Raw genomic sequence first — 55,505 nt, forward strand, 5'->3', positions numbered from 1 at the left:
ATGCCCGTCTCGCCCAGGGCGAGGTCCGCCGGAGAGCGGGCCAGCGCCCCTTCCGCGAGCGCACGCGCCACCTCTTCGCTGACGGCCCCATGGGCGACCATCCGCTCCACCGGCACTCCCAGCTGCTCCGTCTTGGCCTCGTTCGAATAGGGGACGAAGCCGCGCTCCAGCACGGCCGAGGCTCCCGGGATGTCCGTGAGACAGGCGGCGATCAATCCGCCCGTGCTGGCCTCGGCCAGGGCCAGCCGCACCCCGGCGCTCCGGCACACCTCCAGCACCCGCCGGGCCCGCTCCTCCAATCCGGGCGCCAGGTTCACGCCGCCGTCCCGGGTACCGCGCGCAGCAGGGACACGATGGTCTCCTCCTGATAGCCCAGGCCCACGACGCCCGGCGCCTCGCGGATGGCGAGCGCGGGGTGCCGCGCGGTCCCCTCCAGCCCCCGGGCCCGCCCCTCCGGGAAGAAGCCCGCGCCGCGCAACCGCCCCAGCCAGGTCTCCGTGCGCTCGTGGCGCTCGTAACGCTGGGCGTCCTCCACCACGCCGAGGATGTCCTCCAGCTCGCGGCCGAAGAAGAGCTTGATGCCGTTGCGCTCCTGCCGTGGCAGGCCCAGCTCGTCCACCAGCGAGAAGACGAAGAAGAGGTGGCGCCACACGTTGTGGAAGCGCTGGCTCAGCGAGTCGGTGAAGTGGTCCGAGTTCGGCTCGCACAACACCACGCCCGCGGGCTCCAGCGCGCGCAGCCGGTGGAAGAGCTCCTGGCGATCCGCATCGGCGGCGATGTGGTGGAGGGCGAAGGCCGCGTGCACCACGCGCGGCCCGGGGCAGTCCCGCAGGGCATTCCACTCCCCCTCGCCGAGCGCCTCCACCACCTTGGGGATGCTCCGGAAGCGCAGCTCGAAGCCCAGCTCCCGGGCGGTGGCCGTGAGGACCGTCTCCGCCTGGGCCAGGCTGTCCCCGTCCGGATCCAACCCCACCAGGGTGAGCCGCCGGGGCGCGGCGCCGGTCGCCTTCAGCTTCCGCAGCAGCGCCACCTCCTGCCGCCCCGTCCCCAGGCCCACGTCGAACAGCGTGGCCTCCTCGTGGCCCGCGAGCAGCTCGCACAGCCAGTCGTTCGCGATGTCCCTCGCCAGGGACACCAACGGCAGCCGCTCTCCCAGCAGGTTGAAGAGGGCGATCTGCGGCAGCTCGAAGCGCCGCAGGTAGAGGTTCATCTGCCGCACGTCGCCGATGCCCACCCTCCGGGCCAGCGCCGTGGCGAAGAGGAAGTACTGCATGTCCTCGGCGACTCCCTCGACGTCCAACAGCCTCGTGAGCGCCCCCAACGAGCGCCGCGCCGAGGACAGCTGCCCTTCCTGGAGCTCCTCAAGAGCCCGCGTGAGCAGCGAGAATTTCTCCGAGCGCACGTCTCCCTCCTTGCATCCCCCCACCTGACCATCGTCAAGGATTCTCATGATTCCAGGGGACTCGTCCATCCCGGGTAAGGTTGGACCTCTCGGAGAGGATTGACCCCTGGTGTCCGGAATGGCTCACACCCGCTGAGAAGGAAAAGCGGGGCAGCGGGCGCATGACGCGGGTGCGTCAACGACGGCGGCGCCCGCCAAAGGCGATGAGCAGGATGCCACCCACCACCCCCGCGCCACCGATGGCCAGGTCGCGCTGGGTGCGCTCGGTGTAGCGACCGGTGAGGGTCTCCATGGCGCGCTCCGAGAGCGAGCCGGTGGCGCGGTAGGCGCTCACCAGGAACACGGTGCCGGCGACGACGAGCATGAATCCCAGGATGCGGACGATCCCCACGGCGTTTCCTCTCGATGGTGTTGAAGCGGGCCAGGGTGTCCCGGCGCCGCGCCCAGGTTAGTGCGGAATGGGCTCCTGGGAAGTAGCTTGCACGCCCATGGCGTCCTCCCTCCTCGAGACCTTCCTCGCCCGCGCCCACCAGACTCCCGAGCGGCCCATCCTGGACTTCGAGCAGCGGCGCTTCACCGCCGGCCAGCTCGCCGGCCACGTCGCCGCCTTCGCCAGCGCCCTCCACCGCCGGGGGCTGAAGCCCGGTGAGCGCGTGGCCCTCTTCCTGGAGAACAGCCCCGCCTTCGTCATCGCCTACCTGGGCACGCAGTACGCCGGGGGCGTCGTCGTCCTCGTCAATACCCAGTACCGCCAGGTGGAGCTGAGTCACATCCTCTCAGATTCCGGAGCACGCGCCTGCGTCACCGGGACGGCGGGCGCCGCCGAGCTCGCGCCCCTCCAGGCTCAACTGCCCGCGCTGGAGTGGCTCGTCACCGTGGAGCCCCTCTCCACGCCCGTGCCCTGGCCCACCGTCGACCTGGAGGCGCTCCTCGCCGAGGGAGACACCACCGCGTCACTGCCCCTGCCCGGGGGCGAGCAGCTCGCGGTGCTCGGCTACACCTCCGGCACCACCGGCCGATCCAAGGGCGCCATGCTGCTGCACCGCAACCTGCTCGCCAACGTGCGCGCCGTCACCGAGGCGTGGCGCTGGACGGAGCGCGACAGGCTGCTGCTCGCCCTTCCCCTCTTCCACACCCATGGCCTCATGGTGGGCCTGCACGGCACGCTCTACTCCGGCGGCAGCGTGGACCTGCGCCGCCGCTTCACCGCCTCCGAGGTGCTCGCCGCCCTGTGCGACGATGCCTCGCTGACGATGTTCTTCGGCGTGCCCACCATGTACGGCCGGCTCGTCGAGGAGGCCCGCCGCTCGGGCCTCCGCCCGCGCCCGCTGCGGCTGCTCGTCTCCGGCTCCGCACCCCTCAGTCCCCAGCTCTTCCACGACGTGGAGGAGACGTTCGGCCAGCGCATCCTCGAGCGCTACGGGATGACGGAGACCATCATGAACACCACCAACCCCTACGAGGGAGAGCGGCGCCCCGGCACCGTGGGCATGCCCTACCCCGGCCAGGAGGCGCGCGTGGTGGACGTGCGCACCCGCCAGCCGCTGCCCGCGGGGGAGACGGGGGAAATCGAGGTCCGCGGCCCCCACGTCTTCTCTGGCTACTGGCAGCGCCCGGAGGCCACCGCCGAGGCGTTCGACCCCGAGGGCTGGTTCCGCACCGGCGACCTCGGCCTGAAGGACGGCGACGGCTACTTCCATATTACGGGCCGCGCCCGCGAGCTCATCATCAGCGGCGGCTTCAACGTGTACCCCCGCGAGGTGGAGGAGGTGCTCGCCACGCACCCGGCCGTGGCCGAGGTGGCGGTGCTGGGCCTGCCGGACCCGGACTTCGGCGAGCAGGTGGTGGCCGTCGTCGTGCCCCGCCCCGGCGCCACCCCCGAGGCCGCCTCCCTGGTGGACTGGTGCAAGGACCGGCTCGCCAGCTTCAAGAAACCCCGCCGCGTCGTCTTCGCCGAGGCCCTCCCCCGCAACGCGCTCGGGAAGGTGCAGAAGCACGTGCTGCGCGAGCGGCTCCAGACCACTGTCTAGAAGCCGACACTCCCGGGCGGGTTCGGGCACCTTCCGACACTCCCGGCGGAAAAGTCCTCGGAGCGTGGCCAGGGTCGCTAGTGTCCCGCTCGGGAGAGGAGTGGCGAGACCAGAGTGGCGAGCGTGAACGAAGCCGCGCAGTCCGAGGAGCCCACGCGCAGGGTGCCTACCGGGTCTGCGGGCCTGGACACCATCCTGCACGGCGGGTGGCTGCATGGTGGTACCTATATGGTCACCGGCGCACCGGGGACGGGGAAGACCATCCTCGGCAACCAGTTCTGCTTCTCGCACGTGGCGGCCGGCGGCCGCGCCGTCTTCGTCACCCTCTTGTCCGAGTCGCACGAGCGGATGATGACGCACCTGCGCGGCATGCACTTCTTCCGCCGCGAGGTCATCGGCCAGTTGCTGCACTACGTGAGCGGCTACGCCACCCTGAAGGCCGAGGGGCTCGACGGACTGGCGCGGCTGCTGTACCGCTCGGTGCGCGAGCACCAGGCCACGGTGCTGGTGGTGGACGGGCTGCTGGCCGCCAGGGAGAGCGCGGACACGGAGCTGGCCTTCCGCGAGTTCCTCCACTCCCTGGGGGTGCACAACGCGCTGGCCGGCTGCACCACGCTGGTGCTCTCCCACCGGCAGGAGAACCCGGCGGATCCGCAGTTCGCCATGGTGGACGGAGTGCTGTCGCTGGAGATGCAGCTGGTGGGACTCAAGGCGGTGCGCGACCTGGAGGTGACGAAGCTGCGCGGAGGGCCCCAGCTCACCGGCCAGCACACCTTCGAAATCAACGACCACGGGCTCGTGGTCCATCCGCGCGTCGAGGCCCTCTACCCCCACCCACCCGAGGACGCCCCGGAGCACGGGCGGAAGCTGGGCTTCGGCCTCGCACGGCTGGACGTGATGTTGGCGGGCGGGCTGAGCGAGCGCTCGACCACGCTGCTGTTCGGCACCCCGGGGAGCGGAAAGACGCTGCTGGGGCTGCACTTCCTGGCGGACGGGGCAAGCAAGGGAGAGCCCGGCCTGTACTTCGGCTTCATGGAGACGCGCTCGCGGTTGGTGGCGAAGGCCGCCAACGTGGGCCTGGAGCTGCGGCCGTGGCTGGAGACGGGGCAGCTGGTGCTGGAGACGCGGGCCCCCGTGGAGACGCTGCCAGACGCCCTGGTACACGGGTTGCTGGCGCTGGTGGAACGCCACCGGGTGCGGCGGCTCGTCATCGACGGGCTGGAGCCGCTCATCCACGGGACGCTCGCTCCCCAGCGGATGCCCGGCTTCCTCACCGCGCTGCTCAACGAGCTGCGTGCACGCGGCGTCACCACGCTGATGACCCAGCAGACCCACGTGCTCTTCGAACCCCGGCTGGCGCCGAATCTGGAAGGGGTGGAAGGAGCCGTCGACAACCTCGTGTTCCTCCGGTATGTGGAATTGCGCTCCCAGCTGTACCGGATGCTGTCCATCCTCAAGATGAGAGAGAGCGACTACGAGTCCTCGCCGCGCGAGTTCTCCATCTCGACCCAGGGCATCGACGTGGCGGACACCTTCGAGAGCGCCGATTCCATCTCCACCGGGAAGACCCGGCCCGTGGGCGTGAAGAAGAAGCCCTCCCGGCGCAAGAAGCTGGACCGGCGCACGCCCGTCCGCAAGCGGAGCCGCGCATGAGCAAGCTCCTCATCGTGGACGACGAGGTGGCCATCCTGGAGGCCCTCACGGACATCCTGTCCGTGGAGGGGTACGAGGTGGCCACGGCCGCCAACGGGGCCGAGGGCCTCAAGCACGTGCACGAGTCCCGCCCGGACCTCATCCTGTTGGACCTGATGATGCCGGTGATGGACGGCCAGGAGATGCTGCGCCGGCTCAAGGAAGACCCCAACCTGCGGAGCATTCCCGTGGTGGTGATGAGCGCCGGGCGCGTGTCCAAGTCGGAGCTGCAGGGCAGCCGCTTCCTGGCCAAGCCCTTCGAGCTGGACGACCTGCTGGAGACCGTGTCCGCCGAGCTGAACCGGGGGCACTGAGGCTCAGGTGCCTCCCTGGCTCCCCGTGGGCGCGCGGAACAGGTGCGCGCGGTAGTGCGTCAGCTCCGCGATGCTCGCCCTCAGGTCCGCCAGCGCCGTGTGCCCCGACGTCGTCTTCTTCAACGGCACCATGTCCGGGAACCACGCGTTCCCCAGCACCTTGATGCTCGTCACGTCCACCTGCCGGTAGTGCAGGTACCGGTCCAGCATCGGCATGTACTTCACCAGGAAGCGCCGGTCCGTGTGGATGGAGTTGCCACAGAGCACTCCCTCGCCCAGCCCGCAGTGCTGCGCCACCAGCGCCGTCACGTCCCGCTCCGCCATCCGCAGCGACGTCGGCGACTCGCGCACCCGCTTGAGCAGCCCGTTGCGCGTGTGCATGTCCTTCACCACCGGCTCCATCCGCGCCAGCACCTCCTCCGGCTGCCAGATGACCCGCTCCAGCTCCGCCTTCGGCACCAGGTCCGGGCCCGTGATGATGACGCCAATCTCGATGATGGCGGACTCGTCCGGGTCCAACCCGGTCATCTCCAGGTCGAGCCACACGAAACAGGGGGGAGGCGTTGGTGCCGGCATGGGACGCCCAGTCTAACCCGGTTTTCAGAACAGGAACGTGTGCACGTCGATCTCCGACTCCAGCGAGCGGTGCACCGGACAGCGGTCCGCCATCTCCAACAGCCTCCTCCTCTGCTCCTCGCTCAGCGGCCCCTCCAGCTTCACCTTCCGGTCTATCCGGTCCACCGTCCCCGCCTTCGTCTCGCAGTGCTGGCAGTCCTCCGCGTGCACCTTGCCGTGGTGCGGCGTCACCGACTGTGTACGGGGCTCCATGTGATGACCCTCACCCCAGCCCTCTCCCAGAGGGAGAGGGGGCAGACACGGAGACAACCTGGGGCCCGAGTCACCCTCAGTCAGGGTCTCGTCTCCAGTTCCTGGGGCACACCCAGGAACCGCGTGAACCAGCCCGCCGCTACCTCCGCCACCCGCTCCAAAGCCCCCCGCTCAGGGAAGAGGTGCGTCGCCCCCGCGATCACCTCCAGCTCCTTCGGCGCCCTCAGCCTCTCCCAGGCCCTCTGGTTCAACTCCAGCACCACGTCATCCGCTCCTCCCACGATGAACAGCGTCGGCGCCTGCACCCGCTCCAACGCCCCACCCGCAAGGTCCGGCCTCCCTCCTCTCGACACCACCGCTCCGATCGTCTCCGGGCGCTCCGCCGCCGCCACCAACGCCGCCGCCGCCCCCGTGCTCGACCCGAAGTAGCCCACCCGCATCCGCATCAGCTCCGGATGCGCGAACACCCAGTCCGTCACCTCCCCCAACCGTCTCGCCAGGAAGTCGATGTCGAAGCGCAGCGCCGCCGTCACCTCGTCCTCCACCTCCTCGTCCTCCGTCAGCAGATCGAACAGCAACGTCCCCAGCCCCGCCATCCGCAGCGAGTACGCCACGTAGCGATTGCGCGGACTGTGCCGGCTGCTCCCACTGCCGTGCGCGAAGATGACCAGCCCCTGTGCTCCCTCCGGAATGGCGAGCGTCCCTCCGAGCCTCACATCTCCCGCCAGCACGACGACTTCCCGCTCCACGGCCATGTCGCTCCTCCTCTCGCGCTCACACCCACCAGGTGTCCCCCGCGTCCATCGCCGCATCGGGACCTCGTGTCTCCCCGCGGCCCTCCCGCGCCCGCGCCAGCAGTTGCTGCACCTCCTCGTCGGACGTCTGGCGGAAGTCCTCGTAGAACTCGCCCACCGCCATCATGAACTCGGCTGGATGCGCGCAGACCACGTCGTCCACTTCCTCGCTCAACGAGTCCAGTGACTCCACCGCCCCCACTGGCACCGCGAGGACGATCTTCCCCGGATGTCTCTGTCTCAGCGCCCGGATGGCCGCTCGCACCGTTCCGCCCGTGGCCACGCCGTCGTCCACCAGGAGGATCGTCCGTCCCTGGATGTCCGGCGCTGGATGCGGACCCCGGAAGCGCGCGATGCGGGCACTCACCTCCCTCGCCTCGCGCTCGGCCGTCTGCATCACCTCCGTCTCGGAGTAGCCCAGCGAGCGCATCATCCCCCGGTCCAGGAAGAGCGCCCCGCCCTCGGCCACCGCCCCCAACCCCAGCTCCGGCTGCCCCGGCGCCCCCACCTTCCGCACCACCCACACGTCCAGCGGAGCCCCCAGCTTCCGGGCGACCTCGTAGGCCACCGGGACTCCACCTCGCGGCAGGCCGAGCACCAGCGGTGACTCGTCCCGATACCCCGTCAGCAGGTCTGCCAGCTGACGGCCCGCGTCCCTCCTGTCTCGAAAGCGCATGGGTTCCTCCGGAGGCGCATGCGTCCTTCGTCTAGGAGAAGCATGGCGCGCGCCGTTGGCTCCCGACGCCCCTGCGAGGGCCCGGCCGTTCTCTCGGATCCGCTCCGCCCGGCCCGGTGCTCAGCGCGTCGCGGAAGCGAACCCGGGCAGCACGAAGACATCGTGCGCCCGGCAGCCCGGCGCGCCCCGGTCCATTCCCGGGATGGCACCGAATTCCAGGGGCAGGTCCCCTCCCACGGGCTCCTCCACCCGCACCCGGTAGAAGTCCGGGAGCACCTCCACCGGCAGCTCCCGCCCGGCGAGCACGGCCCGGGGTGTCCTGTCCCCCGGACGCACGCCCATGCTCCGCACCAGCACCGTCACCGGCCCCGTGCTCTCGAAGCGCACCCTGGCGCGCGCCGAGGCGTCACAGAGGTTCCACTCCGACGGCCAGGGCTCGGGCTTCATCGGCAGGGCCTCCCGGTCGGCGCGCGCGTAGAGGGAGAAGCCCTCGCGAGGGCTCGCGGTGCGCACCAGGCGCAGCAGCACCCCGAGCTGGCCGATGAGCGCGTGTGGCGCGTGCGCCGGGCCGAAGGCCTCGAGCTCCGCGTGGTTGACCACCACCTCGTCCGCCGCGCGCAGCTTCGCCCAATCGAAGCGCGTGCGGTGGTAGTCCCACTCGACGGGCACCGCCACCACCGACCCGGGACGCGCGAGCGCCGCGTACGGGTAGGTGTGCCAGTAGCCTCCGATCAGGACGCGATGCCCGTGCTCCGGTTGCAGCGCGCGCGCCGTCTCCTCCAGCACCCGCTGCTCGGGCAGCGGGGCCGGCGCGGGCATCCCCACGTGCGCGGCCCCCAGCAGCCCCAACGCGAACAGCGACGCCCCCACCTCCGAGGCCCGCGTGCGCGCCAGCAGCGCCTGCGCTCCCGCGAGCACCACGAGCGCCGCGGCCATCGCGAGGAAGAGGTGCGAGAGCGTGAGATAGCGCTCGTGATAGAGGTTGCCGCGGACGTGGTTCACCGCCACGCAGATGGCGAAGTTGGCCAGGGCCACCGCCGTCGCCCCCGCCGCCAGCGTCAGCGCCTCCCACCCCTCGGGCACCTGGACGGCCCGCGCGCCCCGCCAGGCCCTCACGCGCAGCACGAGGAAGGCCCCCGCTCCCACCACCGCCAGCCCCAACGCGAGCCTCCACCCATCCCGCGCCCACACCTCCGCCAGGGCACGTGCGTTGTCGAGCAGGTGCCCCACGTCCAGGTGCACGTCCGTCTGGAAGTCGGTGCCGAAGGCGCGCCGCACGGTGCGGTGGTAGCGCCAGCGCAGCGTCCGCTCACCCGCCATGCCCGCGGCCACCATCAGCCCCACGGGCACCGCGCGCCACAGCCGCTCGCGCCAGGACTCCGGGCCCCGAAGGGCCAGCAGCTCCACCCCGAGCAGCAACACCAGCAGCGGGCCGCTCGTGGTGGACATCCACACCGCGAGGAAGGACAGCACCGCGAGCCCCACCAGCCGCCTGCCGGGGCGCTCCGGCGTCAGCAGCAGCGAGTGCAGCACCGCCCAGGCCCCACACATCGCCAGCACCTGCCACGCATAGGGCTGACTGATGCTGAGGAAGCTGCGGAAGACGGCGGGGTTCGTCACGGCCACGAGCGCGCAGGCGGCCGCGGCCACCTGGCCCGCGCGCCGGGAGAGGAGCGCCAGGGGCACACCCGCCAGGAGCGCCGCCGTCGCGTGCGCCCAGAAGAGCCGCGAGGCCGTCCAGTCGAAGCCGAGCACCCCTCGCGCCAGCCGCGCGAGCAGGTAGGGCCAGGCGCCGAAGCGGTCCTGTCCGAAGTAATAGGCGTCGAAGAACCGGTGGCCGGAGGAGTTGTTGGCCATCAACACGGGGATGGCCATGTCCGCGTTGAGCAGGCCCACATGGGCGCTCCCCGGCGGGAAGCTGGAGAGGCCACGCACCAGCAGCCACCCGAGCACGACGGCGAGGAGGGCGCGAAGGAGTCCGACGACGGGCAGGCGCACGAGGGTCCCGAACCTCCCGCGTGCGCACGGGGGAAGTCAATGGGACGAATCCCCCGGGTCAGCGCCGGCGGAATGAGGGATGATGCGGACCACCCGGAGCGGCCGGCCCGGCCCACGGGACGCGCGGAGAGATGCATGGACCTGACCGTCTTCAGCGGCACCGCCAACCGCCCGCTCGGCGAGGCGCTCGCCCGAGCCCTCGGACGACCCCTCGGCAAGTGCAACCTCGAGCGCTTCCCGGATGGCGAGCTGCATGTGGAGCTCCAGGAGGACGTGCGAGGCCGCGACGTGTGGCTGATCCAACCCACGTTGCCCCCCGTGGGAGAGAACCTGCTGGAGCTGCTGCTGATGGCGGACGCGTGCTGGCGTGGAGGGGCCAGGCGGCTCATGGCGGCACTGCCCTACTTCGGCTACGCGAGACAGGACCGGCGCACGAGCACCGGCGAGGCGCTCGGCGGCAAGCTGGTGGCGGACCTGCTAGAGCGCGGACACTTCGAGCGGCTGGTGGCGGTGAACCTGCACACGCCCTCGCTGGAGGGCTGCTTCGCCATGCCGCTGGAGCACCTCAACGCGGGCACCCTGCTGGCCGAGGCCGTGCGTCCCCTGGCGGGACCGGGCGCGGTGGTGGTATCGCCGGACCTGGGCGCGGTGAAGCTGGCGGAGCGGTACGCGCGCCAGCTCGGGCTGCCACTGGCCATCGTCCACAAGAGCCGGACGAGCGGCGCTGACGTGAGTGTCCGGGGACTGGTGGGCGAGGTGAAGGGGCTGCGGCCCATCATCGTGGACGACCTCATCTCCACGGGAGGCACCATCGCGGCCACGGCGGAAGCGGTGCGCGAGGCGGGTTGCGCGGACGAAATCACCGTGGTGGCCACCCATGCGCTGCTGGTGGGCCCCGCGGTGGAGCGCTTGAGCAAGGTGCCCATCCGCCGCCTCATCTCCACCGACAGCGTGGTGCCGCACCGGGAGCTGCCCTTCCACCACGAGGTGGTGAGCCTCGCCCCGCTGCTCGCCGACGCCATCCGCCGCGTCACGGCCAACGGGCACTGACAGCGCGTGCCGGACACCAGACGCGCTCATTCGCTGGCAACCTCCTCGTTCGCCTTCCGGATATCAGCCAGCGCCAGAATCATCCGGCGGGGCCAGACTCCTTCCCTCCCGCTCTCCAGGGACTGGTACCCGAACCGCGCGTAGAACGCCGCTGCCGCCTCGTCCTTGGCATCCACGACGATGGCCACCCCACCGGCGTGGCCGCTGACCTCCAGGGCACGATCATGCGCATCGAGCAGGAGACGCTCGCCATAACCCTGACCGCGCACGCGCACATGCCGCGCCAGACGCCCGATGAGGATGACAGGAACGGGATAGCTCGGCGGAAGTCCCTTGGAGAGCGTCGTGGGTAGCGACATCCGCTCCAGGCTCCCCAGGGTCAGCGTGTAGAAACCGAGAACGAGCGGCAGCTCCGGCCTGTCCCCAGGACGCCTCAGGACCCACGTGCGGCTCGAGCCCCGACGTTGATTCTGCCCCGCCTGGGTTCGGAAGAAGACGTCCAGTTCCGTCGAACCGGACTCGAACCCGCTGGAACCGTCCGCGCGCGTGAACGCCTGGGTCTCGAAATCAGCAATGGCCTCACTCCTGTTTCCTGTGCTTGCGCTTGTTTCGTCTCGCCACCGCTTCTTTCAATGCAGGAGTCGGTCCAGGCGGGTTCTCCAGCAACTTCCGCGTGCGGTCGAAATCCGCGTCCGACAGGACGATGCGCTCGCGCCGCGCCGCCCACTCCACCTGGGTCAGCGCGGGGCTCGTGAACTCGCGCACCCGCTGAGTGTCGGTATCGAGAAAGGCGATCCGCCACCCCTGCTTCAGTTCCATGACCGTCTTGAAGAACAGGCTCAGGGCCTCATCGACAATCTGGCTCTTGCTCAGACCCAGCTCTTCCTCGAGGTGGCTTACCTGGTCCATCCGTGCTTCTGGCACGGTCGCTTCCAGCCGGCTCATGGTGCTCTCCCGGGGGTACAGGTCTATTCCGTGAATACCCCCTCAAAAATGAGGGTAATCTCCGGAACGGCGGAGGGCAATCCAACCCAGCTGTCCTGGGCCCTCCATGCAGCCCTCCTAGCCGCAGGGCCAGCGTGTCTGGCGTGGAAGAAACTCCATACTCACGCCCGGACCCGCGCCGTCCGGCACCTCGTCACCAGGGTCTCGAAAACGAGATACGAGAGCAGCACCAGCGCGGCGAACACGAGTGTCGTCCCCACCAGCCACCGGTATGTCAGCGGCTCGCGCAGGTGCCCGAGCACCGCCTCGAAGAGCGACCCCGGCCTGCTCAGCACGTGCCAGCTGTTCCACCGCTCGAAGCGTCCCAGGTAGATGCCGTAGCCGCACAGCACCGAGGCCGCCAGCACCCCGCTCCACGCCACCGCCCTCCCCCACCGCTCCTCCAACAACCGCTTCCACACCTCCAGCGACAGCAGCCCCATCAACCACCCGCTGGCCGCGAAGCTCGCCAGCATCGCCGCGTCGAACCACAGCGGCACGCCCGGCCGGGGCTTCAGGTGGATGAAGTCCGTCACCAGGTACGGCGCGTTGGGGAACGACAGCAGCCACGCCACCCCCAGCGGCAGCAGGTTCCACCACCGCGCCAGCCCCCGCGCATGCAGCAGGCCCGCCAGCAGCGCGAGCCCATACGGCACGAACGCCAGGAACAGGTTCCACACCAGGAAGATGAAGCTCATCCTCCCACTCCACTCGAGCCGGGCCTGGAGCATCACCACGGCCACCGTGCCGCTGAGCAGCACCGGCAGGAACCCGTGGAGACGGAGGAGGGACAACACTCGGGAGCGCAAGGTCATCATGGGGTGTACCGTGCCGTGGCCCGGAAACCACGGGTGTGGACGGGGAGAGACACCTGGAAGGGGCCGCGAGGCCTCCCCCCAGGCAACGAAGCAAGCCCCGCGCCATTCCCGCTCCGGCTAATCTCCCTTCCCATGTCCGACACGCTGCTGACGAACCTCGACGCGGGAATCCTCACCCTCACCTTCAACCGGCCGCAGAAGAAGAACGCCTTCACCGGCGAGATGTACGACGCGGCCGCCCGCGCCCTGCTCGACGCCGACAAGAACGACGCCGTGCGCGTGGTGGTCCTCACCGGCGCGGGCGGCGCCTTCACCGCGGGCAATGACCTCAAGGACTTCCTCGAGACGCCGCCCTCCGGCGAGGACAGCCCCGTGTTCCGCTTCCTGCGCGCCCTCGCGCACCACACCCGCCCCGTGGTGGCCGGTGTGGACGGCGTGGCGGTGGGCATCGGCACCACCCTGCTGCTGCACTGTGACTACGTGGCCGCCTCCGAGCGCGCCGTCTTCAGCATGCCCTTCGTCAACCTCGGCCTCAGCCCCGAGGGCGCCTCCAGCCTGCTGCTGCCCCGCATCGCCGGCATGGCGCTCGCCTCCGAGCTCCTCATGTTCGGCGAGCCCTTCGACGCCGCCACCGCCCTGCGCGCCGGCATCGTCAACCAGGTGGTGCCCGAGGCCGGCCTCGCCGAGCTCGTCCAGAAGCGCGCCGCCGCGCTCGCCGCCAAACCTTTGGAGTCGCTGCGCCTCACCAAGCGCCTGCTGCGCGAGCCCGTGCGCGCCACCGTGGACGAGGCCCTCTCGCGCGAGGGCGCCCTCTTCATCCAGCGGCTCGGCTCGGCCGAGGCCCGCGAGGCCTTCAACGCCTTCCTCTCCAAGAAGAAGTAGCGCCGCCCCTCACGTGCCCGTGCCCAGCAGCGGCACCTCCGGCTCCGGGGCGCGCGGGCGCTCGGCCACCTTGAGCCGCCGAACCACCCGCCCCATGTCCGCCGGCGACACCGGCGGCCACACCCGGGGTGGGGTGCGAGGAAGGACGGGACGCGAGGAGGACCGGGGGAACACCAGGGGAGACAGGCCGTCGTCCTTCTCGTGCGCCATCGTCGCCTCCGAGGGGGGGAACCGCTACTCCGAGTGAAAAGGCTAGGGATCCCCCTCCGGGACGGTCAAGGCAGCCGGGTCTTGGCGGTGGGCTCTGTTTTCCATCGAAAACCCGCAAAGCCTCGACTGTCTCCCGGACGACAGCCCTCAGCGTCCGGCGGGAGCCCGCACCTTCCTGGGCGAGGAGAGGAAGGACTCGATGCCCGGGCCCTGGGCCGCCTTGAAGGAGATGCACAGGTCCACCCCCTCGAGCACCTGGGCGAGCGTGCGGGTGCCTCCGGAGGCGCGCGCGTTGCGCTCGGTGAAGAAGGCGGCGGCATCCTGACGGTGCACGGGGTCGCAGTACGTGCTGGCCACCCAGGCCAGCTCCTCCACGTACTCCTCCGGCAGGCGCGCGGCGAGCGTGTCGTAGTGCTCCTTCACGAAGGCGTAGGCCTCGTCCCGCGTGCGCACGTCTCCGGCCGCGGAGAACAGCAACCATCCCAGCTCGCGCAGGTCCCCGGAGGGCTCCAGCAGCAGCTTCAGGTTCTCCCGCACCAGCTCGGGGGAGGTGAATCCACCCAACGCGCCGAGGAGCTGCTCCCGCGTCTTGCGCGTCTTCTCCGAGCGCAGCGCCGTCAGCAACCTCGCGTGCAGGGAGGCATCTCCGTGCGCGGCGGCGATGCCCAGCGTGGGGCCCACCAGCTCCGGGGCGAGGGCCGAGCGGTCCCCCAGCCACTTCACCGTGAGCTGCCTGGCCTCGGCCACCAGCTTCGGCTCCCCACCCTGGATGCCGGCGATGCTCAGCAGCACGGGGCGCAGCAGCCGGGTGTCCTCGTCCTCGTGGGCTCGCGGGGTGAAGCCGAGCGTCCGGGCACGAGCGCCATAGGTGTCACGCAGGAAGCGCGCCCTGTCGTCCAGGCGCGCCTCGGAGAGGAGCTTGGGCTCGAGGAGGCTCACCAGCTCCAACGAGGCCTGGAACACCTGGCGGTCCTTCTCCGCGGCCAGACCCGGCAGCAGGCCGAGCACGTCCGCGGCCGGCAGCGCCCCCGCGCTCACCAGGGCCTGCACGTCCCCGAGCAGGGCCACGCGCTCGGCGCGGGTGAGCTGATGGCTGTCGGTGGAGAGAAGCTTCCCCAGCATCCGTCCATCCAGGGAGGCGCGCACGTAGCCGGCGCCCTCCGCGTTGGGCAACAGCCAGGCGGGACAGGAGCGCGCGCCCGTCAGGGGCAGCTCGGCCGTCTCTCCCTCCATGACGGTGCAGGCTCGGGCCGACTTCCGGCCCGTGCCATAGCGCACGCACAGGGGAACCTTCCACAACTGCCTCGCCTCGCCCGCCGAGCCCACCGGCAGGAAGCGCTGCTGCGAGAGCTTCACCACCGGCACCTTGCCCGAGCAATCCAGCCGCGTGGTGACGAGCGGCGCGCCCCCCTGGTCCAGGAAGGAGCCCAGCACGCCGGACACGTCCTTGCCCGCCTCGGCCGAGAGCGCGTCGAGGAAGTCCTTCACGGTGGCGTTGCCCTGGGCATGGGCGCGCACGTAGCGCCGCACGCCGCGCTGGAAGACATCCCGGCCCAGCCAGGACTCGGCCATGGCCAGCACCGAGGCGCCCTTGCCGTAGGTGATGCCATCGAAGGCGTTGTGGACGTCATTCTCGGTCTCGATGGGCTGGCGGATGCGGCGCGCCGTCACCAAGCTGTCGGTGTTCAGCGCCCGGGAGCGTTTGTGCACGCGCTCGACGGAGGCGTCCCACGCGGGCCGGGTGTCCTCGACGAGGCGCGACGTGGCCCAGGTGGCGAAGGACTCGTTGAGCCACAGGTCGTCCCACCACGCCAGGGTGACGAGGTTGCCGAACCACTGGTGCGACAGCTCGTGCATCTGCACCGAGTAGAAGCCGCGCTGCCTCCCGAGCGAATCCTCGGTGGGCTTGGACAGGAGGATCCCCGGGTTGAACGTCACCAGGCCCGGGTGCTCCATGGCGCCGCCGAGGAGCGGCACGGCCAGCACGTCCAGCTTCTCGTACGGGTAGGGCATGCCGAAGTAGCGCTCCAGGTGGCCGAGAATCTCCGGCGTCATGCTCGCGGCATGGGCACCTTCGGCGGCGCGGCCACGCGGGGTGATGATGCGGGTGCGCACGGCCTTCTCCCCCGAGGGCTTCGCCTCCAGGAAGTCGAAGGGGCCCACGCCGAAGGCGATGAGGTAGCTGGGCAGCGGCTGGGTGCGGGCGAAGCGGTAGGTGGTGCCGCCCTCCGGACGCGGCGACTCGCTCACCAGCGGGGTGTTGGTGACGGCCACGTTGCCCGCGGGCACGTGGAAGGTGAGCTGCCAGGGCACCTTGAAGGAGGGCTCGTCGAAGCACGGGAAGACGCGGCGCGCCCCGAGCGGCTCGAATTGGGTGAAGGCGTACCACGCCCCATCCTCCTGGGTGCGGAAGGCGCCGACGACCTCGCGCTCGGAGACCCGGCCCTCGTAGACGATGCGCAGGTGCGCGGTGCCGGGCCGCAGCGAGGACCCGGGCACGAAGCCGAGGAAGTCCCCGCTGCCCTTCACGGGGGCGAGGGCCACGGGCTTGCCGTCCACGGTGAGCGTCGCCTCCTTCACGGTGAGGTAGCGGCCGTGGAGCCAGAGGACGTCGGTGGCCTCCTTCACGTCCAGGTCGATGTCCACCACGCCCTGGAAGGTGGGAGCGGAGGGGTCCAGGGTGAGCTCGACGGTGTAGCCGGTGGGGCGGACCTGCGTCGGCAGACGCAACGTGGGCGAGACGGGCTCGGGCCGGGGGGAAGCGGCCGGGGCCTCCGCCTGGGCTGGGGGAGCGCTGGCGGAGTCCTGGGCGGGAAGGGGCTGACGGGCGACACAGGCCGTCAGGGCCGCCAGGAGGACGAGCGGAGCGCGTCGGGTCGACTTGGACATGGGCGGGGGTGTAGCGCAGGAAGGGCGGGCAAGGTAGCGGTGGGCGGCGGGAGCCCCCTTGCCTGGCATGCCGCTTCCAGGTGGAGTGCCGCCGTGTCCGCCCCTGTCTCCGCTCCCGAGTCCCCGCGCCTTCCCGTTCCTTCCGCCCGTCTCACCCAGGTGCTCGGCGAGCGCCCGGGGCCGGTGGTGGGGTGGGTCGTCAACCGGCTGCTGGACGTGGTGTGCGCGCTGCCCGCGTCCACGCGCGACGCACTCGCCCGCTTCGTGGGGTGGTTGGCGTTCTCCCTGGGCATCCGCCGCCGGGTGGCCCTGGAGAACCTGAGGCACGCGTACCCCGACATGGGCGAGGCCGAGCGGCGGAGGATCGCCCTCGGGGCCTACATCACCATGACGCGCGTGGTGCTCGAGTCCATCGACGAGAAGGACCACGTGGAGCTGGGGTGGGCGGAGCCGGAGGAGGCGGGTGGAGCGTGGGGAGCGCTGAAGGAGATGGTCGCGAAGGGGCAGGGAGCGATCATCGTGACGGCGCACTTCGGCAACTGGGAGCGGGCGGGGAAGCTGGTGTGCCAGCGGGGGATTCCACTGAACGCGCTGGTGCGCCCGCTGAAGGGGGCGCTGAACATGCGCATCGTGGACAACCGGCTGAAGGCGGGGGTGGGGCTCATCTACCCGAAGGGGGCCATCGCGCAGGTGAACGAGGCGGTGAAGCTGGGCGAGTCGGTGCTGATGCTGCTGGACCAGGCGCTGCCGGCGAAGGCGGCGGTGTTCGTGCCCTTCTTCGGACGGCCAGCGTCCACGACACCTGCGATGGCGGTGGTGGCGCAGCGCACAGGGGCGCCGGTGTTCGTGATGATGGGGGTGCGGGACGCGAGTGGGCGCAGGATGCGGCTGGAATTCGAGGGACCCATTCCGCCGCCCGAGGGAGTGAGCGGGCAGGAGGCCATCACGGCGCACACGGCGGCGGTGACGGCGGTGCTGGAGAAGTACATCCGGCGCTACCCGGACCAGTGGTTGTGGCTGCACCGGAGGTGGAAGGTGCAACCGCCGCCGGAAGGCGCCCCCACCCTCCAGGGTTGAATCCGTGTATGTCCCCTCTCCCTCTGGGAGAGGGCTAGGGTGAGGGTCGTCCCCACCCGTGACACGAGCACCATGACGCGAACCATCTTCATCGGAGACGTGCACGGCTGCGCGGAGGAGCTCGACGCGCTGTTGAAGGAGTGCCGCTACCGGAAGGGAGACCGGGTGGTGCTGGTGGGAGACCTGGTGGCGAAGGGCCCGGACTCGGCGGGGGTGGTGCGCCGGGCGAGGGAGGGCGGGATGCTCGCGGTGAGGGGCAACCACGACGAGCACGTGCTGCGCTGGCGAGCGGGGAAGATGCCCGAGGGCAAGAAGCTCAAGCGCGAGCACAAGCAGGTGCTGGACACGCTGGAGGACGAGGACTGGGAGTACCTCGAATCGCTGCCGCTGCACCTGCATTTCCCCGAGCTGAACGTCCGGGTGGTGCACGGAGGGCTGGTGCCCGGCGTGCCCTTGAAGGAGCAGAAACCGGAGCTGATGCTCAACCTGCGCAGCATCACGCCGGACGGAGAGCCGTCGAAGAGGCTGGAGGACGGGGAGCCCTGGGCGAGCCTGTGGAAGGGGCCCGAGCTCGTCATCTTCGGCCACGACGCGCTGCGCGGAGTGCAACGACATCCGCACGCCATCGGATTGGACTCGGGGTGCGTCTATGGAAGGCAGCTCACCGCGTACGTGCTGCCCGAGGCCCGCTTCTACTCGGTGGAGGCGAAGCGAGTGTACATGGAACTCTGACGGGCAATGCTGGAATGATGGGTGAGGAAATCGGCGAGTTGTTGCCCTGCCTCTGAAACGGCCATGGCCATGCGTCGACCCACCGAAACCCTGCTGCCCGACCTCTCCAACGAGGAGCCCTGGTTCGAGCTGAAGTTCCAGCTCCGTGAGTTGGACGCCGACCTGGGGGATTTGCTCATGCGCCTTCGGATACAGAAGGCCGCAGTGGGAGCCAAGGAGGAGGCCACCCAGCTCTGGAGCGAGCTGTACGAGTTGTACATCCTGGCGAATCACGATGCGGAGGACCATGCACCTCGTGCCGTGCAACTCGCTCAACATCTTCTCACCGAGCCCACAGTGCCCGTGCCCGAATGGAGCTTTGGGACCGAAACCCACCCCTGTGACTTCGAGCTCCCCGAGGAAATAAGCGGATGTCACGCCCTGCCCGAGGTCAGTTCCAGGCTCGCACTTCATCTGGATGAGGCCATCTCCGCCTTCTCACAGGCACACCAGACCGTCGTGCACGCAATGGACATACGCGGCACCGTACGCGCCGTGCTCGAACACGTCCTCCAACACGCCGCGCGCTGCCAGCAACTTCTCCAAGGCCCCGCCCGAGAGCATGTCCGGTCCGCATGGCAATGGAGCGTCCCCTATTGGCGCCTGATGGATCCGGAATCAGCCGCCGCACATGATGCGCGTGCCACCGAAGCCGAAGCCGAGCTCGCCATCATCGAGGCGGAACTCGATGCTCGGGAGCCGAAGAAGCCTTGAAGAGAGGACCCACACCCGCCATGAACGACCCGAGTGTCTCCGTCTCCAAGAAGCTCTCCCACTACCTCGACAAAGAGGGCCGGTTGAAGGTCTGGCCCTCCAGGCGCACCGACCAGCTCGAGGCCCTGCGCTATCTGGCGGCCCGCCTCCCGGGAACCGAATGGAGTGAGAGCGAGCTGAACGACCTGCTCAATGACCTGCACACCTTCGGAGACTGGGCGCTCCTGCGCCGAGACCTCTACGACGCGCGCATCCTCGATCGCTCGTCCGATGGCCGGCGCTACTGGAAGCGGGCCTGAGCCGCACCGCGAAGCCGCGAACACCATCCAGGCCACGGAAGCATCGAGCAGGCCGTGCACCCCCATCAGCCACGGCAGCAGGCAGGGGCGTTGCACGGCCTTCCTCGACGAGCCACACGGGCCCGCCGAGCCGCACCGCCGCCACACGCAGTCCACGTGCCGGGCGAGCGCGGCGGGGGCGGGCACACGCGTCCCTACGCCCTGGGCGGGCGCACCACCAGCACGGGCCGGTCGGCGCGCGTCATCACCTCCTGAGCCACCGAGCCCATCAGCGCCTTCTTCAGCCCAGAGATTCCATGCGCGCCCACGCAGATGACGTCCACGCTCAACCGCTCCGCCGTCTTGAGGATCGCCGTGGCCGAGCTCCCGTCCGACAGCACCAGCAGCTCCACCTTGCGCCCGTGGCCCTCCGCGTCCCGGGGCAGCAGTTGCTGGAGCCGCTGCTTCAGCTCCTGCTCCCGCTCCCGGTCCACCACCTTGTCACTCACATGCAACACGTGCACCGTGCCGCCCCCGGGCAGCAGCGAGAAGGCATGGGGAATGGCCTGGTTGCCCGTGTCCGAGAAGTCCGTGGCCACCAGCACCGAGCGCAGCGTGGGCACCACCCCCTCCACGGTCCGCTCCGTCATCACCGGCACGCTCACCACCGACATCTTCGCCAGCCGCAGCGCATGGTGCGACACACTCCACAGCTTGCCCAGCGCGCGCCGCTGGTGCGTGCCCACCACCACCACGTCCGCCTTCTCGTCCGCGGCGATCGCCACCAGGTGGTCCGCGATGCGCCCCAGGCCCGGCTCCAGCCGCACCCGCACCGGCTGGCCCTCCGCGTCCAGCGACGTCACCAGCGAGCGCACCTCCTGCTCCAGCGCGCGCGACAGCTCCGGCGTCACCTGCTGGAAGACCATCGGGTGCGGCAGGCCGAAGCGCTCGTACTCCTCGTTCGCCCAGTACACCCGCGCCGCCACCACCTCCACCGCGCCATACTTCCGCAGGCCCTTCACCCAGTCGCGCGCCACCATGTACGTCTGCGAGCGATCCACCCCCAGCATCACCTTCAACGGGCGCTCGCCCTTCACCCAGGCCTCGAAGGGCTCCGCGTCCCTCACCACCAGCAGCGGCACCGGCAGCGTCGTGGCCAGCCGGTCCACCGTGCCGCCCAGCCCCAGGAAGGGCGAGGCGCTCGTGGGCCCCGCCGTCACCACCAGCGACACGCCCTTCTCCTCCGCGAAGCGCGCCAGCTCCACCGCCGACTCACCCGTCAGCAGCTGGTGGCTCACCCGCGCGCCCAGCTTCTCCAACCGGCGCACCTCGTCGGTCAGCGCCGCCCTCGCCGTGTCCACCAGCGGCTGGCCGAAGGCCCTCGACAGGTCCCCCGGCAGCACGTGCACCAGGAAGAGGGGCTCGTCCATCTTCCGCGCGAGCTCCGCCGCGGCCGTGGCCGCTCGCTGCGCGGCGTCCGAGAAGTGGGTGGCACAGAGGATGGACATGGTATCGGCTCCAGAAGATTCGGGCCCTCGGGGGGCAGTGGGAACTCGGGTTCACTTCGTCGGCCGCCACTCTAGCCAGCGGCGGCCCCCGTGGGGGTGGAACGTGCAAGCGGCGCTCCACCCCTCCGTCCCCTCCCATCCCCCGTAAAAGCTGCGTTCCCGGGGAGGGCACTGCAAAGCCTGCGCGCCCGCCCCCAGAGCGCGCGAGCGGGCCGACCCGGCATCCATTCTGCGTGAACTGAATCGCTACCTTTCAACCAGGAGGCCTGGAGGTCCCCATGTTCCGATGCTCGTCCTGTGGTGCCTTCAACCGCGTGCCCGAGTCCCGTCCCCCTGGCCAGCCCACCTGTGGCCGTTGCCAGCGCCCGCTCGACCTGTCGGGCGCGCCGCAGGAGGTGGACGGGGAGGGGCTGTGGCGGGCGGTGAGGGCCTCGCCGGTGCCCGTCCTGTTGGACTTGTGGGCCCCCTGGTGTGGCCCGTGCCGCGCCGCGACGCCCATCCTCGCCGCCGTGGGCCGTGCCCAGGCGGGCCGGCTGCTCGTCCTCAAGCTGAACACCGATGAGAACCCGCAGGCCTCCGCTCAGCTCGGCGTGCGAGGCATTCCCACCTTCGTCGTCTTCTCGGGCGGCCGCGAGGTGGCGCGACGCAGCGGGTTGATGCCGCAACAGGAGCTGGAGCGCTGGGCCCTGGCCGGGGCCCAGGGCGGAGCACCCTGGGCCTCGGCGTGAGGGCGTCCGGCGGGCCTATTGGAGGATCAACGCACCGAACTCCGGCACGTCGAAAGACGTGCCCTTCGTGCCGGTGAGCAGGTCCGTGGCCTCCGACGGGCGGGAGATCTTCCGCGGCTCGGGCAGACGGTTCAAGACCACCGTCAGGGTCTTGCCGTCCTTCGAGAGGGTGTACTCGAACGTCTCGGCGGTGTTCTGGACCGTCTCGAACCGCGTGCGCGAGTCGGTGAAGAGCGCGTTCGCCTTCCGGATGGCGATGAGCTTCTTGTAGTAGTTGAAGAGGCTGTCCGGGTCATCCTTCTGGGCGGCCCACGAGTGCGGGTCATCCTCCGACATGTACTTGATGTAGGGGTACTCCGGATTGGGCGCCTTGCAGATCCCCACGGGGAGCCCGAGCTCCGCATTGGCGGCGTTCGTCCGGGCGAAGTCGATGTCCCACGACGACTGCTTGTCGCCGGTGAAGCTCACCTTCTGGAACCAGCTCATGGGCTCGCGGACGAACTCGCCGCGCTCCCAGCTCTCGTTGCCGAGGAACTTGTCCGCCTTGCCCTTCTTGCCGAACTCCTCGCCGTAATAGAGGACGGGCATCCCGGGCACCGTGAAGACGATGGTGGCCGCCTGCTTCTGCATCGCGAAGACCAGGCCTCCCGCGTCCTCGATGTCCGTCGCCGGCCGGTTCAGATCGTGGTTCGACAGGAAGCGCTCGAAGTAGTGGTTCGGATTGCCGCCGGCCGCCGTATCGCCGGCCGCCTGATGGAGAGCCTGGACGTACTTCACGAAGTCGGCATCGTCACCGACCTCCCCGCGCAGGAAGTTGCTGACGAGGCCTCGGAACGGGAAGTCGAACTGCGAATCCATGTCGCTGGCGTACGGAACCATGTTCCCGATGAGGCGCGGCTCGTCCCAGCGGTTCTCTCCGGCCAGGAGCACCGGGGGCGCACCCGCGGGCAGGGAGACGCCCTTCTTGACGAAGGAATTGAACTCCTTCCACCACACGTGCGTGCCGTGCGTGGCGAGCGCGATCCCATGGTTGTCGTCGAACTGATCGATGTGCTTCGAGGCGTCGAGGCGGAAGCCGTCCGCTCCGAGCGTGATCCAGAACTCGGCGATCTTCTTCATCTCGGCGCGCACTTCCGGGTTGCGGAAGTTGAGCTCCGGCATCGCCGCGCCGAAGATCTGGTGGTAGCACATATAGTTCTTGCAGGCCCACACGACGGCCGAGTCGTCCCAGGGGTGCTTGTCGGCCAGCATGTTCGAGTGCTCATCCGACCAGACGAACCAGTCGTGATACTTCGCGAACTGGGGATCCTTCGGATTCGAGCCCGCCACGAACCAGGGATTCACATCGGCGACGTGGTTCTGCACGAGGTCCAGGATGATGTGGATGCCCAGGGTGTCCGCGGCCGCCGTGAGGTCCGTGAAGTCCTTCCGCGTGCCGAGCACCGGGTCGATGTCATAGAAGTCGGTCGTGTCGTACCCATGGTAGCTCTTCGCCTTGAACACGGGCGTCATCCAGATCGCATCGACTCCGAGCTGCTTCAGATAGGGCAGCATGCTCTTGAGGCCCACGAGATCTCCCACGCCATCTCTCGTGGACGGGTCGATGCCACTCTCCCCGCTGGAGTCGGAGACCGCCTTGGGCGCGCCACCATCCGCGAACGTGCGGACGATGAGCTGATACATGATTCCCTTGCTCCCCCACGTCGCCCAGTCGGTCTCGTTGGAGATCGTCGGGAACTGGAGGGGCTGGAGCTCGAGCACGGGCGTCTCGTCGGTCAGTACCTCCGTCGCGGTCCGCAGGGTCGAGTGGACCTTGTAATAGACCGTCTTGCCCGGGGTGAGCCCGGTGATGAGCAGGCCCTTCTTGTTGATGTCGTCGGCCGCCGCCCACGTGACTTCCTGGTCCAGTGCGTCGCGAGCCGTCCCGTACCGCACCGAGCCCGACGAGCCCTCCGCCGCATGGAACATCAGACGGACGCCACCGTTGCCCAGGTCGATGAAGTCCTTCGCCCGGAGGACCTTGAACGCCGGCTTGCTCGAGGCGGGCTTCGTCGTCTGGACGGCCTGCCCCTGGGTGATCCAGCACTCGGCGATGTTCGGAGTGGCCGCGTCCTTGAAGAGGTCGGCGAAGCGCACGCTCGTCTCGATGTCCCTCTTGCAGTTGCCGCCCGAGCACTGGACGGGGATGACGCCCAACAAGGCCTCGTCCGAGTCCGCCGTCACGCTGACCTTCACGTCGGTATACGCGCCGAAGTCGTCCGTCTTGTCGAACATCCGCGGCGCCCCCCACTCGGGAGACGTGGAGCCGGCGCCCCAGAAGTGCACGCCCCACGTCTTGGGATCTCCACCTCCCTGGAGGCGGTAGTGGATCCGGATGAAGGGGGTCGTGTCGCCGGGCCCGGCATCCGTGCCCGTGCCGGCGTCGGAACTCGTGCCGGCGTCGGAACCGCCCGGGCGGGGGTCTTCGTGCGGGTCACAGCCGGCGAGCGAGAGCAGGCCGGCCAACAAGGGAGCCAATGAATAGCGAAGGTACCGGTGCACGTGTACTCCTGTTCCACGGTTGCGATGACGCGGATCGAACCTCGATCAGTGCCTCACAATCCGATGCAACGCGAATCCACGGCCCGTTTCAGGTGAGACCCCCCGCGTTGTCACTCCTCCTTGTCCTTGAAGATGGCGACGGAGGGAGTCCCCTCCGGTCCCATGTAGCCGCGGTACATGCCCGCCGAGTTGAAGGGCGTGGCGATGTTGCCCTGACTGTCCATGGCGATGACACCGCCCTCGCCACCGGCCTTCACCAGCACGTCCAGCACGACGTGGTTGGCGGCCTCGAGGACCGGCAGGTCCTGGTACTCGACGCGGGCGCAGATGTCGCGGGCCACGCCGTAGCGGATGAAGTACTCGCCGTGGCCGGTGGCGGAGACGGCGCAGCGCGGGTCGGCATAGGTGCCAGCGCCAATGATGGGTGCATCACCCACGCGGCCAAACCGCTTGTTCGTCATGCCACCGGTGGAGGTGCCCGCGGCGAGGTTGCCAGCCTGGTCGAGCGCCACCGCACCCACCGTGCCAAACTTGTGGTCGCTCCCGGCGGGTGTCTCGTAGAAGGTGGAGGGCCCCTGGGGCTGGCCCTGCTCGGGCGGCGCCTGCTGCTGCTTCTTCTCCGCCTCCAGGGCGCGCTGCAGGGCCTGCCAGCGCTCCTCCGTATAGAAGTAGCTCTCGGGCACGAGCTCCACGCCCTGCTGCTTCGCGAACTCCTCGGCGCCCTCGCCGATCATCATCACGTGCGGGGACTTCTCCATCACGGCCCTCGCGAGCGTGATGGGGTTCTTCACGTGACGCAGGCCCGCCACGGAACCAGCCTCGCGGGTGCGTCCGTTCATGATGGCGGCGTCGAGCTCGTTCTTCCCGTCATGCGTGAAGACGGCGCCCTTGCCCGCGTTGAAGAGGGGCGAGTCCTCCATGACGCGGATGGCCGCGGTGACGGCATCCAGGCTGGTGCCACCCTTCGCGAGGACGGAATGGCCCGCCTGGAGGGCCTCGGTGAGGACGGCGCGGACGGCCGCCTCGCGCTCGGCGGTGAGGGACTCGCGCTTGATGACGCCCGCGCCCCCGTGGATGACGATGCCCCAACGGGGGGCTTGCTTGGGAACGTCGTCATGGGAGCTCATACGCTTCTCATCCTCGCGTCGGGTGGTGAGGGCAGTGGAGCACCCGAGCGGCAGGAGCAGGGCCGTCAGGGCTGTGGCGGAGAGGGCACGGCGGAGCGGAACGGGCATGGGGCGAGGGTCTACTCCAACTCCCACCGCCGCACTCCTCCAAGTGGTGTCCTGTGTGAAGCTGCAAACCGGCCAGAGCGCTCACATCACCACGCAGTGCGGTCTCGACGTGCGGACACGTCAGCGCGGTCCGCTGACACGTCAACGCGGCCCGCCGACACGTCGGAAGCGCTCGGGTGCCGAGGCGCTGTCCCTTGGCCAGAGGAGACACAGCTCCAACGGCCGTATTGGCACACTCCCTGCTATGCGGCGGCTCGCGGTATCAAACACAACGCAGGAAAGAGAGAGTCCATGGTTTCGCTTCGTCACGTTGTCGGGCCGATGGCGGTGCTGGGTGTGTTGTTCCTGTTCTCCGGGGAGGCTCGGGCGCAGACCTCGTTCTTCACCGGGGGCCCGGCGATCACCAAGGAGCAGCAGGCCAGCGTGTTCGCCTACGTCAAGAACGCCTGGCAGGTGTCTGATGGCAAGACGGCGACGGATGTGGAGGTGCACCGTCAGTGGGCCCGGGGCCAGACCGAGGCGGTCCTGAAGGGGGAGATCGACCGTCTCGTCAATGTGACGCTGGGCAACATCCGCAAGATCGGCAAGGCCAGGCTGGTGGAGGTCTTCGCGAACCTCAAGCAGGGCGCGGCGATCGCGGCCAACAAGGAGGCGGGCCATACCCTGGCGGGCCATACGGGCTGGGCGAATGGACAGACCGAGGAGACGCTCCGCGGCGAGGTCGCCCGCATTGCCCTGGCAGGCGCCAAGGCGATCTAGCCCGGCCAGGGCACGGGCACAGGGAGGCGTCGAACGGAACGCCTCCCTTCACCCGGCTCCAACCAGGGAGTGACGTGGGACGTCAGCGCGGCGTGAGCTTGAGCAGCTTGCCGTCGGCGGCGTCGGTGAGCAGGTAGAGCGCGCCCTCGGGACCCTGCACCACCTCGCGCACGCGCGCCTTCAACTCCGTGAGCAGCCGCTCCTCGCCCACCACGCGGTCATTCCTCATCATGAGCCGCACCAGCGCCTGGCTGGCCAGTCCGCCGATGAAGACGTTGTTCCGCCACTCGGGGAAGAGGTCCCCGGTGTAGATGGTCATGCCCGACGGGGCGATCACCGGATCCCAGTAGTACACGGGCTGCTCCATGCCCTCGCCCTGGGGGCTCTGGTGGATGGGATTGCCGTTGTACTCCTCGCCGTAGCCGATGGTGGGCCAGCCGTAGTCCTTGCCGGACTCCGGCAGGTTGAGCTCGTCACCCCCGCGCGGCCCCATGTCCGCGATCCACAGCCGCTTCTGGCTGTCGAGCGCCGCCGCCAGGATGTTGCGGTGACCCACCGACCAGATCTCCGGCTTGGCCCCCGGGGTGTTCACGAAGGGGTTGTCCTGGGGCACCGAGCCATCGGGATTGATGCGGACCACCTTGCCGAAGTGGCTCTTCACGTCCCGCGCCTGGACCCGGCCCTCGAGGATGGAGCGCTCACCGAGGGTGACGAACAGCTTGTTGTCGGGGGTGAACACGAGCCGTCCGCCCGCGTGCAGGGTCGACTCGAGCGTGGGCATCATCCGGAAGATGACCTGCAGGCCCTCCACGCGAGGCTGCGCGCCGTCCACGAGCTTCGCGCGCGCGACCGCCAGGCCATTGCCACCCTGGCGCGGCTCGTAATAGGTCCAGTAGATGAGGCCGCTCTGGGCGTAGTCGGGACCGATCTCCACGTCGAGCAGACCGCCCTGCCCGCGGATATCCACGGGCGGCAGACCCGCGACGGCGGGGGACTTCGCGCCCTGCGGCGTGACGATGTAGAGCGAGCCGGTGGCCTTCTCCGTCACCAGCATGCGCTGGTCGGGCAGGAAGGCGATGGCCCAGGGATTCTTGAAGCCCGAGGCAATCTCGGTGACCTGGAAGGCCGTCTTCGTCTTGATGGCCGGGGCGCGCGTCTGACCGGGGAAGGCCGGGCTGAATTCGGGCACGTTGGGCGGCTCCGTATCGACCGGGGGTCCGCTGGGAAGGGGTTCCTCCGGGACGCCCGCGTCGCGGATGCCCGCGTCGGTGAGGGGCTCGCCCGTGGGATCCGGGGTCTGGTTGCTACAACCCCACAGGAGGGTGGCGAGGATGAAGGTCATCGACAACGTTCGCATGAAACTCTCTCCACGGCGGTGATGGTCAGCACAGGGGCGGTGAACGATGTGGGTTCAGCGTCCATGCGTGAGCAGGCTTGTATGCCTCCTCGCTGGTCAAATAACCTGGGAAGACACGATTTGCCATCAAGCCGTGTTTGCGCCCCTCCGTCCAGCCCTGGGAACTCAGTGGTAGGGCGTGGACTCGGGCTGGTCCGCCGCGAGCTCCTGGCTCGACACCGCGTGGGCATCCAGGAAGGCCCGGGTGTAACGCGCACCCGTCTCCACCAGGAAGTCGAAGTCGGCATCCATGAGGCGGAAGTCCGCCGTGCCGATGTAGTCGGTGTTGATCGGCACCGTGCGGTCCCGGTCCTCCTTCCGCAGATCCTTGCGCTGACTGGTGGTGAGGATGGTGTCGAGCAGGTTCGACATGAAGTCGCCCACGGAGAGGGTCTTGGTGCGGAAGCCTCCCGTCAAGCGGGTGGTGAGGTCGAGGTTGCGCGCATCCATGAACTTCTGGAGCTCCCCCATGTCCACGAAGCCATCTCCGCTCGCGTCGAGCTGCGTGAAGATGTCCTGCACGTGGGTCGAGCCAAAGAGGAGGACGGCGTCATCTCCCGAGAACTTGCCGCTCGTGAAGAGGTCCTGACACTCCTTCCGGCTGATCCGCCCGTCTCCGCTGCGCTCGACGTTCGCCAGGGCCTCCATGAGCCTGACGAAGGCGCTCTCCAGGGCCGCGATCCTGGCGTCCCGCTTCTGGATGACGACATCCCTCGCCTTGCGCGCCCGGGAGAGTTTGGTATCCGGGCGAGGCGGCGGGCTGGCGGCATCGGGGCACCAGGAGGACGTGATATCCCGGTCATCGGCACTGAACGCGGTGAACCCCAGCGTCGCCGGGTTGGGCGGAGAGAACGTCCTCGCCGGATCGGCGAGCTGCTCAATCTGAGAGAAGGGCTGCAGCCGGCGCAGGAAGGTGTCCTCGGGACGCATCGAGAGCCACCAACCATCGAAGGCGCGTAAGGGGTAGTTGAGGAGGACACCGCCGTCCGTGTAGAGGTCTTCCTCGTTCCAGGAATCAGTGCCCGTGCCGAGCGTCCGGAAGACCCGGTACGGCCGCATGAGCACCGGGAGGGACATGCTGATGGTGACGGCGACCCGCACCGGCATGTTCGGCGTCGTCTTGGGATGACAGTACTCGACGCTCATCCGGGACACGTTGGTGATCGGCACGCACAGCTCCCGGCCGGTCCGCTCGAGGAGCTGCGCGAAGGTCAAGTCCTTGGAGCCTGTCAGCGACGCGATATGCTCTCCGACGAACTCGAGCAGGCGCGCGCCAGGGTTCATCCCGAAAGAACGAAAGATATTGACGATTCCGCCGAGCATCCCCAGGCGCGCGTCGCGCATGAGCCAGGTGAAGTCGGTCGACTTCAAGATCCTGGCCATCTCCCGCGAGGAGAACCCCAGCGCGGTCCAGGTCGCGCACAGGCTCCCGACGCTCGCGCCCGCGACCCGCACGATGCGCTGGGGGTAGATGCCTTCCTCCTCGAGGACCCGCATGGCTCCACAGTATGCGACGCCCTTGACGCCCCCTCCCTCGAAGACGAGGTTCTGCCACGGCCACTTCGACGCTCCGCTCAGCTCCGGGCGCATAAAGGACTCCGTATTCGGGACGGTTTTCGGATCTCTGGTGATGCGAGAGATTAGCGCCTGCGCCCTGGAGCAGATTGGGGAATCGTGAGGGTTGTTTCCCGAGAGACACCACGCTGCATTTGTCAGGCATCCAACCCGGGGCCGCTCGTGAGGATGCATGCGCGTGTTGGACTCACTGCTCCAGCGATTGGGGCAACGGTTGTTTGGCGCTGAAGGCGGGCACGTAGCACTCGCCCTGGTACTCGTAGAGCTCCTCCGGGCACGGAGCCTTGAGCTTGTGAGGCATCCAGCAGGCGCCGATGAGCTCGACCTCGCTGTAGCGCTTGCAGGGAGGGAGCTTCTGCCCCTTGAAGGGTTTGCTCGGTAACGGGCGGGCGAGCACGGCTTCTCCGCCATCCGTGGTGTCCGTGAGCAAGCCGCTGGCGAAAGGGTCCGGGTTCCAGCCTGCCATGGGCCCCTCATGGCTCGTGGAATCGGGCGGGGTGCTCGCCAGGGGCTCGGAGCCGCTCGGCGGAGGGAACTCGGGGGCCAGACGCACCGGCGCGAAGAGCAGGGCGCACGCCGCGGCGGCACTCGCGAACGCCAGGCCCAGGCGCCACCAGCGGCGAGGCTCGCGGGTGTCGGGGAAGGCACGAGCCATGCGCCGCACGCCCTCGCGCACTCCCTCGAACAGGGCCATCAGCGCTTCCACCGAGTGCTTGTCAGGGGCCACGGACCAGGGAGACTCCTCCACCTCCAGGGCGATGTAGTCGCGTGAGGCCGAGGAGATGAGACGCACCCGCCAGTCTTTCGGCGGTGCCGCGCTCGCCTCTGTGGTGGGCTTGAGCACCAGGGCCGTGGCCCCGCTCGTCTCGTGCGTGGCCCGGTAGAGCTCTCCCTGGCTGATATCCGACTGCGGCACCTGCTCCTCGAGCTGGTAGGGCCCTACCTGTTCCTCCCGGCGCTCCTCGGGCTTCTGATCCTCGTCCATGCGTGCTCCTCGCTGCCTCCGTGCCAGCCGGAGGCCCGACGCGCTTGTTCGCATGCCAGCGAGCCCCGGCTCAAGGAGGTGTTCGGTGCGCTCAGAGGCGTCCTACCACACAGGTGCGCTCCCGACTTCCGTACGAAGCGTCCGTGGTCAGAGGCCGTCAGAGCGGCTGGTTGTATTCGAAGCCGTCACCGATGCCCGTGGTGGGGAGTGCCTCTCACCGTGGTATTTGAAATACGAACCCGGCGAAGGGCAACGTCAGCTCCAGAGCGCGGTGGCGAATCCATGACGAGTCACATCTTCCTTTCAGACCTGCAAGAGGTGATTGGGAAGCGATGGAGCGAGGACCAGTCGCCAGAACAAGCACGGGTTCTGGGGTTGGCGCGAGACGCCCTCTTCTTCGTTTACGATACCGGCCAACGGTACCGCTTCGAAGACTTCCGCAAGAGCCTCGACTCCAGCACTCGACTTGCAGCGGAATCGTCCCCTGTTCCTCAACGAGCCCTTGATAACGTCGAGCAGCTTCAAGGTGAGCGCGCGAGCCTGGAGGAGCGCCTGCGGAGAACGGAAGAGTTCTTCACGAAGCTCCGGGCCGAAGCCGATTCTGACCGGGAAGGAGAGTTGATCCAGGTCATCCTCGACGCGCTTTATTTCATCTCCTCGACCGAGCAGCACAGGGCCTTCGGTGAGTATCTCGAGCACGTGGAGGCCGGAGCACCTCCTTATATCATTGCCTCTTTCGGGACGAGGGAGGAGGCGGAAACCTGGCTCGGGAATCACCCCAATCCCCTCGACTTCGCCAACGTGCTGATCGCGAACCGCTACCACGACGTGTTGCATGATCGCGAAAGGGGAACCCGTCGCCTGCATCATAACCGGGATCTCGAGTACTACCTCGCGGAGCTCGCGCAAGAGCAGCCGCCCAACCCCGTCGCCTCCTTCTCCAACCTCGAGGATGCGGAAGCCTGGCTGAAAGCGCGGCCCGAGCCCGCCAGATGGGCCTGGGTGTCCATCGGCGGTGAGGACTACCTCGCGGCGTACTACCCCAATATCGGCCACCGAGCCCTCTACCCGCTCTCCATGGCCAAGGGGTACGAGGTGGAGCCCGAGGGATCATAGGAAGTTGCGCCAGGCTCAGAGCGCCTCGTTGAGCAGGCACGCTAGCCGGAGTCCCGCCCGCTTGAGCTGCCGCTCGACAATCCCCTGGTAGGTGCACTGCCCCCTGCACCGGCCCTCAACAAGGCCCCATTCCCCTTCTATACGCTCGGAAGGGGCGGCTCCTGATGACCGCCATCACAAACCCCTGGTTCATGCCACATGACTCCGGTCCATCCTGGGCGAGAAAGTGGTCCCCAGACAGCCTGGCGGGAAGAACCTACGTTCTTCTCGCTCGTCTTCCGGTCACCACTGTTCCTGATCATACTCTGCGTCACGACCTTCATGGCCTCCCTGCTCCTGCTGGAATACCCAGGACGTCTGGGTGATACCTTCTGGCGCACACGCGGGGTCTGGCTCTGGCACACACTTTTCGTGTCCTGGCCCGTGCTCCTGGTGCTCTCCCTCACCGCTTCCCTCAGAGACTTCAAGGGTGGCGACCATTCGGTCTGGCCAGGCACATCCAAGGAGAGGCTGGCGGTGGCGTTCTGTACCGCCTTCGTCGTCATCGGGGGAGCAATTCCCCCCATCTTCTTTCAAAGAACCCTGTCCGTCCTTCCCGCGAATCTGGATGCCATCACCCAGATGCCAGACACCGCCATGAAGAACTTCCTCATGAGCACTCTTGGGACGGCCATCCTGTTGCTGCGCTGCGTGGAGCTCTTTGGCGTTCACGTCCAGCTCATCGGGTGTCTATCGAAGTACCGGCCACGGGGTGAGGAGCCCGTCCAGTGCACCGAGGAAGAGGTGCTGCGGTATCTGCGACTCCGCTCTCAGTTGAGGCGGTCTCTTGGCTTCATCGCCGCCGTCATCAGCATGGCGCTCCTGCATGCGGGGACGTTCCGCGCTCTGCTCAACCAGGCACTTCCCGCTCAACCGGAGTTGCTCCCGGCGTCGTTCTTGATGGCCTACGGCATCTACTTCACCGGCGGACTGGCCTGCTGCTATCTCCCAGCCCACAAGACCCTGACAGACGTGGGAGAGGTGCTCGCGAACCAGCTCGTTCGGAGCTCGCTCGGCTCACGCGCGACCTGGAAGGAGTGGTCCGAGGAGCAGCAGGCCGTCCGTGCCTATCTGGGCCTGCAAGGATCGGCGCTCCAGGACCTTCAGCAGGCCATCGCCGTGCTGACGCCCCTCCTCGCGAGCATCTCCGCCCTGCTTCTCGGCCCGGGATGAGCAACCTCGAGCCGTCCATCCCCGACGCCCCGAAGAGCAGGGCCGAGGCCAACCAGGCCTTTCTCAAGCAGCTCTTCCTCGACCCCCTCAATGGCGGGTAGCGGATTTCCTGCATGATTTTCCACTTCGCAGGCTCCTGTTGACGAGTACCTCAACGGAGACCCACCCATGCACCGCTCTTGTGTCCGCTTGCTTCAAGTCCTCATCGCCGCCGCATCCCTCACGCCCGGCCTGGCTCTTGCCTGGAACGCCCTCGACGACAACTTCTTCTACGTGCAGACCATCTATTGGGATCTGCTCAACCGGGCGCCAACGCGCGATGAACTGTATGGCGGGTTCGATTACCTGGAGGCGTGCGGCAGCGACACCAGTTGCCAGAGAGCGAGACAGCTCTACATGGCGCAGAGCGTCTTCGATTCGCCCGAACACTACAACGCCCAGGGCCTGATCCCTGGCCATCCGCAGTTCCAGGAGGTCTATGTCTGGCGCTGCTATACCGGCTTCTTGAAGCGCCAGCCCGAGTCCACGGGGTTCAATTTCTGGCTCACCTACCTGCAGACCACCAACAACTACGGTGGGGTGATCAACGGGTTCCTCAACTCGACGGAGTATCGCGGCCACTTCGGGGATCCCTAGTCTCCAGGCGCGTGTCGCCAGTCGTCAGAACGAGGCGAAGCCCAGCACCGTCTCGTTGAACCACTCGTCGAGCGGCGTGTGGGTGAGGGGGCCATCCGTCGTGCCCCCGAACTGGAGCGTCCCGTCGGGGCGGAACGCCAGGTGAGTGACTTGGACGTGCCGGGTCCCCGTCAGCTCCAGGCGGCCGAGCTGCTCCCCGTTCTCATCTGTCTTCAGAAGCAAGCCCTTGCCAGGCTCGACCCAGCTGTTCGTGTCCACCTGGACGAAGTCCGTGGTGCCCGCGAAGTAGCAATGGCCACGTGCATCGACGCGGAAGTCATGGAGCCAATCCTCCCGCGAGATGTCGAGCGTCCGGTGGAGCGAGAGCGCACCGTCCTCCAGGCGTCCGCGCATCAGCACGAGGTCCCACTCCAGGGTGTCATTGGGGCGGTCGGACTTCAGGAGGTTCTCCATCGCGCCCAGGACCACCTCCCCCCGGTGGACGGCGAGGCCCGCGAGCTCCACCTCGTTCCCCTCCCGCCCGAAGGTCTGCGCGAGCTGGAACTGGCCGTCCTGCCCGAAGCGCTGGACGACGATGTCCCGGCGGCCACCCCTCCAGGGCAGCGCGCGCCCGAAGTGGAGACGGTAGGCCTCCGCCTGGCTCGAGAGCATGCTCCAAGCCACGAGGAGGTTCCCCTCCTCATCCCGTGCGAGCTGCTCCTGGTCCGAGTAAAGGAGCGCGTTCCAATAGTTGGCGGGCATGACCTGGGAGCTCCAGCGCGTCTGGAGCGCGGCATCCAGCCGGTACAGCTTCACCCCATGGGTCATCGCCATGAAGACGACCTCTTCACCGAGAACGACCGCGCGCAGGCGTACGTGCTTGGGAGAGGGCCACACATCCCGCGGGTCCGTGTCGGTCGAGATGGAGAGGACCTGCTGCTGGTCGAGGTCGTAGTAGAGCCGCTCTTCCGCGCGGCCCGCATCCTCGAAGAGGCGCTCCTTCGTGACGGCCCCTTCGGGGGAGAGACGGCGCAGCCGGAGACGATAGGTGGTGCGCGTCCCGGTGGCCTTCACGAGCTCGAAGAGGGTCACCTCGCCGCTGGGGTGCAGCACGAATCTCCAGGGGAGCACCCCCTCCTCCCGTTCCAGGGCGAACGCTCTCCGGCCGTCCGCCTCGTACACCTCGAGTGTCGTGACGGCGTCCAGGTCGGAGGAGTCTTTCGCCCTCTCACTTCGGAGCAGCCAGATGCGGCCCTTCGGGTCCGCCTCCAGTTGCAGGACTTCTCCACGGAAGGCATCTCCGGCCGGTCGGACCTGGACCGCCCCGGGCCAGCCCTCCCGCCGCGTCAGCAACACCTCATCCGGCGCGGGCCTCAGCGAGCGAGTCGTCTCCACCTCGGGAGTCGTGCAGCCCACCAGAACGCCCAAAAGTACTGCTCCCCAGCCGTGCATCCGATGTTTCACGGGCTTCCACCACCGTGTCTTCCCTTCGACAATGGCACGCGCACGCCGCGGCCGCCGCGTTTCACCCGCTCGCGGCTCAGCAGCCGGGTCATGTTGCCGCCGTAGACGTCCTGCCGCTCGGACTCGGTGAGCTTCAGCGCCGCGACCGTTCGATCCGTCTCCGGAGAGCACCCCCCCGGCCAGCCCCAGCTCGTAGACGGGCTCACCTGGGCTCTGTCCCCACCAGGGGGAGCCTCGCGGGCACATGGGCCCCCGCCATGGCGCGCGCCAGGTGCGGGCCGAGCTGGCCGGTGGCCATCAGCCCCGCCATGCGGAAGTCGGAGACGAGCGACCAGAGCGGGTACTTGAAGGTGGCCGGCCTGTTGTGCTCGATGGCGAAGTGGCTGAGCCACGCGAAGCCGTAGGCGGAGACCAACGCCCCCGGGACCAGCAGCCCTCGCCCGGTCACCACGGCGGCCACCGCGAGCCCCACGCCCAGGCAGGTGCCCACGAAGTGGAGCCACCGCGTGGACGGCCGCGAGTGCTCGCGCAGGTAGAACGGCCAGAATTCGGCATAGGTCTGGATGCGGTCGGACATCCCCCGAAGGTACGTCCAGCCCCCCTCCCCGGGTCAATCCCGCGACCTCGCGGGTTCTGCCTCCCCGCCTTCCCACCCGACACCGTCCACCGCGACGCGTAGCTCATCGGCCAGCTCGGACCGCAGCGCGGAGACATTCGTACACCCCCAGGCCTCTGGCGCGCTCACTCCTGCTGGCGCCAGGGCATCTCGTATGGATGTTTCGCGCGGCGCTTGTCAGCATGTAACCGTGAGACTGATGACATCCGCTGCGCTCCTGACAGCCGTGCTGCTGCTCGTCTCCGGTGCCCTCGCCGCCGAGGCGGATGACTTCCAGGTGCTCCTGCGGCACAGCGGACTGCCGCAGTCCGCCCACCTGCCTCTGGGCCAGTCCCTCACTCCGAAGAAGGCCCAGGACCTCTGGCGGGGGCTCGTGGAAGGCCCCGCCAACCTGAGGACCTTCGCGCCCCGCACCACCCTGGCGCGCCTGCTACGCGAAGCCTCCGCCACCAGCCAATCCCTGCCCTACTCCGAGTTGCTCGCCCGCACCGCGCGCTTCCGCCATTTGGTGGTGGCCCGGCCGGATGGCTACTGCGCCGTGGCGCTCACCGGCACGCCCATCTCCTGGCTGGGGCAGACCACCCTCGAGCAGGGGGAGTTGTACGTGCAGCGCATGCGCGTGGGCGCCTTCTACTTCGATGGGGGAGGCGTCTACTTCCCCGTGGATGAGACCCTGCGCAAGCAGGAGTCCCCACCGGTGGGCGAACGCGCTCTGGGGAGAGACCCCGCCACCGCGGCCCTGCTGGGAACGGAGGCCGCACTGGAGGAGATGGCGCGAGGACTGGCGGCCCTCCTCACCGAGCCAGTTCGCACCCTGGCGGGCCTGACCCACCTGCCCTCGGCGGTGGCGGGTCTCATCTCCAGCTCTCCGGAATACTTCGCCCGCTATGGGACGATGAACCTGGAGGACCAGATTCGCGAGGCAGCAATGCTGCCACCCACGTGCTGACGCTCCAGGGAGGTGCTGCCACGGTGAGGCCACGACTGGCCTCGGCCAAGCGGCTGCCAGTGCTCACCCTCTCGGCTAGGGGCACGCTGGCGGTGCACGAGGTCGTGCAAGTGCTACATGCCTGTCTCCAAGGACCGGGGCCGTCTGCCGCAATCCGTCCAACCCTGACAGTCGCCTCACTTCCACTCGCTAGTGCTGGACGACGTCTTCATGCGGTAAGAACAGTCGCTCCACCTCTGCTTGCGTGGGCGGAGGTACCGCCTCCAAGCGCACGATGCGCACTTCCCCAGCCGCCGCGCTCCTTTAAGATGCCGGGCCAACCGCAGTGGAGGGGACCGCTTTGCATTCGCGAGAGATTCAATGGTGGCTCGGTGGTGCATTGGCGCTCTGGGCCTTCACCGCGTCCGCCCAGTCGCAACGCATCCCTGGCTTCGAACTGGAGCGACTCCAACTCAACCCCGGCGCACGGGACAGCCTCGTGCTGTCGACCGGCGACCTGTTGCGGCGGGGCCAGTACCGCCTCTCCCTCACCGGCCACTGGGAGAACAAGCCCCTGGTGCTCTTCGAGCGCGGCAGGGAGAGCGCCACCATCATCTCCAATCGCGTGACGGCGCACCTGAGCGGCGCCTGGTCCGTCACCGACTGGCTCGAGCTGGGTGCCCAGTTCCCCATCGTCGGCCAGTGGGCCCCGAACGTCTCCACGGTGGGCCTGGCCACGCCCCAGTCGTTCGCGCTCGGCACCCCGTGGCTCCAGGCGCGCGCCAACCTCTTCTCCGAGCGCGACGGACGCCCCCTCGACCTCGGCCTGCACCTCGGTGCCGCGCTGCCCGTGGGGAGCGCGGAGGCCCTCACGCTCGACCAGGGCTTCGTCTTCTCGCCGCGCGTGGGCCTCGGCAAGCGCCTCGGGGACGCATGGCGCGTGGGCGCCGACGTCGGCGCGCTCGTCCGCACCCGGACGTACGTGCTCTCTCCCCAGGTGAAGGCACCCCGGGACGAGCTGGGCGTCGAGGTGAACGGCGGCCTCAACCTCTCGGCCGCCCTGTTCGGCCTGAAGCAGGAGTTGCTGGTGCGCGGCTCGCTCCCCCTGGCGCGCGCCCCCTCGTCCCTGGAGGTGCTGCTCGGCCTCCGGGCCCCCGTGGGGCCCGTGGAGGTGTACGCCATGGGCGGCCCCGGCTTCGGCAAGACGCCCGGCACGCCCCTCTTCCGCGTGCTGGCCGGCGTGACGTTCTCGCCGGAGAGAATCACTCCTGCGAACCCGCGCGTGGAGGTCCAGCCCGATCCGGACACCGACGGAGACGGCATCGCGGACGGCTCCGATGCCTGCGTGAACGAGGCGGGCATCCAGGAGAACCGCGGCTGCCCCGACAGGGACCGCGACGGGGACGGCCTCGTCGACCGGCTCGACAACTGCCCGGACGAGAAGGGCACCGAGAAGAACGGGGGCTGCGAGGAGAAGCAGCTCGCGCGAATCGATGAGGGACAGCTGCGCACGCTCGAGCCCGTCTTCTTCGAGCAGAACAAGGACATCCTCAGCCCCCGCAGCCACGAGCTGTTGGACACGGTGGCGTCCATCCTGAAGACGCACCCGGACATGAAGCTGCGCGTCGAGGGCCACACCAGCAACGAGGGCGATGCCGGGTACAACCTGGACCTGTCGCAGCGCCGTGCCGAGGCGGTGGTGGAGTACATCATCGGCAAGGGTGTCGAGCGTGAGCGCCTGGAGCCCAGGGGCTTCGGCCAGACGCGGCCCATCGCGGACAACGACACCAGCGAAGGCCGCGCGAAGAACCGCCGCGTGGAGTTCAAGACCGACACCCTCGCGAAGTGAGACCGACCTCCATGGATACACGCTCCACCCCATCGCGCACGGGAGTCCCCGTGGCGGCACTCTCGCTGGCCCTCCTCTTCACCCTCACCGGCTGCGGGGCGGACGTCTCGCACGACGATGGCCATTCCAGCACCGGCGCCACCTACCTCTTCGTGGATGCGGATGGCGCCACGTGCGGCAACGGCGCTCTCAACCCCGGCGAGCAGTGCGACGACGCCAACACCACCGCGGGCGACGGCTGCAACGCGAGCTGCCAGGTCGAGGCGGGCCACGCGTGCCCCACGGCCGGCCAGCCCTGCGTCACCAGCTGTGGCAACGGCGCCCTCGACCCGAGCGAGCAGTGCGATGACGGCAACATCACCGCGGGCGACGGCTGCTCCGCGGCGTGCTTCATCGAGAGCGGCCACGAGTGCACGGGCGTCCCGTCCGTCTGCGCCAGGCTGTGTGGCAACAGCCGAATGGACGCGGGCGAGTCGTGCGACGACGGCAACGCCACCCAGGGTGATGGCTGCTCCAACACCTGCGCCCTGGAGCCGGGCCATGCGTGCCCCACGGCCGGCTGGCCCTGCGCGAAGACCTGCGGCAACGGCACGGTGAACCCCGGCGAGCAGTGCGATGACGGCAACCTGACGTCACAGGATGGCTGCGGCACCGAGTGCCGTGTCGAGCCGGGTTACGCCTGCAGCACTCCCGCGACCGGGAAGTCCGTGTGCGCCAACACCTGCGGCAACGGCAAGCTAGAGGCGAACGAGACGTGTGACGATGGCAATACGAAGGCTGGCGACGGCTGCTCGCCGGGCTGCCGCGTCGACACCGGCTACTCCTGCAGCGGGGCTCCGAGCACCTGCACCACCCTATGCGGCGACGGCATCATGGCGGGCGGCGAGACGTGCGACGACGGCAATGGCTCCACAGGCGACGGCTGCGACCGCTCGTGCCAGGTGGAGACCGGCTGGCGGTGCCCCGCTCCCGGGACGGTGTGCTTCAAGACGTGTGGCAACGGCACCCTGGAGGCCGGCGAGGTGTGCGACGACGGCAACACCACCCGCGGTGACGGCTGCGGCGGCACCTGCCTCGTCGAGAGCGGCTACACCTGCGGCGGCGCGCCCAGCGTCTGCCGCGCCTGGTGCGGTGACGGCGTCGTGGCGGGCTCCGAGCAGTGCGACGACGGCAACCTGTCCAACGATGACGACTGCAGCGCCACCTGCGCCATCAACGTGGCCACGCCCGTCATCACCGGCCCCTCGCCGGATTCCCACCTCGCCACCTCGACGCCCCCCCTCAGTGGCACGGCGGACGCGGGTCACACGGTGACGGTGCGCGAGAGCGACACGGTGGTCTGCACCGCCACCTCCGATGCCGCCGGCAACTGGAGCTGCACTCCATCCCAGCCGCTCGTCGATGGCCCGCACACCGTGATGGCCACGGCCCAGGACCCCTCTGGCAGTGGAAGCACGAGCCGGGCCTCCACCCCGGTCTCCTTCACGGTCGACACGCAGCAGCCCGACACGCTCATCACCCGGAACCCGCCCGCCAGCACCGAGGACGACACCGCGGTGTTCGGTTACGACTCCACCGAGACGGGCGTGCGATACGAGTGCAGCCTCGATGGGGGCGACTACGCCCCCTGCCAGGACACCTACGATGTCCGGCTCGGGGAGCACTCCCTGAGCGTGCGCGCCGTGGACCGCGCGGGCAACGTGGATGCCTCGCCAGCCAGGTACTCGTGGACGGTGGAGGACACCCGTAGCTTCGCCGGTGGTGGCTGCGGCGCCGCCCCCGCGTCCTCGTGGCTGGCCTTCCTCGCGCTGATGGGTCTGCGTCGCAAGAACCGCCGCTAGAGTCGCGAGTGCCGTGACGCACCGCGCTTCGGCTTCTGGACAACCCTCTCCGTCTTTGGGGCAGGACCAGCGAACCGGACAACGGGAGTACCGTGGAAACGTGGGGGCGAGGCTGGCGCACAGTGAGCGCCGCTCCGCCCCTCGGGGGGAGGCCACGTATTCCATGAGACACGCCGAGACGGACGTCCCGAAAAGGGTGGGCCGCGTGCCCGCCGTGCTCCTCGCGCTGCTGGCGGGAGGAGCCCACGCCGCGCCTCCCGCGCCACCCGTGAAGCCTCCACCCACGCCCAAGCGACACGAGCTCACCGTGGGAATCACCTCGCTCCAGTACCTCGCGTCCCGAGGCTCCACCGCGAGGCACCACACGGCGGACATCGCCTACCACCGCAAGCTGCGACTGGGTCAGCTGCCGGAGGCCGTGCGGCTCGGCATCGGCGTACGCGTGGGCGTGCCGGACAGCAGCACGGTGCCGCTGGAGGCCTACGGGCGCGTGCAACTGGTCGCCAAGGTGGGGCCCTGGGCTCCGGCGCTCGGCCCCGAGGTGGGGGTGAGTGGCTTCACCCGGCTGCGGCGCTCCATCGAGAGCCCCTCGTATCCTCGCGGCCTCTCCGGCGCGCTGCAGGACCGCATGGGGCCCTTCTACGCCGGCATCACCCTCGCGCCGCTGCGCTTCGCGCTGGGGCCCCTCACCCTCAGCGCCGCCGAGCTTCAAACCGCCACGCCGCTGAAGGACCCCGGCTCGGCCCTCCGCCTCCAGGTGGGCCTGCTGTACCTGGGAGGTGTCCTGTGATGCGCGTCCCGGCCCTCCTCCCAGCGCTGCTGGCCGCGGCGCTGTCCTCGAGCTGTGACTCCACTCCCCCGCCCGCCCTGGACGAGGCTCGGCTGGACGGGCTGCCCGAGCTCGCCACCTCCGTGGACACCGCGCGCCTCATGGCCACGGTGAACGCGGTGGTGGCGTCCCACCGCGCCGACACCCCGATGGACTGCGCGCGCTTCGGCGTCACCCCGCCCTCTCCCAGCAATCCCCTGTGTCACCTCACCCGGGAGAAGGCGCGCGCGTACCTGCGCAACCAGCTGGCGGAGCTGGGCCTCACCCTCACCGAGCACGTCTCGCGCGACGGAGACCTCGAGGTCGTCAACGTGGTGGCGGAGAAGCGCGGCACCCGCAGCCCCCATGAGGTGGTGCTGGTGGGCGCGCACTATGACGCCCTCCATGCGGGCGCCGACGACAACGCCACCGGCGTGGCCGCGGTGCTGGAGCTGGCGCGCGTCTTCTCCACCCGCTCCTTCGACCGCACCGTGCGCTTCGTCGGCTTCGACCTGGAGGAGCTCGGCTCCGTCGGCAGCACCCGGTACGTGGCCGACCAGGCGCAGGACGAGCACATCGTCGTCGCCCTCATCCTCGACAGCATCGGCTACCGCAGCACCTCGCCCGGCTCGCAGCGCTCCGTGCCTCCCCTCTCGTTCCCGGCGACGGCGGACTTCATCCTCGCCCTCGCCAACGCGCCCGCCTCCCAGCAGCTGGACGAGCTGTGGGAGCTCCACCAGCGCATGGACCTCACCCGGATGATGACCCTCGGCGCGCCCGGCAACGGCAACGGGCCCCTGACGGGAGACCTCCTGCGCAGCGACCATGCCCCGTTCTGGCTCGCTGGTACGCCCGCGCTCCTGCTCAACGACTCGGCCGACCTGCGCAGCCCCCACTCCCACCAGCGCACGGACACGCCGGAGACGCTCGACCCCGCGTTCTTCTCCGACGTGGTCCGGCTGTCCGCGGTCTCGCTCGCCTACTGGGCGGGAGGTGTCCGATGAAGGCGTGTCTCCTGGGGTTGTTGCTCGGCGTCCCATGCCTCCTTCCCCTTCCCGCCCTCGCGGCGAAGAAGACGCCCGCCGCGTCTCCCCCCACCACGGCTTCCGCGGCGCAGGCCGTGACCGCCGCGCTGGTCGCTCCCGTGGTCCTCCCCGTCACGACTCCCCCTCCGCCCCCTCCACCGCCAGACAGGGTCTCGGTCTACCTGCGCGGCGGCGGCTCGCTCCTCGTCACCCCCACCCGGGCCATGGGTGGCGTCGGTGGCGGCGTGGGCCTGCGCGGCGTGCTGAAGGACCGTGTCATCCTCCAGGTGGACGTGGGCTACATGGGGCTGCTCGGCAACGTGCGCGAGGTGCGCATCGGCGCGGGGGTGCAGCGTGGCGGAACGTGGTCCCCCTCGATGCTCGCCACCGTGTCCATGCTGCGAGGCGATGGTCTGACGATCCGCACCGAGGGCTCTCCCTCCCCTCCGCGCGGGCCCGCCGGAGCGCTGGCGGTGGTGTTCGCGCCCTTCCGCTTCTGCTCGGACCGGGGGAGCTGTGTGTCCCTGTTGGAGCCGGGAGTGGGCCTCGGGACGGATTTCGCCACCGTGGGTCCCATGGTCCACCTGGGGCTGCTGGAGCTGGGCCTCGCCTTCTAGGCTCAGGCGGGCAACCAGAGCGCTTCGAGCTCCAGCTCCACGGCCTCGAAGGGCTCCGCGCGGACTCGTTGCACGCCAACGTAGTTGTTGGCGAGCACCCAGCGGTCCTTCTCGCGCCGGAAGATCTCGAGCGTCCGCGTGAGCGGCTCGATGAGCCAGACACAGCCCACCTGCTCGCGCAGGTACACAGGCAGCTTCTTCTCCCGATCGAAGCTCGCGGTCGACGGGGAGAGAACCTCGCAGACCCAATCCGGCGGAAGGGTGAAGAAGGGTTCATCCGGAGGCACTGGCATCCGCGTGCGCTTCCATCCGGCCAGATCCGGAACGAGAACGTCGTCTCCGAGATGAAGCTCCGGCTCGTCGAGGACCCACCAACCCCCCGGACCGCCCCGGCCTCGCTGGAAGGGCCCGATCAGCTCCCCTCCCAGCGCGGAGGTCACGAGCGTCTGGCGGCTCGCGGGCCGCGGCGAGGCGATGAGCTCGCCAGACACAATCTCCCCCACCACCGTCTCCGGCAGGGCTCGGAGATCCTCGTACGTCGCGGGCTTCTTGATCGTCACCGGCATGCGTTCCGAAGAGCGCAGACCACGCCCCCACGAGCCTGGGGAAGCATTCGTCTGGCAGATGAAGGGCTCCATGACTCGACAGGTAACATGGTTTGTTTATTACCTCTAGCATTATCTACCGGGGGATGACCCGTCCGGTCATCCCCCTCGCCCATCTCAAGGTAGCCACGCCATCCCCCCCGGACACCTTGCGAGCATCCGAGTGTTCGTCATCCCAGAGGGACTCCTTACTCAGACGGCCTATACCCTCACCCCAGCCCTCTCCCAGAGGGAGAGGGGGCATACACGGTGGGGCCCCATGGCTGGAGGCACACCCGGTCCAACCGGTATGTTCTCCCCGTGCGGACTACAGGGTCGGAACCGGTGGAGTACGAGGAGGAACTGCGGCTCGCGGTCGTCGAGGGCATCCTCTCCAAGGACGAGGCGGACTCCCTCCGCTCGGAGGCCCTCGAGCTGGAGCGCAGCCCCCTGGAGCTGCTCAAGGAGCGCGGTCGGCTCTCCGAGGAGACTTTCGCCTCACTCCGTCTGGAGGTCTCCCGCGAGCCGGTCCCCCAGAGCGGCCCACCTCCCCTCGAGCCTCCCACCCAGAAGCCCCCGGGCACCGGCCCCACCCCCACGCCTACTCCCTCCGCCACCTCCCAGGATGAGGTGTTCCCCGTTCCCGGATGGGAGCGCTACCAGCCCGTGCGGCTGCTCGGCCAGGGCGGCATGGGGCGCGTGTTCCTCGCGTACGACCCACGGCTGCGCCGCAACGTGGCCCTCAAGTTCATGCGCGAGGGCACTCCCGAGCTCGCCCAGCGCTTCCTCTCCGAGGCCCGCTCCCAGGCCCGCGTCACCCATGAGCGCGTGTGCGAGGTGTACGAGGTCGGCAAGGTCCAGGACCAGGCCTACATCGCCATGCGGTACGTGGACGGCCGACCCCTGGGCCAGCTCGCCAGCGAGCTCACCCTGGAGCAGAAGGTGCTGGTGCTCCGCCACGTCGCCGAGGGCGTGCACGCCGCCCACCGCGCCGGCCTCATCCACCGCGACCTCAAGCCCTCCAACATCCTCGTGGAGCGCACCGAGGACGGCAGCCTCCAGCCCTACGTCATGGACTTCGGCCTGGCGCGCGACTGGCGCGAGGAGGTCACCGCCACCGGCTCCGTCCTGGGCACCCCGCACTACATGGCCCCCGAGCAGGCCCGCGGCGAGGTGGCCAAGCTGGACCGCCGCGCCGACGTCTACTCCCTGGGCGCCACCCTCCATGCCATCCTGACGGGCCAGCCGCCCTTCATCGCCAGCAACGCCCTGGAGATCCTCACCCGCATCCAGACCGAGGAGCCCCGTCCCCTTCGTACCCTGGACAAGGACATCCCCGCGGACCTGGAGGCCATCGTCCTCAAGTGTCTGGAGAAGGAGCGCTCGGCCCGCTACGACTCGGCGCGCGCCCTGGCCGAGGACCTGGAGCGCTTCCTCGCCGGAGAGCCGGTGCGCGCGCGTCCCGCGGGCCTCGCCTACCGGCTGCGCAAGAAGGTGCGCAAGCACCGCGTCCTCGTGTCCCTCGGCACGCTCACGCTGGTGGTGGTGACGCTCGCGCTGGGACAGGTCATCCGTGCCCGCCACGAGGTGGCCGAGCGCGAGCGCCTCTCCCGCCGCTACACCGAGTCCGTGGAGCGCATCGAGGCCATGGCGCGCTACGTCTCCATGCTGCCGCTGCACGACACGCGGGCGGACAAGAAGCTGCTGCGCGAGCGCATGGCCGCGCTGGAGGCCGAGGTGAACCAGGCCGGCGGACAGGCCGGGGGGCCCGGCAACTACGCCCTGGGCCGCGTCCTGTTCGCCCTCGGGGACAAGGAAGAAGCACGCAAGCGGCTCGAGACGGCCTGGGCGCTCGGCTACCGCGAGCCCCGGGTGGCCTGGGCGCTGACGCAGGTGTTGGGAGAGCTCTACGCGGAGCCGCTCCTGGAAGTGGCGCGCCTGCGCAACCCCGAGCAGCGCGAGGCCCGCCTCCGGGAGCTTCAGCGCCGCTACCGGGACCCGGCCCTCGAGTACCTGCGGCGCAGCGAGGGCCCCGAGGTCCCCGCGCCTCCCGCCTACGTGGCCGCGCTCCTCGCCTTCTATGAGGGCCACCATGACGAGGCGCTCTCCCGCCTGGAGGCCGCTCGTGGCGTGGCTCCCTGGCTCCACGAGGTGCCCCTGCTGCGCGGCGACATCCTCGTCGTCCGGGCCGGTCAGCGGTGGAACAGCGGCGACCTGGACGGGGCGCGGGCCGACTTCGAGGCCGCCCGTCAGTCGTATGCCACCGCCGCCTCCATCGCCGCGAGCTCCCCGGCCGTGTACCACTCCCAGGCGCGGCTGGAGTACGCCCAGCTCCTCATGGGGCTGTACGGCAAGGGCGAGGTGATGGAGCACTACACCCGCGGCCTGGAGGCCGTGTCGCGCGCCCTCACCGCGGATCCGGACTACTTCCTGTCCCGGCTGCGCGAGTCCCGCTTCCACCGCCGCCTCGCCGAGTACCGCACCGGCAGGGGCGAGGACGCCAGCGAGCTGCTCCAGAAGGCCCTCACCTCCGCCCGCTCGCTCCTGGAGCTCTACCCGGACCGGATGCTCGCCCACCTGGAGCTGGGCGAGGTCCTGTGGCAGCTCGCACGCAACCGCCAGGCGCGGGGGCAGGATCCGCGCGAGCAGCTCCAGCAGGCCCTCGAGGCCTTCTCGCGCATCCCCCAGGAGGAGCGCGGCTACGCCTTCCTCACCGACGAGGGCCTCATCTTCAAGGTGTGGGCCGACTACGAGGATCAGCTGGGCCTGGACTCCCTGGCGCACCGGGGCCAGGCCATCGAGGCCTTCCAGGCCGCCGCCTCCGTGGACGAGGGGCGCCTGTCGGAGGCGTGGGTCAATCTCGGGAGCGCGTACTTCAAGCGCTCCTCGCACCCGAAGGCGGCCGATCCGCAAGGAGATCTGGAGCGGGCCCGGGACGCGCTCGAGCGGGCGCTCTCCATCAGCCCCGGCAACTACGTGCCCTGCTTCTACGGGGCGCAGGTCCACGAACAGCTGGCCCACCGGCACTACAACCGCGGCGGGGAGACACGGCCGGAGTTGGAGCGGGCCATCGAGCTGTACCGCAAGGGCCTGGCCATCAACGCCAAGGTGCCCCAGCTGCACAATGGTCTGGGCGGAGCCCTGCTGTGGCGCGCCCAGCTCACCTGGGAGGAGGGAGGAGACCCCTTCCCCGGGCTCGACGAGGCCCGGGCGGCCTTCGAGCAGGCCCGGACGCTCGCGCCGAAGCAGTGGTTCGCCTTCAACAACCTGGGCGAGGTGGAGGCCTTCCGGGCCACCTTCCTGAGCGCGCGGCGGGAGGAGCCGGGCCCGGCCATCCGCGCGGCCGCGGAGGCCTACCAGCAGGCGCTCCAGCAGGTGAAGAACCACGCCCAGCCCTGGGCGAACCTGGGCAAGGTGTACGGCTACCAGGCCACCTGGGCGCTGGAGCACGGGGCGGATCCGGAGCCCGCGCTGAAGCAGGGCGAGGAGGCACTGCGCCACGCCCTGGAGCTCAACGCCCAGCACCCGGACGCCTGGCGCCATCTCGGAGAGGTGCGCGGCGTGCGGGCCCGGTGGCTGGCGCGGCAGGGGCAGGCGCGGGAGGAGCACTTCGAGGAGGCGGCCCAGGCTCTCCAGAAGGCCCTCGAGCAGGAGCCGGAGCGGCCGGAGCTCCGTCTCGCCCTCGGTCACCACCTGGGAGAGTGGGCCCACTGGCGGCGGCGGGCCGGGGGGGACCCGGTCCCGCCGCTGAAGCGCGGCCTCGAGCTGGCCGAGGCCGCGCTCACCGCCAGGCCCGGCTGTCCCAAGGCCCGGGTGCTGCGGGCGAGCCTGCTCGCGGAACTCGCCGAGGACACTTCCGAGGCCCGGGAGCAGCAGGCGCTGCGGAGCCGGGCGCTGGAGGACTTCGATGCGGCGCTGGCCCGCAACCCCCACCTGGCGCCGGTCTGGGAGGACCGGCGCACCTCGCTGCGGAAGCCGCTGGCCGATTCCCGGTAGGAGCGCGGGCCGCTAGCGGCGATGGCCGCCGGGTTTCTTGTCGTCCTCGCCGCCCGACTCCGGCACCACCTCCAGGTCGCCCGCGACGGTTCCCGGCGTGTCGTACTCACCCGTGTGGGCCGCATGGGCGGAGCCCGAGGCGTTGGGGATCGCCGTGAAGCGGTAGTCCTGGAAGGCCACCTCCGCCACCGGCTCCGGGGACGTGGACTGGGCGGCGAGCGTCGCTCCCCCCACCTGGATGTTGTTGAGGGCGGACACGAAGGGCGAGCCATCCGGGAAGTTCACGGTGAAGACCGCCGTGCTGCCCTGCACCGTGAACACCACGGAGTCCGCGTACGTCACTCGCTTGCTGGGGCTGTAGGTGGCTTTGTTGTTCGCGGAGTTGTTGGGGTCGATGTGAAGGGTGACGGTGACGATGGGCATGGGAATGAATCCTTTCGTGAGACGGGTGGAGAATCACGGAACAACCGCGGGCATCACTTCTTGTCGTCGCCACTCAGCTCCGGCAGCACTTCCACGACGACGGGCTCGCCGAGGACGGGCTCGCCGAGAACCGGTTCCGGCGGCGGCTGGGGGAACGGCATGACCACCACCGACCTGCCCGGGTCGTTGCCCCCCGACTCCGGCACCACCTCCAGGTCGCCCGCGACGGTGCCGGGCGTTTCGAGCACGCTGTTGCCCGAGGTGGAGCTCTTCTCGGGAACAGCCACGAAGCGGTAGCGCGCGAGGGGCACCCTCGCCACCTTCTCCGGGGGCGACGACTGCGCGGCGAGCGTCGTTCCCCCCACCGAGAGGGAGGAGACACCGGAGTCAAAGGGAGAGCCCTCCGGGAAGGTCACGGTGAAGACCTGCGAGCTGCCCTGCACCGTGAACACCACGGAGTCATACGGCTCCACCTGATTGCCGGGGCTGTAGCGGGCGCTGGCCTGAGTGGTGTCGTTGGGGTCGATGCTGAGGATGATGGTGACGGTCTGGGACATGAGAAATGAGCCCGCCCTGCTGGGAAGGGTGAAGAATCGCGGACCTACTGCGCGCAGTAGGTGCCGCGGTCGATGATGGCGGTCACGTCGACGACGGAGCCCGGGTGGATGACGAACTCGCTGGCGCCCACGTGCTTCGTGTCACGGCTGCACCAGTCGTAGGTGTAGCCAAGCCCCGTCCACGGGTAGCGCGTGGCCTGCCAGAAGCCGTAGCTGGAGGCGTAGTTGTTGATGAACCAGCTCTTGTGCTCGGCCGTCACGTTGTCCGGGAACTGAATGCCGCACGTGCTGTCGTCGATCTCCGGGTCCGCGCAAGGCCGGAACATGTCGCCCGGCTTCACCCACATCTCGACGAACACCCGCCCGTTGTCGGACTCGTTGGCCGGGGGGAGGCCGAGGAACTGGTTGATGCGCACGATGCGGGCCGCGTCATCGGGCAGCGTCCGGCACAGCTCCTGGAGCTGCGGCACGGCGGTGACCCAGATTTCACGCGCCAGCGTGTTCTCGCCCTGCTTGTAGCCCGTGAACGTGGTCCAGGCCACCATGCGCACCGCCGTCTTGTCCGCGTTCCACGACAGGCGCGTGTTGGACGGGGTGATGGCCCAGAGGTTGTCGACGACGTCCTCCGAGGTGTGCTCGGCCGCATCGTCGACGCCGGCGTCGTAGTCCGCCATGGTGCAGGCCGCGGGCTGCGGGGCAGGCTCCTCCTCCTCGGGCCCACAGGCCACCAGCGACAGCAGGGCCCCGGCAGTGGAGAGCCACCGCATCCGGCGCGTTCCTTCGTGAATCATGAATCCTTTTCCTTGGTTGGGGTCGAGGCTCACGGCCCTGTGCAAGGGGGATACCGTCATGAGGCGCGGAGCCCGAATCTCCCGCTCCCAGAGGGAACATGCCCCGGTCCGCGAGCCACCACCGTGTCGGCTGACACGTCAGCGCGCGAGCCGACACGTCACCGACACGTCATTGACGTGTCACCGCTCCCGCGAGGACTCCAGGCCCAGCTCGCGCAGGCGGCGCTGGAGCGCGCGCTTGGAGACCTCGAGCCGCCGCACCATCGCGTCCAGGTCGCCCTGGCACTCGTGGAAGCAGCTGGTGACCTCCTCGGGGCTCAAGTCCCCCGCGGTGCGGATGCGGGAGCTCCTGTCGATGAGCTCGTAGAGCGAGGAGCGGGTGATGCCCAGCCGCTCGGCGGTGGCCTTGATGTCCCAGGAGCAGGCGCGCAGGGCGTCCAGCATCTCCTCCTCGCCCACCTCCGAGGGCTTGCGCCGGGCCGCCCCCTTCTCCTCGAGGTTGACCACCACGGGAGACGGAGCGGACACGGTGCGCACGGGGGTGGGAATGACGGCGGAGTCCAGCTCCTGCTCGATGCGCGAGGACACCCGCAGGGTCTCCAGGCCCCGGCTGCCGATGATGAGCTGCCGGGTGAGGTTGCGCAGCTGCCGGACGTTGCCGGGCCACTTGAAGCGCATCAGCCGCTCGGCCAGGAGCGCGGGCAGCCAGGGATCGGCGGGAGAGACCTCGGGCGTCAGACGCCAGGCCTCGCCCGTGGCCTCCAACTCCTGGCGGGCGAAGTGGAGGAAGAGCAGGCCGATGTCCTCGCGGCGCTCGCGCAGCGGCGGCACCTGGATTTCGAAGCCGGCCAGCCGGTGCAGCAGCGGCGCGCGGAAGAGCTCCCGGCGGATGCGATCCTCCAGGTCCGCGTCCGTGGCGGTGATGAGCCGCACGTCCACCGACACCGGTGAGTGCCCACCCACCGGGTACACCTCGCCCGTCTCCAGCACGCGCAGCAGCGCCACCTGCACCTCGGGCGGCGCCTCGCCCACCTCGTCCAGGAAGAGGGTGCCGCCGTGCGCGGCGCGGAAGAAGCCCTCCCGGTCCTTGGTGGAGCCCGTGTAGGCGCCCCGCTGCGCGCCGAAGAGCTCCGCGGCGGCCAGCTCCCGGGGGAGCGCGCCCAGGTTGACGCTGAGGAAGGGCCCGTTGCGGCGGTTGCTGCTCTGGTGGATGGCCTGGGCCACCAGCTCCTTGCCCGTCCCCGTCTCGCCCCGGATGAGCACCGGCACGTTCAGGTCCGCCACGCGGGAGATGTCCTCGCGCACCCGGCGGATGCCCAGGCCCCGGCCCGCCATGCCCAGCCCATCACGCGAGGGCTCCGCGTTGGAGGGCTCCACGTGCAGCAGCAGCGCGACGCGCTCGGCGAGCACCAGCGGCACGCCCAGGGCCAGCTCCTCGGGCCCGAGCTCCCGGGCTCCCACGAAGGGCTCGCCCGCCACACGCACCTGGGTCCCCCCCTCCTCCACCCGCAGCACCATGCCCCCGTTGGGGCCGGGCTCGAAGAGCACCGGCTTGCGGCTGAGGAACGTGTCCGCCAGCGGCATGCCCAGGGCGGAGCTGCCCGGGTGCGAGAAGTCCGGAGCGTTGCGGGACAGGGCCACCGGCTTGCCGTCACTCACCGCCTCCATCACCAGCCGCTCGCCAATGCGCTGGGGCATGGGGTGGGAAATGACGGTGAGGACCGGCACCGGGCGTGGAGCCTGTGACCGGGTGCGTCTGGGCGTGACGGCGGTGGAGATGTCGGAAATCGGCTTCTGCTGCATGGGGCCTGTCCGAAGGGGGAATTGCCGCGCAGTGTATACCGCGCGAGGGTGACGCCCCTGGCGGGTAGGGAAGCTCCCTACCCTCTCGAGGGAGAAGAGGGAAGGAAACGGAGCCTCCACGCTCCCGCCTCATCCCGGAGCGCGGGCGTTCGTCTGGATACAGGCTCCTGGCTCTTCGCGCGGACCCAGCGGGCAGCTCCGGCATGGGGTGTGCAGCTCAGGAGAGAGGCAGGAGAGGAGGGCGGGGAGACATCCCCTCGGCACGCAACGCTTGCGCCTTTCGTGCGCAGCCCTTGCGGGCCGGCCCCCTCTCGAACCCGTCCGTGCCTCGTGAAGCAGGCTGGCACGGGAGATGGAAGGGAGAGAGGTATGGCTCGCATCCTCATCGCCGTCGATGGCTCTCCAGCGTCCCTGCGGGCCCTGGGATTCGGGGCATCCCTGGCCGCGAAGCTGGGGGTGGGCATCGTCCTGCTGCATGCCATGCCCCCGGTGGTGCTGCCACCGGACGACGGAGGCCCGCTGGCGGCCTCCGAGCTGAGTCACACCCTCCAGGCCGAGGGCGCCCGGTTGCTGGCGGCCCTGGGGGACAAGGCCCGCTCGTACGGAGTGCCGGTGGAGACGGTGCTGGGAATGGGGGACGCGGCGAGCGTCATCCACGAGCGGGCGGAGGCGCCCGACATCGAGATGGTGGTGATGGGGAGCCGGGGCCAGGGAGCGATGGCGCGACTGCTGCTCGGCAGCGTGGCCACCCAGGTGGTGCATCGGAGCAGCAGACCCGTGGTGGTGGTGCGATGAGCGTCGCAGGAGGAATCGAGATGCGGAGGATACTCGTGGCGGTGGATGGCACCCCGGTGGCACGCGAGGCGGCGCGCGTGGGACTGGAGCTGGCCGGGCGCGTGGGCGCACGCGTGACGCTGGTGCATGTGCTGCCCACCTCGGTGGCCGAGGGCGAGACGGCCGACTTCGCCGCCTTCGAGCGGGCCTGCGAGGACTACGCGAACGGGCTGCTGGCGGAGGTCCACCCGGGCAATGGCCGGAGCGGACCGGCCACGGATCAGGTGGTGCTGCACGGCGAGCCGGCGGAGGCCATCTCGAAGGCGGCCGAGGCGGAGGACGTGGACATGGTCATCGTGGGGACGAGGGCGCGCGGGACGCTGGCGCGCACGCTGCTGGGGAGCGTGGCGGACACGCTGCTGCGGCAGTGCCCCAAGCCGCTGATGGTGGTGCCCGAGTCGGCCAACCGGGTACGCACGGAATGAGCGCCCCCGCCGCCAGCGTCGTCCGGGAGGAGCGCACGGGGCTGAGCGGGGCCGAGGCCGCGCGGCGGCTGGCGGAGCACGGGCGCAATGAAATCCAGCGAGGGGAGACGCGCTCGGCGTGGGGGGTGCTGCTGGAGCAGTTCCGCTCGCCGATGATCGCCCTGCTGCTGGGCGCGTGCGCGGTGTCGGCGTTGCTGGGGGAGCACGCGGACGCCATCGCCATTGGCGCCATCGTGGTCATCAACGCGCTCATCGGCTTCGCGCAGGAGTCCCGGGCGGAGCGGGCGCTGCTGGCGCTGCGCTCGATGACGGCGCCACGGGCGCGGGTGATGCGGGACGGCTACGCGGTGCAGCTGGCCGCGGCGGAGGTGGTCCCCGGGGACGTGCTGCTGCTGGAGGCCGGGGACATCGTGGCGGCGGACGCGCGCCTGTACGAAGCGCACGCGCTGGCCACCAACGAGGCGGCGCTGACGGGCGAGAGCGCGCCGGTGGACAAGGCCGCGCGCCCGGTGGCGGAGGACGCGCCACTGGCGCAGCGCACGGACAGGGTGTTCCTGGGCACGGCGGTGACGCGCGGCACGGGCCTGGCCGAGGTGGTGGCCACCGGCATGCGCACGGAGCTGGGGAAGATCGCCCACCTGCTGGCCTCGACGGGGGAGACGGAGACGCCGCTGCAGAAGCGGCTGGAGCAGGTGACGCGCACGCTGCTGATGGCGTGCGGGGTGGTGGTGGTGCTGGTGGCGGCGCTGGGCCTGTGGCACGGGGAGGGGTGGATGGGGGTGCTGCTCTCGTCCATCTCGCTGGCGGTGGCGGCGGTGCCCGAGGGCCTGCCGGCGGTGGTGACGATCGCCCTGGCGCTGGGCGTGCAGCGGATGGCGGCGAGACACGCGCTGGTGCGGCGGCTGCAGGCGGTGGAGACGCTGGGCTCGGCGACGGTGGTGTGCACGGACAAGACGGGGACGCTCACCACGGGCACCATGGAGGTGCGCGAGGTGTGGGGCCCGGACGAGCGGGCGGTGCTCTTCACCTCGGCGGCGTGCTGTGACGCCTCGCTGGGACCGGACGGGAAGGAGGGAACGGGAGACCCGACGGAGCTGGCGCTGCTGCGCGCGGCGCTGACGAAGGGAATCCGCCGCGAGGAGCTGGAGCGCGAGCGGCCGCGGGTGAAGGTGCGGCCGTTCGACTCGGAGACGAAGCGGATGTCGGTGCTGCGCGCGGACGGCGTGCTGTACGTGAAGGGCGCGCTGGAGGTGCTGCTGCCCCGGTGCCGTGCGGGCACGGAGGGCGCGGTCGAGGCGACACGGAAGCTCGCGGGGCGGGGCCTGCGCGTGCTGGCGGTGGCGCGGGGACAGGGGGAGGAGGAGGAAGGGCTGGAGCTGCTCGGGCTGGTGGGAATGGCGGACCCGCCGAGACCGGAGGCGGTGGAGGCCGTGGCGGCGGCGCGGGCGGCGGGGGTGCGCACGGTGATGATCACGGGCGACAGCCAGGAGACGGCGCTGGCGATCGGCCGCGAGCTGGGAATCGTGAGGCCGGGGGAGGACGCGGCGGAGCTCATCCACGCGCGGGTGACGGCGGAGGACAAGCTGCGCATCGTGCGGAGGTGGAAGGAGCGGGGCGAGGTGGTGGCGATGACGGGGGATGGGGTGAACGACGCGCCGGCGCTGCGAGAGGCGCACATCGGCATCGCCATGGGCCGGACGGGGACGGAGGTGACGCGGGAGGCGGCGGACCTGGTGCTCACGGACGACAACTTCGCCACCATCGTCACGGCCATCCGCGAGGGCCGGGCCATCTACGAGAACATCCGCAAGACGCTGGTGTACCTGCTGGTGGGCAACGTGGGCGAGCTGACTGTGATGCTGGCGGCCTCGCTGGTGGGCCTGCCGCTGCCGCTGCAGCCGCTGCAGCTCTTGTGGATCAACCTGGTGACGGACAGCCTGCCGGCGCTGGCGCTGGTGATGGATCCGGCGCGAGCGGAGCTGCTGTCGCGTCCGCCGAGGCGCCCGGAGGAGCCGATGCTGGGCCGGCAGCAGTGGAAGCACATCCTGCTGGTGGGGGCGCTGGAGGCGGTGGTGGTGCTGGGGGTCTTCATCTGGGCGGACCCCGAGCAACACGTGGAGAGGGCGAGGGCGCTGGCGTTCTCGACGCTGGTGTTCGCGGAGCTGCTGAGGGCCTTCGCGGCGCGGAGCGCCACGCGTCTCTTCTGGGAGGTGGGGCCGCTGACGAACCGGCTGCTGGTGGGCATCGTGCTCTTCTCGCTGGGGCTGCAGCTGGCGATCTACGAGCTACCGGCGGCGAGAAACCTGTTCGGGCTGGAGGCGCTCCACCTGTGGGAGCTGGGCCTGACGTTCGCACTGGGTCTCATTCCGGTAACGGCGCTGGAGCTCTCCAAACTCTTGCGCCGCGTGTTCTGACAAAGAACGGCACCCCGCTGGACGAAGAACGGCAGTCCGGTGCCCGTGAGCGAAGAGACATCAGAGTGGCGCCATGAGGCAGGCAGGCGAGCACGGTCATTGCACAAGGCCGCGCGCATGACAGACAAACCCACCCGCAACTTCCGCCCGCTGTCCTCGCTATTCCTCGCACTCGCCCTCGGCTGCTCCGGCGCACCACCGGAGCAGGAGCCCAACACGGGAGAGCACTCCTCCGCCTCGACGGGCGATTCCAGCTACGACGAGCGGGACTCCCGGAAACCCCAGGACCCCGAACCGGTCACTCTCGGCTCGACGGTCTACTTCGTGGCCCACGAGGAGAGCACGGGCACCGAGCTGTGGCGGACGGATGGAACCCACGAGGGCACCCGGCTCGTGCGTGACATGGGCCCCGGGCCGAACCCCAACGACATCCTCGAGCTCGCCGCGTCGAGCGACACCGTGTACCTGACGAGAGTGGACTATGATGGCAGCGGCATCCGCCTCTGGAAGAGCGACGGCACCACCGAGGGCACCGTCCCGCTCGAGGTCCCCACGCGGGAATTCAATTACGACCATCCCGCTCTGCTCGTCCCTTGCGGAGACCTGCTGTTCTTCACGAACGAGGGCCCCGGGGAGAAGCCGGGCATCTGGCGGAGCAACGGCACGCCCGGGGGCACCGTCTCGCTGACCACCGCGGCGGGGCCCGACTGGAGCCCCTACGAAGGAGTGCGCCCCGCCTGCGCGAACGGGACGCTGTTCTTCGTGGGGAAGCGCACCACGGGCACCCTCGAGCTGTGGAAGAGCGACGGCACTCCCGGAGGAACGGTGGGGCTCGGCTCGCTCGGGCCCGACTCCCTGGGCTGGATGTACAGGCCCACCCTCGTCGCCCTGGGCTCGCGGGTGTTCTTCAATCCAGCCCTGGACGGGCAACCCCTCTGGACGAGCGACGGCACGTCCGCGGGAACGCATCCGCTCGGATACCCCGTGCAAGGCATGACGCTGACCCGGGGGCCCATCGTCGTGGGCGGAGCCCTCTACTTCACCACCCAGGACTTCAACACCCCGACCCAGCTCTGGACGAGCGACGGCACCGGGGCCGGCACCCGGCTGGTGACACTCGTCCCCGAGGCCCACTCGCCTCCCGACCTCATGGCCGCGGGTGACACGCTCATCCTCGCGGCGGCCGGAGGCATCTACCAGAGCGATGGCACCTCCGAAGGCACCACCTTCCTCTTCAGGCAGATGACCGCCCAGTACACGCAGATGCAGCCCGCGCCCACGGCCGCGAGACGGGGTGACCAGCTGTTCTTCCGCGTCTGGGAGAACCATCCCGCGTCGGCCTCCCTCTGGGTGAGCGATGGGACCACGGCGGGGACCACGCCCCTGCTGACCGCCCAGGGACAGCGCATCCAGGAACCGTTCGGCATCACGCGCGCCGGGGACCAGGTGCTGT

Annotated in this window: 52 protein-coding genes (2 of these 52 cut by a window edge); 25 read left to right on the forward strand and 27 right to left on the reverse strand. The window is 69.6% G+C overall.

What is annotated here, in order from left to right; translation table 11 throughout:
* From NR810_RS11900 to NR810_RS11910, 3 genes are all read right to left on the reverse strand, one after another.
* Positions 1-317 carry the 5' portion of a CinA family protein gene (locus NR810_RS11900; RefSeq protein ID WP_257451509.1) on the reverse strand. The gene continues 181 nt to the left of window position 1, outside the view, so only the first 317 of its 498 coding nucleotides appear in the window; its start codon is at positions 315-317; its stop codon lies off the left edge, out of view.
* The gene (locus tag NR810_RS11905; protein ID WP_257451510.1) at positions 314-1,450 is read right to left on the reverse strand and encodes a GRAS family protein; all 1,137 of its coding nucleotides are present in this window, start codon (positions 1,448-1,450) and stop codon (positions 314-316) included. Before NR810_RS11905 ends, NR810_RS11900 begins: the two co-directional genes overlap by 4 nt.
* A 127-nt stretch (positions 1,451-1,577) precedes the next feature.
* Entirely contained in the window at positions 1,578-1,793 is a 216-nt protein-coding gene (locus tag NR810_RS11910; protein ID WP_257451512.1) for a DUF3185 family protein, read from the reverse strand.
* Between the two features lie 97 nt (positions 1,794-1,890).
* On the opposite strand from NR810_RS11910, the gene NR810_RS11915 reads away from it, so the two are divergent.
* The 3 genes from NR810_RS11915 (at position 1,891) to NR810_RS11925 (ending at position 5,438) form a co-directional block, all read left to right on the forward strand.
* Positions 1,891-3,432 carry an AMP-binding protein gene (locus NR810_RS11915; protein ID WP_257451514.1) on the forward strand — a complete coding sequence of 514 codons (1,542 nt, stop codon included), beginning with the start codon at positions 1,891-1,893 and terminating at the stop codon, positions 3,430-3,432.
* A gap of 123 nt (positions 3,433-3,555) precedes the next feature.
* Positions 3,556-5,085: an ATPase domain-containing protein gene (locus NR810_RS11920; protein WP_257451516.1), complete on the forward strand. Its 1,530-nt coding sequence runs from the start codon at positions 3,556-3,558 to the stop codon at positions 5,083-5,085.
* Complete coding sequence (locus NR810_RS11925; RefSeq protein ID WP_257451517.1) at positions 5,082-5,438, forward strand: response regulator; 357 nt, start codon at positions 5,082-5,084, stop codon at positions 5,436-5,438. Before NR810_RS11920 ends, NR810_RS11925 begins: the two co-directional genes overlap by 4 nt.
* Before the next feature lie 3 nt (positions 5,439-5,441).
* On the opposite strand, the gene orn is transcribed toward NR810_RS11925, so the two are convergent.
* The 5 genes from orn to NR810_RS11950 form a co-directional block, all read right to left on the reverse strand.
* Positions 5,442-6,014, reverse strand: a complete 573-nt coding sequence (gene orn / locus NR810_RS11930; RefSeq protein WP_257451520.1) for an oligoribonuclease — start codon at positions 6,012-6,014, stop codon at positions 5,442-5,444.
* 24 nt (positions 6,015-6,038) lie between these two features.
* Positions 6,039-6,266, reverse strand: a complete 228-nt coding sequence (locus NR810_RS11935) for an OsmC family protein (protein ID WP_257451522.1) — start codon at positions 6,264-6,266, stop codon at positions 6,039-6,041.
* A gap of 80 nt (positions 6,267-6,346) precedes the next feature.
* Positions 6,347-7,021, reverse strand: coding sequence for a dienelactone hydrolase family protein (locus NR810_RS11940; RefSeq protein ID WP_257451525.1), 675 nt, complete (start codon positions 7,019-7,021; stop codon positions 6,347-6,349).
* 19 nt (positions 7,022-7,040) lie between these two features.
* Positions 7,041-7,736, reverse strand: a complete 696-nt coding sequence (locus NR810_RS11945) for a phosphoribosyltransferase (protein WP_257451527.1) — start codon at positions 7,734-7,736, stop codon at positions 7,041-7,043.
* A 120-nt stretch (positions 7,737-7,856) separates the two neighbouring features.
* Positions 7,857-9,734 (reverse strand): hypothetical protein, encoded by a 1,878-nt coding sequence (locus NR810_RS11950; protein ID WP_257451529.1) that lies wholly within the window; start codon positions 9,732-9,734, stop codon positions 7,857-7,859.
* 135 nt (positions 9,735-9,869) lie between these two features.
* Between NR810_RS11950 and NR810_RS11955 the strand changes: the two genes are divergently transcribed.
* Positions 9,870-10,784: a ribose-phosphate diphosphokinase gene (locus tag NR810_RS11955; protein ID WP_257451531.1), complete on the forward strand. Its 915-nt coding sequence runs from the start codon at positions 9,870-9,872 to the stop codon at positions 10,782-10,784.
* A gap of 26 nt (positions 10,785-10,810) precedes the next feature.
* Here the strand turns inward: NR810_RS11955 and NR810_RS11960 are convergent, their stop codons facing one another.
* The 3 genes from NR810_RS11960 to NR810_RS11970 form a co-directional block, all read right to left on the reverse strand.
* On the reverse strand, positions 10,811-11,143 hold the full coding sequence (locus tag NR810_RS11960; protein ID WP_257451533.1) for a GNAT family N-acetyltransferase: 333 nt from the start codon (positions 11,141-11,143) through the stop codon (positions 10,811-10,813).
* Positions 11,144-11,363: 220 nt separating this feature from the next.
* On the reverse strand, positions 11,364-11,729 hold the full coding sequence (locus NR810_RS11965) for a DUF1778 domain-containing protein (RefSeq protein WP_257451535.1): 366 nt from the start codon (positions 11,727-11,729) through the stop codon (positions 11,364-11,366).
* Between the two features lie 161 nt (positions 11,730-11,890).
* A complete protein-coding gene (locus NR810_RS11970; RefSeq protein WP_257451537.1) occupies positions 11,891-12,586 on the reverse strand; it encodes a DUF1361 domain-containing protein in 696 nt (231 codons plus the stop codon).
* Positions 12,587-12,718: 132 nt separating this feature from the next.
* On the opposite strand from NR810_RS11970, the gene NR810_RS11975 reads away from it, so the two are divergent.
* Positions 12,719-13,468, forward strand: coding sequence for an enoyl-CoA hydratase (locus NR810_RS11975; RefSeq protein ID WP_257451538.1), 750 nt, complete (start codon positions 12,719-12,721; stop codon positions 13,466-13,468).
* Positions 13,469-13,477: 9 nt separating this feature from the next.
* Here NR810_RS11975 and NR810_RS11980 read toward each other — a convergent pair whose 3' ends face one another.
* Positions 13,478-13,678, reverse strand: a complete 201-nt coding sequence (locus NR810_RS11980; RefSeq protein ID WP_257451540.1) for a hypothetical protein — start codon at positions 13,676-13,678, stop codon at positions 13,478-13,480.
* A 147-nt stretch (positions 13,679-13,825) separates the two neighbouring features.
* Positions 13,826-16,567, reverse strand: a complete 2,742-nt coding sequence (locus NR810_RS11985) for a M1 family metallopeptidase (protein WP_257451542.1) — start codon at positions 16,565-16,567, stop codon at positions 13,826-13,828.
* A 93-nt stretch (positions 16,568-16,660) separates the two neighbouring features.
* Here NR810_RS11985 and NR810_RS11990 point away from each other — a divergent pair, with 93 nt between their 5' ends.
* From NR810_RS11990 to NR810_RS12005, 4 genes are all read left to right on the forward strand, one after another.
* Positions 16,661-17,644: a lysophospholipid acyltransferase family protein gene (locus tag NR810_RS11990; protein WP_257451544.1), complete on the forward strand. Its 984-nt coding sequence runs from the start codon at positions 16,661-16,663 to the stop codon at positions 17,642-17,644.
* A gap of 72 nt (positions 17,645-17,716) precedes the next feature.
* Positions 17,717-18,376, forward strand: a complete 660-nt coding sequence (locus tag NR810_RS11995; protein WP_257451546.1) for a metallophosphoesterase — start codon at positions 17,717-17,719, stop codon at positions 18,374-18,376.
* A gap of 63 nt (positions 18,377-18,439) precedes the next feature.
* Complete coding sequence (locus tag NR810_RS12000) at positions 18,440-19,129, forward strand: hypothetical protein (protein ID WP_257451548.1); 690 nt, start codon at positions 18,440-18,442, stop codon at positions 19,127-19,129.
* Between the two features lie 20 nt (positions 19,130-19,149).
* Positions 19,150-19,428, forward strand: coding sequence for a DUF2087 domain-containing protein (locus NR810_RS12005; RefSeq protein WP_257451549.1), 279 nt, complete (start codon positions 19,150-19,152; stop codon positions 19,426-19,428).
* A gap of 194 nt (positions 19,429-19,622) precedes the next feature.
* Here NR810_RS12005 and NR810_RS12010 read toward each other — a convergent pair whose 3' ends face one another.
* The gene (locus NR810_RS12010; protein WP_257451551.1) at positions 19,623-20,915 is read right to left on the reverse strand and encodes a universal stress protein; all 1,293 of its coding nucleotides are present in this window, start codon (positions 20,913-20,915) and stop codon (positions 19,623-19,625) included.
* A gap of 278 nt (positions 20,916-21,193) precedes the next feature.
* Here NR810_RS12010 and NR810_RS12015 point away from each other — a divergent pair, with 278 nt between their 5' ends.
* Complete coding sequence (locus tag NR810_RS12015; protein ID WP_257451554.1) at positions 21,194-21,643, forward strand: thioredoxin family protein; 450 nt, start codon at positions 21,194-21,196, stop codon at positions 21,641-21,643.
* Positions 21,644-21,658: 15 nt separating this feature from the next.
* Here NR810_RS12015 and NR810_RS12020 read toward each other — a convergent pair whose 3' ends face one another.
* On the reverse strand, positions 21,659-24,184 hold the full coding sequence (locus tag NR810_RS12020; RefSeq protein ID WP_257451566.1) for an alpha-amylase family glycosyl hydrolase: 2,526 nt from the start codon (positions 24,182-24,184) through the stop codon (positions 21,659-21,661).
* Positions 24,185-24,294: 110 nt separating this feature from the next.
* Positions 24,295-25,419 carry an isoaspartyl peptidase/L-asparaginase family protein gene (locus NR810_RS12025; protein WP_257451569.1) on the reverse strand — a complete coding sequence of 375 codons (1,125 nt, stop codon included), beginning with the start codon at positions 25,417-25,419 and terminating at the stop codon, positions 24,295-24,297.
* 291 nt (positions 25,420-25,710) lie between these two features.
* Here NR810_RS12025 and NR810_RS12030 point away from each other — a divergent pair, with 291 nt between their 5' ends.
* Positions 25,711-26,178 carry a hypothetical protein gene (locus NR810_RS12030; protein ID WP_257451572.1) on the forward strand — a complete coding sequence of 156 codons (468 nt, stop codon included), beginning with the start codon at positions 25,711-25,713 and terminating at the stop codon, positions 26,176-26,178.
* A gap of 82 nt (positions 26,179-26,260) precedes the next feature.
* Here NR810_RS12030 and NR810_RS12035 read toward each other — a convergent pair whose 3' ends face one another.
* The 3 genes from NR810_RS12035 to NR810_RS12045 form a co-directional block, all read right to left on the reverse strand.
* A complete protein-coding gene (locus tag NR810_RS12035) occupies positions 26,261-27,535 on the reverse strand; it encodes a PQQ-dependent sugar dehydrogenase (protein ID WP_257451575.1) in 1,275 nt (424 codons plus the stop codon).
* Between the two features lie 165 nt (positions 27,536-27,700).
* Positions 27,701-29,164 (reverse strand): patatin-like phospholipase family protein, encoded by a 1,464-nt coding sequence (locus tag NR810_RS12040; RefSeq protein WP_257451586.1) that lies wholly within the window; start codon positions 29,162-29,164, stop codon positions 27,701-27,703.
* Between the two features lie 172 nt (positions 29,165-29,336).
* Positions 29,337-30,134 carry a hypothetical protein gene (locus NR810_RS12045; RefSeq protein ID WP_257451589.1) on the reverse strand — a complete coding sequence of 266 codons (798 nt, stop codon included), beginning with the start codon at positions 30,132-30,134 and terminating at the stop codon, positions 29,337-29,339.
* A gap of 282 nt (positions 30,135-30,416) precedes the next feature.
* On the opposite strand from NR810_RS12045, the gene NR810_RS12050 reads away from it, so the two are divergent.
* The 3 genes from NR810_RS12050 to NR810_RS12060 all read left to right on the forward strand — a co-directional run bounded on the left by NR810_RS12050 (position 30,417) and on the right by NR810_RS12060 (position 33,098).
* Complete coding sequence (locus tag NR810_RS12050) at positions 30,417-31,250, forward strand: DUF3598 family protein (protein ID WP_257451591.1); 834 nt, start codon at positions 30,417-30,419, stop codon at positions 31,248-31,250.
* 516 nt (positions 31,251-31,766) lie between these two features.
* Positions 31,767-32,462: a hypothetical protein gene (locus NR810_RS12055; protein ID WP_257451593.1), complete on the forward strand. Its 696-nt coding sequence runs from the start codon at positions 31,767-31,769 to the stop codon at positions 32,460-32,462.
* 168 nt (positions 32,463-32,630) lie between these two features.
* Positions 32,631-33,098, forward strand: a complete 468-nt coding sequence (locus NR810_RS12060; RefSeq protein ID WP_257451595.1) for a DUF4214 domain-containing protein — start codon at positions 32,631-32,633, stop codon at positions 33,096-33,098.
* A 24-nt stretch (positions 33,099-33,122) separates the two neighbouring features.
* On the opposite strand, the gene NR810_RS12065 is transcribed toward NR810_RS12060, so the two are convergent.
* Genes NR810_RS12065 through NR810_RS12075 form a run of 3 tightly spaced genes read right to left on the reverse strand, consistent with a single transcriptional unit; the run spans position 33,123 to position 35,118 of the window.
* Positions 33,123-34,505 (reverse strand): hypothetical protein, encoded by a 1,383-nt coding sequence (locus NR810_RS12065; RefSeq protein WP_257451598.1) that lies wholly within the window; start codon positions 34,503-34,505, stop codon positions 33,123-33,125.
* A gap of 32 nt (positions 34,506-34,537) precedes the next feature.
* Positions 34,538-34,747 (reverse strand): hypothetical protein, encoded by a 210-nt coding sequence (locus NR810_RS12070; RefSeq protein ID WP_257451600.1) that lies wholly within the window; start codon positions 34,745-34,747, stop codon positions 34,538-34,540.
* Positions 34,744-35,118 (reverse strand): DUF962 domain-containing protein, encoded by a 375-nt coding sequence (locus NR810_RS12075; RefSeq protein ID WP_257451602.1) that lies wholly within the window; start codon positions 35,116-35,118, stop codon positions 34,744-34,746. The genes NR810_RS12070 and NR810_RS12075 overlap by 4 nt, the downstream gene beginning before the upstream one ends.
* 238 nt (positions 35,119-35,356) lie before the next feature.
* On the opposite strand from NR810_RS12075, the gene NR810_RS12080 reads away from it, so the two are divergent.
* The 6 genes from NR810_RS12080 (at position 35,357) to NR810_RS12105 (ending at position 42,225) form a co-directional block, all read left to right on the forward strand.
* Positions 35,357-36,106, forward strand: a complete 750-nt coding sequence (locus NR810_RS12080; protein WP_257451604.1) for a hypothetical protein — start codon at positions 35,357-35,359, stop codon at positions 36,104-36,106.
* A 340-nt stretch (positions 36,107-36,446) separates the two neighbouring features.
* Positions 36,447-37,934 carry an OmpA family protein gene (locus NR810_RS12085; RefSeq protein WP_257451606.1) on the forward strand — a complete coding sequence of 496 codons (1,488 nt, stop codon included), beginning with the start codon at positions 36,447-36,449 and terminating at the stop codon, positions 37,932-37,934.
* A gap of 11 nt (positions 37,935-37,945) precedes the next feature.
* Positions 37,946-39,775, forward strand: coding sequence for a DUF4215 domain-containing protein (locus tag NR810_RS12090; RefSeq protein ID WP_257451609.1), 1,830 nt, complete (start codon positions 37,946-37,948; stop codon positions 39,773-39,775).
* A 163-nt stretch (positions 39,776-39,938) separates the two neighbouring features.
* Positions 39,939-40,565 (forward strand): hypothetical protein, encoded by a 627-nt coding sequence (locus NR810_RS12095; RefSeq protein ID WP_257451612.1) that lies wholly within the window; start codon positions 39,939-39,941, stop codon positions 40,563-40,565.
* Positions 40,565-41,587, forward strand: a complete 1,023-nt coding sequence (locus NR810_RS12100; protein WP_257451614.1) for a M28 family peptidase — start codon at positions 40,565-40,567, stop codon at positions 41,585-41,587. Before NR810_RS12095 ends, NR810_RS12100 begins: the two co-directional genes overlap by 1 nt.
* Positions 41,584-42,225, forward strand: a complete 642-nt coding sequence (locus NR810_RS12105) for a hypothetical protein (RefSeq protein ID WP_257451615.1) — start codon at positions 41,584-41,586, stop codon at positions 42,223-42,225. Before NR810_RS12100 ends, NR810_RS12105 begins: the two co-directional genes overlap by 4 nt.
* 2 nt (positions 42,226-42,227) lie before the next feature.
* Here the strand turns inward: NR810_RS12105 and NR810_RS12110 are convergent, their stop codons facing one another.
* Positions 42,228-42,791, reverse strand: coding sequence for a Uma2 family endonuclease (locus NR810_RS12110; RefSeq protein ID WP_257451616.1), 564 nt, complete (start codon positions 42,789-42,791; stop codon positions 42,228-42,230).
* Positions 42,792-43,130: 339 nt separating this feature from the next.
* On the opposite strand from NR810_RS12110, the gene NR810_RS12115 reads away from it, so the two are divergent.
* Entirely contained in the window at positions 43,131-46,805 is a 3,675-nt protein-coding gene (locus tag NR810_RS12115) for a serine/threonine-protein kinase (RefSeq protein ID WP_257451623.1), read from the forward strand.
* A gap of 12 nt (positions 46,806-46,817) precedes the next feature.
* Here the strand turns inward: NR810_RS12115 and NR810_RS12120 are convergent, their stop codons facing one another.
* The 4 genes from NR810_RS12120 to NR810_RS12135 all read right to left on the reverse strand — a co-directional run bounded on the left by NR810_RS12120 (position 46,818) and on the right by NR810_RS12135 (position 50,379).
* Positions 46,818-47,228, reverse strand: a complete 411-nt coding sequence (locus NR810_RS12120) for a hypothetical protein (protein WP_257451625.1) — start codon at positions 47,226-47,228, stop codon at positions 46,818-46,820.
* Positions 47,229-47,281: 53 nt separating this feature from the next.
* Positions 47,282-47,785 carry a hypothetical protein gene (locus tag NR810_RS12125; RefSeq protein WP_257451627.1) on the reverse strand — a complete coding sequence of 168 codons (504 nt, stop codon included), beginning with the start codon at positions 47,783-47,785 and terminating at the stop codon, positions 47,282-47,284.
* A 44-nt stretch (positions 47,786-47,829) separates the two neighbouring features.
* On the reverse strand, positions 47,830-48,576 hold the full coding sequence (locus NR810_RS12130) for a hypothetical protein (RefSeq protein WP_257451629.1): 747 nt from the start codon (positions 48,574-48,576) through the stop codon (positions 47,830-47,832).
* A 180-nt stretch (positions 48,577-48,756) separates the two neighbouring features.
* Positions 48,757-50,379, reverse strand: a complete 1,623-nt coding sequence (locus NR810_RS12135; RefSeq protein ID WP_257451631.1) for a sigma 54-interacting transcriptional regulator — start codon at positions 50,377-50,379, stop codon at positions 48,757-48,759.
* 369 nt (positions 50,380-50,748) lie between these two features.
* On the opposite strand from NR810_RS12135, the gene NR810_RS12140 reads away from it, so the two are divergent.
* From NR810_RS12140 to NR810_RS12155, 4 genes are all read left to right on the forward strand, one after another.
* A complete protein-coding gene (locus NR810_RS12140) occupies positions 50,749-51,174 on the forward strand; it encodes a universal stress protein (RefSeq protein WP_257451633.1) in 426 nt (141 codons plus the stop codon).
* A gap of 20 nt (positions 51,175-51,194) precedes the next feature.
* Complete coding sequence (locus NR810_RS12145) at positions 51,195-51,638, forward strand: universal stress protein (protein WP_257451634.1); 444 nt, start codon at positions 51,195-51,197, stop codon at positions 51,636-51,638.
* The gene (locus tag NR810_RS12150; RefSeq protein ID WP_257451637.1) at positions 51,635-54,052 is read left to right on the forward strand and encodes a cation-translocating P-type ATPase; all 2,418 of its coding nucleotides are present in this window, start codon (positions 51,635-51,637) and stop codon (positions 54,050-54,052) included. The genes NR810_RS12145 and NR810_RS12150 overlap by 4 nt, the downstream gene beginning before the upstream one ends.
* 117 nt (positions 54,053-54,169) lie before the next feature.
* Positions 54,170-55,505, forward strand: partial view of a hypothetical protein gene (locus NR810_RS12155; RefSeq protein WP_257451639.1) — the 5' portion only. Its footprint extends 134 nt past the window's final position; the window shows 1,336 of its 1,470 coding nt (coding positions 1-1,336); it begins with the start codon at positions 54,170-54,172; the stop codon falls past the right edge of the window.

It is taken from the genome of Archangium lipolyticum (assembly GCF_024623785.1).
Classification (GTDB): domain Bacteria; phylum Myxococcota; class Myxococcia; order Myxococcales; family Myxococcaceae; genus Archangium; species Archangium lipolyticum.

Excerpts from the sequence above, each read along its gene's own strand:
- NR810_RS11905 (WP_257451510.1), bottom strand. The coding sequence starts at position 1,450 with ATGAGAATCCTTGACGATGGTCAGGTGGGGGGATGCAAGGAGGGAGAC.
- NR810_RS11915 (WP_257451514.1), top strand. The coding sequence starts at position 1,891 with ATGGCGTCCTCCCTCCTCGAGACCTTCCTCGCCCGCGCCCACCAGACT.
- NR810_RS11925 (WP_257451517.1), top strand. The coding sequence starts at position 5,082 with ATGAGCAAGCTCCTCATCGTGGACGACGAGGTGGCCATCCTGGAGGCC.
- orn (WP_257451520.1), bottom strand. The coding sequence starts at position 6,014 with ATGCCGGCACCAACGCCTCCCCCCTGTTTCGTGTGGCTCGACCTGGAG.
- NR810_RS11935 (WP_257451522.1), bottom strand. The coding sequence starts at position 6,266 with ATGGAGCCCCGTACACAGTCGGTGACGCCGCACCACGGCAAGGTGCAC.
- NR810_RS11940 (WP_257451525.1), bottom strand. The coding sequence starts at position 7,021 with ATGGCCGTGGAGCGGGAAGTCGTCGTGCTGGCGGGAGATGTGAGGCTC.
- NR810_RS11945 (WP_257451527.1), bottom strand. The coding sequence starts at position 7,736 with ATGCGCTTTCGAGACAGGAGGGACGCGGGCCGTCAGCTGGCAGACCTG.
- NR810_RS11955 (WP_257451531.1), top strand. The coding sequence starts at position 9,870 with ATGGACCTGACCGTCTTCAGCGGCACCGCCAACCGCCCGCTCGGCGAG.
- NR810_RS11960 (WP_257451533.1), bottom strand. The coding sequence starts at position 11,143 with ATGTCGCTACCCACGACGCTCTCCAAGGGACTTCCGCCGAGCTATCCC.
- NR810_RS11965 (WP_257451535.1), bottom strand. The coding sequence starts at position 11,729 with ATGAGCCGGCTGGAAGCGACCGTGCCAGAAGCACGGATGGACCAGGTA.
- NR810_RS11970 (WP_257451537.1), bottom strand. The coding sequence starts at position 12,586 with ATGATGACCTTGCGCTCCCGAGTGTTGTCCCTCCTCCGTCTCCACGGG.
- NR810_RS11975 (WP_257451538.1), top strand. The coding sequence starts at position 12,719 with ATGTCCGACACGCTGCTGACGAACCTCGACGCGGGAATCCTCACCCTC.
- NR810_RS11980 (WP_257451540.1), bottom strand. The coding sequence starts at position 13,678 with ATGGCGCACGAGAAGGACGACGGCCTGTCTCCCCTGGTGTTCCCCCGG.
- NR810_RS11985 (WP_257451542.1), bottom strand. The coding sequence starts at position 16,567 with ATGTCCAAGTCGACCCGACGCGCTCCGCTCGTCCTCCTGGCGGCCCTG.
- NR810_RS11995 (WP_257451546.1), top strand. The coding sequence starts at position 17,717 with ATGACGCGAACCATCTTCATCGGAGACGTGCACGGCTGCGCGGAGGAG.
- NR810_RS12000 (WP_257451548.1), top strand. The coding sequence starts at position 18,440 with ATGGCCATGCGTCGACCCACCGAAACCCTGCTGCCCGACCTCTCCAAC.
- NR810_RS12005 (WP_257451549.1), top strand. The coding sequence starts at position 19,150 with ATGAACGACCCGAGTGTCTCCGTCTCCAAGAAGCTCTCCCACTACCTC.
- NR810_RS12010 (WP_257451551.1), bottom strand. The coding sequence starts at position 20,915 with ATGTCCATCCTCTGTGCCACCCACTTCTCGGACGCCGCGCAGCGAGCG.
- NR810_RS12015 (WP_257451554.1), top strand. The coding sequence starts at position 21,194 with ATGTTCCGATGCTCGTCCTGTGGTGCCTTCAACCGCGTGCCCGAGTCC.
- NR810_RS12025 (WP_257451569.1), bottom strand. The coding sequence starts at position 25,419 with ATGCCCGTTCCGCTCCGCCGTGCCCTCTCCGCCACAGCCCTGACGGCC.
- NR810_RS12030 (WP_257451572.1), top strand. The coding sequence starts at position 25,711 with ATGGTTTCGCTTCGTCACGTTGTCGGGCCGATGGCGGTGCTGGGTGTG.
- NR810_RS12035 (WP_257451575.1), bottom strand. The coding sequence starts at position 27,535 with ATGCGAACGTTGTCGATGACCTTCATCCTCGCCACCCTCCTGTGGGGT.
- NR810_RS12040 (WP_257451586.1), bottom strand. The coding sequence starts at position 29,164 with ATGCGCCCGGAGCTGAGCGGAGCGTCGAAGTGGCCGTGGCAGAACCTC.
- NR810_RS12045 (WP_257451589.1), bottom strand. The coding sequence starts at position 30,134 with ATGGACGAGGATCAGAAGCCCGAGGAGCGCCGGGAGGAACAGGTAGGG.
- NR810_RS12050 (WP_257451591.1), top strand. The coding sequence starts at position 30,417 with ATGACGAGTCACATCTTCCTTTCAGACCTGCAAGAGGTGATTGGGAAG.
- NR810_RS12060 (WP_257451595.1), top strand. The coding sequence starts at position 32,631 with ATGCACCGCTCTTGTGTCCGCTTGCTTCAAGTCCTCATCGCCGCCGCA.
- NR810_RS12075 (WP_257451602.1), bottom strand. The coding sequence starts at position 35,118 with ATGTCCGACCGCATCCAGACCTATGCCGAATTCTGGCCGTTCTACCTG.
- NR810_RS12080 (WP_257451604.1), top strand. The coding sequence starts at position 35,357 with ATGACATCCGCTGCGCTCCTGACAGCCGTGCTGCTGCTCGTCTCCGGT.
- NR810_RS12090 (WP_257451609.1), top strand. The coding sequence starts at position 37,946 with ATGGATACACGCTCCACCCCATCGCGCACGGGAGTCCCCGTGGCGGCA.
- NR810_RS12095 (WP_257451612.1), top strand. The coding sequence starts at position 39,939 with ATGAGACACGCCGAGACGGACGTCCCGAAAAGGGTGGGCCGCGTGCCC.
- NR810_RS12100 (WP_257451614.1), top strand. The coding sequence starts at position 40,565 with ATGCGCGTCCCGGCCCTCCTCCCAGCGCTGCTGGCCGCGGCGCTGTCC.
- NR810_RS12105 (WP_257451615.1), top strand. The coding sequence starts at position 41,584 with ATGAAGGCGTGTCTCCTGGGGTTGTTGCTCGGCGTCCCATGCCTCCTT.
- NR810_RS12110 (WP_257451616.1), bottom strand. The coding sequence starts at position 42,791 with ATGCCGGTGACGATCAAGAAGCCCGCGACGTACGAGGATCTCCGAGCC.
- NR810_RS12120 (WP_257451625.1), bottom strand. The coding sequence starts at position 47,228 with ATGCCCATCGTCACCGTCACCCTTCACATCGACCCCAACAACTCCGCG.
- NR810_RS12125 (WP_257451627.1), bottom strand. The coding sequence starts at position 47,785 with ATGTCCCAGACCGTCACCATCATCCTCAGCATCGACCCCAACGACACC.
- NR810_RS12130 (WP_257451629.1), bottom strand. The coding sequence starts at position 48,576 with ATGATTCACGAAGGAACGCGCCGGATGCGGTGGCTCTCCACTGCCGGG.
- NR810_RS12135 (WP_257451631.1), bottom strand. The coding sequence starts at position 50,379 with ATGCAGCAGAAGCCGATTTCCGACATCTCCACCGCCGTCACGCCCAGA.
- NR810_RS12140 (WP_257451633.1), top strand. The coding sequence starts at position 50,749 with ATGGCTCGCATCCTCATCGCCGTCGATGGCTCTCCAGCGTCCCTGCGG.
- NR810_RS12145 (WP_257451634.1), top strand. The coding sequence starts at position 51,195 with ATGCGGAGGATACTCGTGGCGGTGGATGGCACCCCGGTGGCACGCGAG.
- NR810_RS12150 (WP_257451637.1), top strand. The coding sequence starts at position 51,635 with ATGAGCGCCCCCGCCGCCAGCGTCGTCCGGGAGGAGCGCACGGGGCTG.